Source organism: Gammaproteobacteria bacterium, assembly GCA_021647245.1.
Lineage (GTDB): Bacteria > Pseudomonadota > Gammaproteobacteria > RBG-16-57-12 > RBG-16-57-12 > JAFLJP01.
On sequence record JAKIVC010000012.1, the window covers coordinates 1 to 57,671 of the forward strand.

A 57,671-nucleotide genomic window follows, 5' to 3' on the forward strand; every position below is an offset into this window, starting at 1 on the left:
CTGGCGCTCTGTCAGTGCTGTCGTGCCTGCTTCTGCTTCATTCATTTCTATGCTCCGTGGTGATTGAGTATCACAGGGTGGAGGGAAATGGCTCAGGTTGGTAGGGTGGGGTTGATTTGGCGCTTACTTATGACGCCAAAGTCCTGCTGGGGAAAGAAGGAAAAAAACAGACACAAAAACCACTCCGACTCGTGGGGTACACCGTCGATGGAATAAAATACTGGATCGCCACCAGCCGCTTTGATCTTTCCGCTGAAGATGTTGCCCTCGTATATAAGCTACGCTGGGAGATCGAAACGTTTTTTGCTGGGTGGAAGCGTCATCTGCGCGTTTATCATCTTATTGCGCGTAGTGAGCATGGGTTAATGGTACAAATTTTATCCGGCTTGATCACTTATCTTCTGTTGGCTATTTACTGCCATGAGGAACATGATGAGTGCGTTTCTATAAAGCGCGTAAGAGAGTTGCGAACCAAAATTCTTAATGAAACTCGAGAGTCGCAGGTTGCACCACCCAATCCTGGGGACGTAGACTCTCGAAATTCGGAGAGTTTGCATGCAAGTAGCTAACCGGACACTACTGATGATAAATACCACAATGGGTAAATATATTTTACTCAACCCCGCTTAGGAAATGTATATCCATAACTATCCAAAACACCACCTGCAACTCGCTCAATAGCCTCAACGTCTTTTGGAGAAAGTTTCCCTAAACTATGTGCATTCATGTTCATGATCTTGGAGTTAAATTCATGAACACTCCAGCCTCTACTAATAATTTCCATAGGCATTGGTGAAATATCAAGAAACTGGGTAATCGTATTCAGCGTATCGACTGGGTGTTCGGTAAAATCCTCATAAGTGACCGTTAAAAAATTGGTTAGCCCCCCCTTATCTGCTTGAGCAATTTCATCTGAAAGACGCCACTGTCCAGCACATAAATCTATAGGATACCCTCCATTTTTATATGGGCTACCCCAGCGCTTATAGTTAGCCTTGCGCTGAATCCCCTTCGAAACAGCATAGCCATTCCGGACAATATAAATAAAATAGGCCGGCTTAAAATATTCCTGGAGATATGGCATTCTGGTTAAATTGGAGATAGACTTTTCAATGAGATTTCTTGAATCACTTGGATACCAAAGCGACCAGTTTCGCTTTATTTTCTCCGCAGACTCAGCTGCACCAGGCTCATTGGGATCGATATTTACATGCTCAAAACATTGCGACCACATTCGAGGCCAACCCTTTTGCTCCGGATATGGCAGCTCGTCCGTTAAAAATGCCCCCTCATTTAACATGCCAGACAACAGGGGATGCTTTCTTAAAACACTTGCCAAAAGCGTTGTTCCCGAATTATAACAACCAACAATAAATATCCAACGATCAGGACTAAGCTCATGCCCAAAAGGTAACAAGCAACGCTGAACCGATGATTGCATCAATAGCGTTAAATACACTTTTTCAGCATTTTTTTTCAGTAATTTAAACATCGTCTCCCTATAATTTTAGCACTTTATTATTGGCAGCCACACCTAAGGAAATCCTGATTAAGTCTGATCAGACTCCAAATCCGAGATACAAAAGGATTGTGCGTAATATTTCAATGCTGACATGTCTACCAACCTGAATTCAAGTAATGTTTGCGCACTAACACTAAAATCAATAGCGAGCCTTTGCTTTAAGCAAAGCACCTGCCTTGACAATTTTCAAAAAAATTATTTGCCTTACTTATCTGGAATATCTTAATCTGTGCATGTATCAAGATACCCAAGTTCAAAATCACCTGCTCCATACTCAACATAGGGTTGACCCGTGCGCTTAATTTTCCGGGGGTCATCACCAAGAATATTTCGTTTGTCTCGCTGATCCCAAGAACCCAGTGTAATTAATTTATACAGCTCATGCGCTTTTAAGAGTGAGTAATTGTTATAGCCTCCGCAAGACCAGCAGATTCAACTTCTTAACCATGCGAAGAGAGCAGCTTGCATGTTTCGCCACCACCAATCGAGGAATACCCGCCAGTTTCGCTGGCTAATAACAGTGGATCAATTGTGTAATATGGAGCACATCGGGCTTCACTCGTTTAAATAATTGATAAAACCGATACCTCACGACCAAGGCAGAAAAAGTGCCACCGCCCATGCCATAACAGGGAATATTGCTTTTCTCCAACTGGGTGTGAATCGGGCCATTTTCGCCATTGATGGCAGATACAGACACTGCCCCCCAAGCTGGCTTATTTTTTCAGCAATCGCTGCAGCCAAGCGCCCTGAACCACCAATTTCGAAGGCATAGATAACCTCCATGATTCGTTTATGATTCTTTTCACCCATCACAGTTATCCATTTTCAAGAAGCTCCTGGTAGAGTGTGGTAATTTTTTTGGCGCGCTGCGCTGGTGAAAATTTAGGGTAGAGCATCTCATACCCTTTTTTCGCATACTGAGCACACAGCTGTCGACTACTGACTACTGCGCTAATGGCTTCAGCCAGCGCCAAACGGTCACCCGCAGGCACCACTCGCCCATTAACACCATCCTCTACAATTTCACGAACACCGCCTACATCAGTCACTATAACGGGCTTTCTGGCTGCTTGCGCCTCCAATACAACGTTAGGCAATCCCTCACTATGCGAGGGCATGACCACTATATCTACAGCCTCATAATAATCCTGCATCGCACGCTGGTAACCACAAAACACCACCTGGTTACTAATTCCCAGCCGCTCTGCCAGCGCCTTGAGGCTTACCCCCTCTTGACCGTCCCCCACCAGCATCACTTTTACCTTGGAATGCTTTGGCGTCACCCGGGCAAAGGCTTCAAGCAACACCTCCTGCCCCTTTTCCGGGCTGAGCCGACCAAAACACCCCAACACCAGATCATCACTGTTGAAGCCATGCTTGATACGGGTAGCAGCCCCGCCAATTTCACCCGGCAGCTCACCCTCCTCCACCGCATTAAGAATCATTGAGGTCCTTTTTTTCACCCCACGAAAGCTGCTAATACGATCATAGAGTTTTGGCGAAACAGCAACGGCTATATCTGCTCTTTTTAGGCAGAAGCGTTCGATTTTATTGTAAAAGCGAACTTTAGCATTCTCATTAGTCCAACCATGCGCCCAAGCAATCCACTTAAACCCGAACAGCCTAGAGAGTACATAAGCGATTACATGCCCTTTATATCCATGGGTCTGGATAATATTACACTTTTCATCCCGATAGAGCTTTAGCGCCTGCTTAATGAGTGCTGGATCGAGCATTGCTTTCTGGTAAAGCAATCGATAGTTGGCACCCTCTTTCTCAGCAACCTCGGCAAACTCTGACTTGCATCCGATGTTATTCGTAAAGTTAGCCAACACATAGTCAAAGCCATGCCCCGCCTTGGCATGGCGAATAAATTGAAACAGACCTTTCCCAGGCCCACTCAAGATCCTCGACGCAAATATAATAAAAACGTTAGGTTTCATCGAGCGTGTGTCTATATTCATCCAGACTTTTTACAATCTTTGCCGGGTTGCCCGCTACGATACAGAAATCAGGAACATCCTTAGTCACCACTGAACCCGCAGCGACAATCGAAGCCCTACCAACCGTCACTCCTTTCATAATCAAGCAATTCATTCCAATCCACGCATAATCTTTAATCTCAATATCACCACAGCCACTCTCGTCGGGTGACTCATTATTAATGCGCCGGACAGGGTCCAGGGGGTGCAGATCATACCCTGCCAGTGAAACACGATTGGCAATCAATACATTACTACCAATAGTGATTTTTCTTCCTACCGCAATGCCCATTTGATACCCCAAATGGGTATTATCTCCAACAACAAGCTCAGGGTGGGGGTAGACCTTACTGCCAACAAAGGTTGCTGCACCGTGCATCGTCACGCCATTTCCCACACGAAGCGACAGTAAATCATTCACTTGCGGCATACCGCCAATTAAATGCAACCCTGAGCCGCAGCTTTTACAACACGTTTTGAATAAAGGCTCATAATAAAAAAAACAAGTGAATTTATCCCAAAGTGCAAGCCGTGAACGGCGCTCCCCCGCCAAGAACTTGTGCAGAGGCCAAATTACCGGCATATTTATTTTTCGTAACCGCTTTCCAGCCTTGTAGACACCCTCCCAAAAGGGGGTCTCTCGTTTACGTATTTTGTTCAGTAGCTTTTTTATCATTACCATACGCCTGTTAAAAAATTCACTCTAACGGTCTACTCGAGACCAGGTTACCTTTTGCGTACCCAATAAATTCTTCCAGAAGCCAATAAAAAACGCCGCATTTACAGCTGAAAAATAGTATGGGATATAGACAACTGTACGCTCACGTAAACTAGGCAACAGTGCGCCAATCACCGCCAGAAAATAGAACGCCACCTGAAAAAAGAAAAATAGAGTGAAAAACTTACCCTCTGCCAACAAGAAGGCATTGCTAACGAAAAGCGTAATCATAAAAAATGGTGACAACCAACGTAGAAACTTATGTGAAATAAAGAATATTGTGGCGGTAATATTGCTAAATGGGCGCTTGAGAAACTCAATGTGTCTTAATATCTGAAATCCACCCGCCGCAATTCGAGTTTTGCGGCGAAATTCCTGAGCTACTGAGGCAGGCACCAGCTCCTCAGCCACTGCTTTAGGCTCATAGATGATCCGGCTTCTGTTCGCTAGCACTCTCATTGCCAAGTAGAAGTCGTCCAGAATAATATTGATTGGAACGCCATTGACAAAGCGTCTTCTAATCGCAAACATTCCCCCGTCAATACCCACCATGGTATGTACTTTAGACTCACTCTTCTGGATAAATCGCTCATATTTCATATAAGCACCTTCACCCAAGGGCTCGCCACTCTCCATTGCAACTAGCTCAACCCGCCCACTGACCGCACCACATAACTCATCAGAAAAACAGCTCGCTAACTTTTCAACAGCATCAGACTCAAAAAATACATTGGCATCAGTAAAGACAATTACATCACCGGCTACCCGCTTTAACCCCTGGTTAAGCGCATTTGCTTTACCCATTCGATCCGTCACTTCAAGCACCGTAAGGCGCTCATCGTCAAAGCTCTCTGCAATCTCCAGTGTTCTGTCACTTGATCCATCAGAGATTACGATTATCTGCAGCTTCTCATGTGGGTATTTTTGAGACAGCGCATTTTCAATTTTTCTGCCTATATATTTCTCTTCGTTATATGCCGCAATAATCAAGCTGACACTTGGCAACTCACCACTATGAGGCGGGCTATTTTTTACAAAAAAGCCCACTAACCACAAGCTCAGAGGATAGAAAAAGTACATGTAACACAGTAAAAATAAACTGCATAAAAAAAGAACCAACAATATCATCAGCATACATTCCCTATCTAATAGATACGATGCACCCCATTAGAAGCATCAACTAATAACAATCACGCTCAGCCTGCAACAATCCTTGCTGTCAACTCTATTAGCCAGTCATTTATTTTGGGTTGGCTCACAAATAATGCTGTAAATAGCATTAATGGATCCGGGAGGAAGAATAAACTCGTCTATCTTGCATTTTTTCTCAAGATCATAAGCCACAATACGTGTTTTAGTAATATGCGAACGTCCACTTAAGATATCACGTGTCCAACTGATATTTTCTTTCACTTTGGTAGGACGTAGGTGACTAAATGCCACGTAAGCCACATTCTTCTCTATCGCTAGTCCACGACACCACCCTAGCGGCCTATTAACGCCTTCAATCTGTTTGAGGTCAACTCGTTCAACAACCTTGAACGTCCTCACATCAACGATCACAATCTCACCGTACACACACGTAAAATAGAGGAAGTCTCCAATCAAGTGTCCATCATGAATACCAGCCCCACCTATATCTATTTTTTGAGTGAAATCTTCAAGATTAACCACATCTTTCTGCACTAGGCGCGTCACCCAGATACTATTGTTTAAATAAAGCAAGAAATTAGGGTGACAGTCGTGGGGTTTGGTTGAGTGAATTTTCCTGTAATCAACAGTACTGTCATATCTGTGCCATGGATCCTTATCCTCGACATTAATAACCCGCTCCAAGGCAAGCGTTTCTCTTGAAAGAATGGCAACAAGATCCAGCCCCGTTGAGACGACTCCTATTTTAGTACCGATAGGCGTAACATGATGGACGTTTTGAAAACAAGGGTATGAGGCCGTACGTTTCAACTTCAATTCAGGATATGAGTACTCAAATATCTCCGTCTCAGTGCATAGCCATAAACTATCGCCATCTAATGTTGCTGCAGTAAAAAGAAAATTTGGCGACTCATCAGGGTAATTGATTTTTGCATCATCGAGCACAACGAGATCAGTCAATGTTTTTGAGTTCATATTCAGGCGCAATAATTTTGCTGACTCAAACCCCCGACCATCACCATGATTTGCATTTTTTCTACGCTCCAGCCCCCCGGTCAACAAAAAAGTCTTATCCATTGTTACCACCTTTAATATCCACTCGTTTTTCAATTATTCACTGCGACACTACCGAAACTGAATGATACTGGAATTTATCTTAGAAATCAGCTGAAAGCACCATATTAAGACCTATGCACGAGATGAATGGAGGGTAAAAACAACCAAAGCTCCAATAGCAAGCTATTACTCTCTCGCAGAAGTTTCATATTCTAAAAACTCTTTAACTACCCTTTTTTCGACTGACGCTTTTGAATCATCACAACAACAGCCTTAATATCATGCAGCTTTACAAATCCCACCAGCACCAGCACCACTAGAAAAGTTACCATCAAGGTACTTTTGTAGAGCAAATTGAGTAATAGTGAATCCAAAACGATTAACCGCCCCAAGCCGATAACCAGCACAGCAACAACAATCAACTTAACCATACCACGCCACTCCCAACGAACTGTAGAGAACCGCTGAGAAACGACAAACGTTACAATCAATACGTATGAGAAGGAAAGCAGCGTCGCCACTGCCGCACCCACAATCCCATACTGCTGAATAAGAATATAATTGAGAATAAGACAAACAACCGCCGCCGACGAATGAATATACCCAATAGCCCCTGTTTTCTTTTCTGCATAAAGAGGTGTTGCCATAACACGCGCCAAGCCACTCATCACATAAGCAAATGCAATAAAGGGAACAACCACCGCCGCCGCATAATATTGGGGCGTTGTCATCAACTGCAACACCTCTTCTATAAATATTGACAAGCCTAATGCGCAAAAAACCAGCAAAAAACCAAGCCCAGATAAAACCTTGTTTAAAACCTCATCCCGATCTGGGTGGCGATACACCTCAAACATTTTGGCGCTCCAAACCAATAAAAAAGGCCCAATCAATAGTGGGCTAATTAAAAAACCAAACTTATAACCTATAGCATATAGCCCAACCTCTTCCAGGCTTCCTAATTCATTCAGGAAAAATCGATCCGATGAATTCAGAACAAACAGCCCTATCACTCCAGGGATTAGTGGCGCGCTATAAATAACCATCTCTTTTGCAACAGCAACATCATGTTTAATGCCAACCGATTTTATCGTCGAATACAACAAGGCCAAACAGACAAACCCCGAAACGATAGCATTTGCCAACAACACACCAAACACAGACATTTCGAGAAATACCACCATCCAGATGGTAAGGCAGACCGTTAGCAGCACTTGTATTAATGTAATGACCACAAACAGCTTGCTTCTATCTTGGATTCGAATGTATAACAATGGAATCTGGGTAATTATACCAAAAACAGAGGTGATAAAGATCGTCTGGAAAAGATATGCGAACTCGGTACTATCAAAAATTAGCGATGATAGATTGTCGGCAAAAAAACTCAAGCTTACATAAAAAAGAATCGCTAGCACCGCAACCATAAGGATTGAAGTACTTATCACCCGACGCTTCGCTTCAGGGGTTTCTGCCGCGTCATGAAACTTGGCTACTGCATGTATGAGTTGGAGGCCTAGCACCAGTGAGAGGACATCTACGGTCAACACCAACATCTCCAGCATACCATAATCCACTGGCTCCAAATAACGCGTATAGAGCGGGATCAGCAAAAAACCAATCATTTTTGAAAGCATAATCGCAAACCAATATATTGCAGAGTGCGATATCAACTTCTTCAATACTTGACCAGATCCACTCACAGAGAGTCTACCTTTACTAATTTAGCCACTTCTATACCTTGCTCTTGTCGCTCCAGCCGCCACATTACCCTCAGCCGTATCAAGTTTATTTTTATATGCAATAACACCAATGCAGTGCGTGAGAATAAAAAGGGAAAATAATAAAGTTGAGTACGCCTGTGATAGAAAAAAACTGGTCACAAAGCAGCCAAGCAAGGCCCCTTTGAACCCAATGAGATAACATTGAAACTCCAAAGCGTCCTCCCCTTTATAGCCCCCTGCTACCGTCAACACTTTAATTGACCGAAGGTAGAGCCACAGAAAGATAAACAGACCCAATAGACCCAACTCGGCCCCCACTTGAATCAGAGTATTGTGCGCTGTTTGGTAACTTCCGCCAAGAATCATACCCTGTGCTGCACCGAACGCACCCGCCCCAACACCATAGGGATACTGGAGAATCAACTCAATCCCATCCCCCCAAATTGCCAAACGTCCGCGCTCAGAAGTTACATTATAATCATCTGAGGGGTTAAAGATCGTTGCGATACGGCCCCAGTATTCATCGCTGGAAAACATTGCCAAGGCGGCGACCGCTGATAAGATAAGCACTATTTTTTTAAAGGAGAGGCGCGGCTTTTTCTCCTTCGTTTGAGTAGGAAGGCGTACTAACAGCAAATAACCTGCTACGGCAACCAGGCCAAGGAATCCTCCCCTTGAACCCGTCAGCACAATAGCAAAGAGCATAATGGCAACAACACCGCCGTAGAGAAGCTTAGTGCGGGCGCGAGCCATAATAAACAGCATAACCACTAGTGGTAAAATCGTGACTAACACCATGGCCAAATCATTGGGGTCAAATGTCATACCCACGCTCAGCCTTCCCGTCGCCCCCAACGTGACCGTTGTGTAGGCTAGCGTCGCTCCGCTAAAGGCAAAGCACTTCACATAAAAAGAGAGTGATTTAATATCACGCGTGGTTTTAACCAATGCATAGAGCAAAATCGATGTACCTAGAAGTGGGCCAGTTAGTAACTCAAAACTTCTTGCTTTATAGACCGATACCGTTACGCTCAGAACAGCCAAAAGAAGATAGATAATACACAGTACCACTATTTTATTTGGCGGTTTGATGCTTGGGCTTTGCTTGATTGGCTTCATAAACAGCACCGCCAGCAGCACTACCGCTACCGTTATTTTACCTATGGGGAGGTACATCAAAAATGGAAAAAGCTCGTGCAGGCGCCCCAGCGTCACAAATAAGTACATAGCCACCGCATAAAGGGCAAAACGTGAAACTTGACTTTCTTGTGAGTTATCAACCACGTTACTCTCCAACAAGCCAAGCAACAACTTGACGACGTACTGATGCGTTCACAAGTAAATGTGTCGGCAATGTGACTAAATGATTTGAGACAAAATCAGCACCGGGAAAATCGTCACCATAATTCAGGCAAAACCCCTTAATTTCCTTCAGCTTATGCAACCCCTGAGGGTACATTTGTGATATTCCCAGCTCCCTACCCGAAAGTGATTTATTTTTTCTCGACAGCTCAATATCACCCTCAAGGTAGCACGGAAACCTGATTGGAAATGATTCACTCTTTTCCAAGTGAGCCAACAATGAAACACGCCCACATTTTTTTAGCCTATTAAAATAAAAACCAGCGCACTCTCTCCGAGATGCCTTTAATGTGGGTAACCTCTTCAACAGCCTCTGAAGCAATAACACTCTAAGCCGCCCCATTCTTTCCATGGAGATATAATCGGGATAGACCGTTCTTCCTATGCCAAGGAACGGTAGTCTGGCAGGCAGCCAGAAAATGGAGGGTTGAATCAACAGATCATTCATCAGCATCATCAACGCAGATTTAAGCTCTCGGATCCGACCTGGCATAGGCATCACTTTATGACGAGATGTAAGCTCCGCACTGATTTCATCACAACTTACTGCCAAGATACCACCACCATTTGTGCTAATTGGTTTGCCACGGCCAAAGCTATAGACGATGATGTCAGAAGTCATCACCCCTCGCTCTGGATCAATACCTGACTGTGCTGCATCTTCGACCAAATATGCACCAACACTATCTGCCAGTTTGCGTGCCTGATCGATGTCCGCACTTTTACTGAAAAAGTGGGTTGAAATAATGCACAATGTTTTATCATGAACAACCGATTTTAATTTCTGATAATCGAAATCAAGGGTCTCTGGCACCACATCACTGAGCACCATTTTTAGGCCTGCCTCTTCAATAGAGGCGGCAACGGAATAGCAAGTGTAGGCTGGCACAACAACCTCGCACTTGTCTTTTTTCAGTTTCGCAAGCACTCTGAGTGCTGTAACCAGCGCCGCCTTGCCACTGCAATAGTCATAAACAGCACAGCCGCCAAACAGCTCAGGCTTCATTTCAGAGTTTTTGTTCATTAACGAGGAGAGTAAGGCACCGACAACGCTGCCCATCCCATGAGTCATTCCAACTGCTGGCACACAATAAAAACTCACTTAAGGATTACCCCACAAACAAACATCATATGACCACACATCAACCCCCCCCCTGTCACTCATCACATGATTTCAGGTATGAAATCATCTCAGCAGATCTCGCTGACCATGTCTGATTTTTCATGGTGTCGGAGATCGCCTGTTTAGATGGCAAATAACCACCGGCAACTACCTTTCGAATTTCACTGACAAATTCATCCGCAGTTGTCGCCACAAATACGGCACTATCAATATTTTTCACTTCTTGTTGATTTGTGCAAACCACAGGGGACCCCGCAGCCAGGTACTCACGGACCTTAGTTGGATTGGCAAATTGATTTCTCCGAGTGTTTGCATAGGGCAAGATGGCAACATCGAAATGTGCAATATATTGGGGTAACTCATCGAATGGTTTCATCCCCAGGTAGTGAATATTGCCCGCCTGAGGCACCTCGATACCCTCTTCAACAGGACCTATCATGACAAAGCTATATTCAGGCAGTTCTTTGGCCGTGTAATTGAGTAGATCCAGGTCAATATGTTCACCAATCAGGCCAACAAAACCGACAATGGGCCGCGAAAACAGTTTCATCTCGTGAGGGGTTTCACGGGAAAACTGAAGCGCTTTACAAAAGTGCGGGTAATCTACACCGTGAGGAAGATAATAAACATGTTCGTGCTTGGATTGTTTCTGCTCCTGCAGCGCCCTTGCCGTCACCAAGACCACCTCCACCTGTTTTAACAACTTATCTTCAAGCTGCTGAACAAGTGTCGCATCCATGCCTGCAATTGAAGCATATTCATCAGCGCAGTAGTACGCTTTGACTTTAGCGGGAAGATCATCCAACACAACCGTGGTCGAGGGGCAGGCCGTAATAACATAGGGTTCCGCAATATTATAGTGTAGATAGGCCTTTCTAAAGAGACGTTTGAGTATCTGCCGGTTTATCCACCTGACCAGACTATATTTGAAGAGGGGGATTGTAATGGGAGTGATGACATGAATATTTTTTTGCTCTTCATTTTCACCTACCGCAGCCTTTTTTCGATCAAAAACAGACTCTTTAAGCTTGCTAACAATACGCTTGGCATCCCCCAGATTGAGCTTGGGCGCTCTCATTCCCAATGAGTTAACCCACAAAATATGGTAACCCTCTTTCTCCAGCTCCTTGGCTAAATATTGCCCTGTACTATGGTGCCTGCCCCAATCCTCACCAAAAAAAATGATCCACTTCCTGTCTGTCAAAATCTAAACGCCTGTTACTTAAATTAAGTGGCTAAAACAAATCACTTTTCTGAGCGATCGGCCTTAATTTTCGATAAAAAGTCGCCACCTACCTGATCCAAAGCTTTATAGGCTTCAGGATTCAAATGCACATGGTCTCCCCGGTCATACTTAGGATCCATATAGCGATTTTCATTTGAAACACGCAGTGCCGCCTCTAAATCCAGCACCGCCAACCCCTGCTTTTCAGCAACTTCGCGTAACCAGTCATTGTAGGCGGTGAGTTGTTTCATTTTGTTGGGCTTACCCATCACGCCTTTAATCACGCTTTTTATTTTGCTTGTTAGGCCAGTTTGCTCACTGACGGGTACTGAGGTCGCAAACACGACATCAATGTTCTTTTCAGCCAGTTGCGCTGTCCATTGCGTGATTTTCTTTTTATAATCAGCGATATCTCCCGGGAAATAGACTGAACACTCTTTTATGATGACCACATCGGGAAGTTCGTTGCGACTGATAAGCTCATCTATTGCGGATGACTTATCGAATGAATCATAAATAGCCACAAATTCCAGATTAAAACCATCGGCATCGACACGTTCAGCAAGCTCATCAAACTTCCAACCATTGCCAATTGAGGCGCCGACAAGTACTACATTGATATCGTTATCTGGCATCTTATCCTCCACGGCCATAGAAACACTCGCCATGAATAAGCTACCCATAACAAAAAGAAATACGTTAAATTTATTTTTTAGATACAACGGTTGCCTCCTTTTTTAAAAAACGTGCTGGATTACCAATAGCAATGGTTTTCGCTGGCATCGGCTTGGTAACGACACTACCCGCAGAAACCGTGCTATCACCTTCAATATCGGCCATCACTAAGCTGCCTTCACCCAGCCAAGTCTCATTGCCAATCTTTATCATTTTATAATTAACTTGGGAAGTCGTATTTCCTTCGTTTTCCATATCATGTTGGTATTTCCCCCCCATAATGGAAACCCTGCTTGAGACAAGAATATTATTTCCTAGGTCAGCAGAGCCGATGATTGAAAAACTGCCGATCACAACACCGCGCCCAGCGCTGGCAGTGGGATGGGCAAAAAAAGAGGCAAAACCAACCACCAAGTCATATTTACATTCAGTAAGGGTAACGCAATAGAACGAGGTTCGAAGATATTGGCCTATTTTCCCCGGTACCAGACTGAGCAACTTCGCAGAGAAGCTGAACATCTCTTCAGAGCCAAATAGCTTGTAGATAAGCCAACTTGAGATGGAAAGCGGCCATGTCAGCAAATGCATCAGCCAGACAACAACGCCCTTTAACTTATACGACATTTAACTACCTATCCCCACCTCTTCGAGCAACAGCGGCTTCATGTGATGATAGCGGGTAGCGGCGCGCTTGGCCTCAATATCCTTATAGATGAAATTAGCGTGGTCTTCATCTGTAGAGAGCGCGGTGGCCAGCTCAGCAGCGGGCACATTATGGTTGTAACTCCACAGAGCGATATCCATCTTGTCATAGGGCAGTGCGTAGTAAAACTCATCCTGCCCCTGTGGCATGCTGTAGGTGTCTGTTGAAGGTGTAGAGTTGCAGATCTCCTCTGGCAGCCCCAGATATCGGGCCAGTGCATAGACCTGAGTTTTATAGAGATGGGCAATCGGCTTTACATCAGCTGAGCCATCGCCATTTTTCACGAAAAAGCCTTGGTCATATTCAACTCGATTGGGGGTACCCACAACCGCATAATTTAATCGATCGGCATGAAAATATTCTACTGTTTTGCGAATACGCTGTTTATAGTTGGTGGCAGCCACTACCTGCAAATACTCTTTTAGGCCCATGCGTTTTTCTGAGATTTCGCCCGATGGGGACTGTACTACCAGATTGAAGTGATTAATCGTCCCCTGTTTCTGACCGGCGATGGCTATTTTGCACTTCCAATCATCACTGTACTCCGGAAATAGTTTTCGAATCGCCTCATCTCGCCAGCGGTAGCAACCGATCGCTTCCAGTGTAGGGCCAATATTTTCCATCATATGATCCAGCCCATATTTATCCACCACCAACTGGCCGTAAGAGACGCTCTGTGAAGATGAGTCATGTTCCGGCATTAAAATACCAAAGACCCGCTTGGCGCCCAGCGCCTCAACACAAAGCGCGGTACAAACCGCGCTATCAACCCCGCCTGAGATTCCGACCACCAAACCACGGCGATGTAGTTTATTTCTTAGCAGCTCAATCAATCGATCTGCAATTTGTTTAACTTCTGCCTGCTCATCTATTTTTAACATATCCATGATAATTCCGCCCTTCTACGAACCACTTTTAAATTCACTAACAATGAATTTATTTAATTTAGCTTGCTGTTTTTTTGCTTATAAAAGCAGCAATGTTATTTACAGAATCAAAGTTTTCAGGAATCATCTCATCATCTTCCACTGCAATGCCAAAGGTCTCCTCCAGAAAAAAGATAACCTCTAGAATTCCGGTCGAATCAATAATTCCTTTCTCAATGAATGAATCATCATCACCCAATGCTGACATATCGTCGGTAAATAGATAGTTTTCCAGAATATACTCTTTTACCTTATTTTCCACGCTCATAGATTCACCTATTAAATTTAATATTATTTAACTGAAAACTTCTCATGAAACTGCTCAATGAACAGGCTGTGCCATATCTGCGTAGAGAGTATGCCGATAAAGGCCATATTATCCTTATGCCCGATAGCCCGCCCTTTTTTCACTTTCTTAACCAATAGCTGAGTCCTTTTCGGATCAAAATAGCCAAAACGTTTCACTGTTGATTCTGAGAGCAGCTCTTCGACATAACCCGGCAACCTGCCTTCATGACTGAAAGCGGCGATATCGGGGGCACGGTAAGGCTGTTTATAGCGCTTTACGATATTAGATGGGAGGTATTTCCCCATCGCTTTTTTCAATAAAAACTTCTCGTTCAAAACCTTCATTTTGAGCTTTGGATGCAATTGATTGGCAAACTCAATCACCCGGTGATCCAAAAATGGAAAACGCCCTTCAATCGAGTTTGCCATCAACATCCTGTCCCCTTGAGAGCAGAGCAGGTATCCTCCCATCAAAGATTTTGCTTCAATATACTGAGCCCGATTAAAAGAGTGCCAACGGGGCAGTGCCTTCGGCAAGCTATTCCCTATGATATCATAAGGGTTTTCTGCTAGCTTACTTTTTAAATCATCCGAAAAGAACTCTTTACATTTCGCGGTGGTGACCCAACGCGGTAGATGAGAAAAATAGGCCAGATTGGGTTGTTCAAGCCCCATTCCAAAGAAGTTTTTCAGATAAGCCTGCCCCTGCCGCTTGGATACATCCAGGTAGGGGTAGAGGCGTTTTAGCAGCGCGGCTCTAAAGGCTGAATCACTGTTTTTAGCCCAAAACTGGCGGATCTTTGTCTCTTTAAAAATATCGTACCCACCCAGCACTTCATCGGCACCCTCGCCGGTCAGTACCACCTTGTAGCCCTGCTGGCGCACCAGACCAGAGAGTAGCCGCATCGGCACCGGTGCGGTTCGTAATACAGGGGCTTCTGTATGCCATATGGTATCAACAAAGTTATCCGCCACATCACGGTTTGAGCAGATAATACGGCTATGGTCAGCCCCTAGGTGTTGAATCAGGTCATTCTGATAGGATTGTTCATCCAGACCAGACTCTTCAAAACCGATGGAGAATGTCCGAAGGTAGGCATCACTGTGGTTGTGAATAATCGATACCAGCACCGATGAATCCAGGCCACCGGAGAGATAGGCACCCACCGGGACGTCTGAACGTAATCGAATCCGGGTAGAATCAATCAGAAGGTCGTGCAGCTCGCCCGCAAGCTGCTCATCACTGCCACTTCGGTACTCTCCGCTAGCATCCGGGAAGCTCCAATCCCAGTATCGTCGGCAGCTGATCGCGCCGTTTTTTACGGTTAGTATCTCCCCCGGAGTGACTTCATTGACGCCCTCAAACAGCGACCCCGGGCTCACGGGCGACCAAAAAGTCATCAACTGGTCCAGTGCTGAAAGGTTCAGCCTTGGTGAACTATCGAAGGTAGAGAGAATAGATTTAACTTCGGATGCAAAAACCAGCCGCTCATGGGTCTGTTGATAGAAAAGTGGAACAATTCCCAAGCGATCACGAATCAGCAGCAGAGTATTGTTTGGTGCATCCCAAAGAGCGATAGCAAACTGACCATTGAGGTGATTCACAAAATCATCACCATACTCTTCGTAGAGGTGCACAATAACCTCGGTATCACTCAGGGTGTAAAAGTGATGCCCCTTCCCCTCTAACTCAACCCTAAGCTCAACAAAATTAAATATTTCACCATTAAAGCTCACCCAGATAGAGCTATCTTCATTGTGGATTGGCTGTTTTCCGCCCTCCAAGTCAATGATACTCAACCTGGCATGCCCCAGACCGATGTTGTTTTTCACATAACACCCTAATCCATCGGGCCCCCGGTGATCTATCTGCGCAACCATACGCATAATTTCATTTTCAGATACCGAGCGTTCCGAGTCGTGATAAACAATCCCCGCTATTCCGCACATACAATTCCTTCAAGGTAAATTTTTAACCAGCATCGGCCCTAAAAACTTGGTTAAAGCCAGTGGCAGCTTTTGCCATATCTTAATCGCAAGCTGATACTTAGGGTTGTTTGGATTAAGCTGAGGCAGCTCACCGCCATCCCGCATCCAGTAATGCCAATAGAGCTGCTTTGGTTTTGCTCCCCACTGTTTTTTGAAGCGGAAGGTTCCGCTATCAGTGGATGAGCGCCCAAAATCAAACTGATCAAAGCCCTGTTCAATCGAATACTTCAACACCTCCCAATAGAGGAACATATTGACACCGATTTTATTAACCTCCCGCAGGGTGGATGCCCAAGGAATCTCCATCTGTCCGTTGTAACCCAGCAAAAATGCGGCGGCAACAGGCTTCTCTTCATGGCGTACAATAACAATGTGGACACTATCTGAAAAAGTTTCGATAATCGCCCGGAAGAAGTTTTTACCGTAGACCGGTGTCCCCAAGTCGCGCATATTGCGCGCAAAGACATCGTAAAATTGATCGAGCAACTCTCCTTTACCAGTCAGCACTTCTACGCCTTCGCGAATGGGGCGTTTAATCTGTGAACGACGTTTGGCACCAATCGCCTTCCACAGGATATCGGGGTCGTCCGGCAGATCAAGCAACATCGCAACCTTGTCGAGTCGAGCAGGTAGTATTGATTGCCGCTCCTGCACATCCCTGAACTCGATATGGCTGACATTGAGGGCCTTGCCCTGCTCAATGGCACTCTCCATCAGGGCTTGTTCGGTGCTTTCGTCAATAGCCACCGCCCCCCCGTAGTTAAAATAGGGGAGAGAGACCATGTAGTTTCCAAACAGCATACTTTTAATATGAATAATGGGCAGTACACCCACAACCTTACCTGCCTGATCTTTCGCGAGAAAGCAGTAGTTATGATGACCAAACAGCTGGTTGATCATCTTTGGCGCTGCACTGTGATGGTACAGGCTGCACCGCTCTGATTGCGATACATAGCCATCCCAAGCACTGAAATCGGCACTTTTTAGCCTCTCTACCCGAATCGCCATTTGCCGCTGTGTTGTATCCAATATTTCCTGTTCCATTCACACGCCCAAGGGTATTTTATTGTTGTAATTCATCTGCTAACGGTCTCCAACACTGTCAAAACCCAAACCAGAGAGCACATTTGCCATGGTTGTAAATTCAAAGTCTTGCAGCAATGCCCTGAACCTTGTTTCGCAGCGATTCAGGTTCATATAATGTCGGGTTCGCGACAGCAGGCTTGTCTTAATGCGCGGCTGTTCCGGATCCACCTCCCACGGATGAAGGTAGAAAACAAAAGGCTTATTTTCCTTTTTATTGATACTCGCCAGCATCGATCTTGAAAATGGATAGGGGTAGACTCGAAAATACCCCCCGCCCGCCACTGGCAACTGATAGCCTAGCAATTTTTTGGTCGAGATAGGGAACTCAACAATAGATGAGCCATTACTCAGGGTATGCTGATAAGGGTGTTTAGGGGCATCGGGCACCCCGTAGCGATCGTGATAAACCGGGAAAATACTGGAATCATAGGTGAAGCCAAGATCCCCCAGAATATCCATCGCCCACATCGACTCCTTGGTGATCGAGTAGCTTGCGGCTCGATAACCCTCTACCGGCTTCTGAATAATATCCTCCAGAATCTCTTTTGCTTTGCGGGTCTCTTGGTAAAAAATTTCAGGTGTCTGATTATAGATCAGCTGATGACTGTAACCATGACACGCTACTTCATGTCCCTCGCTGAGAATATCTTTCACCAGTTGCGGTTCTCTTTCGGCCACCCAGCCCAATACAAAAAAGGTTCCTTGCCGCTGAGCATCTGACATCGCCCTCAAAATAACGTGGGTATTTTTAACGACCCGAGACTCATAGTCGCCCCAGTTCGCGTAATCGACATTGGCCGCAAATGCTGAGACTTGGAAGTAGTCTTCAACATCAATGGTCATGGCGTTGCTTATTTTTTTTTGAACCGCTGTCGTCATCATTAAAAACTCATCTCAATAGTGGCCGCAAGCTGCCTCTCTTTATATCCTTCGCTGCCGCCAGACCCCGATCTATTTCGGCTAGAGGCCTCCAGAGAGAGGCTTAAATCCCGGCTAATTTGTCGCTGGTAATCTATGGTTATAATTTTATCTGCTGATACACCCTCAAGCGGATTGGACCAAACCCTGATGTAGTCATATCGGACGCGAAGCGTGTCACTTCTTTTCATCTGGTACGCTGTCAAAAAACGGTGAGTATAAGAACGTTGAAATGAGCCGCCTCCCTGTGATGAACGGTGAGTGCCTGAATTTGAGTATTGAATACGCAGCCGTTGTCGTTGATACGACACGCTAGAAGTTAATGTTTTTGTTAAAAAGATATCATTTCTCACCGAAAGGTAAGATCGAAAATCTGGCTCGACCGAGGCCCCTTCGCTGGGCATGAATGCACGCGTGGCATCCGAGGTGGTCTCCTCTTCATATCCCGCTTCAATGGTGATACGCGATCGCTGGTAAGAGAGTTCTCCGGCATAGCTGCGGCCATAGTAGCGCCCACCGCTTGACAAACTCAGCAACAAGTAGCTTTTAGGTCGATATGAAAACCCGCTATTCCAATAGTATCCTTGTTGTTCGGTGGATAAGCGGCTATTTGTATTTCGCTCTTTTCCGCGCCGATAACTGAATTGTAATTTTGTGGTGTATTGGTAGGACATTTTCAGGTAGATGTCTTGAAATGAACTCGTTGCACCCAACAAACTCACATAATCAACATCTGTTTCACTCCACTTTGCCGATACCGCGAGTGGACCATGGCTATTTCCTGACCCTACCTCTAGAACTTTGCTGTTGATATTACTGCTTGCCTGAGTCTGCCGCTCATAGCGCGAGAGGCCAAAAACATAGTCGAAATCAAGCGTATAATCAGAGTTCGATAGCGATAGAGAGGGGTTAACAAACCCTGTCTGCACTTTTTCAATGTCACTACTCACAACGATCCTGGAGGTTGTCGTTCTGCCGTAGGAGACAGGCTGTCGCTGGATACTGGCACTACTGGCAAAAGATAAATTATTTTGTTGGTATGCTGAAAAATTGACATTTAGATCTTGGTATGCCATATCCAGATTCGAACTGTTTTTTACGATCTGCTTGGTGATACCGTAGTCCGCAGCCAGCTGTATGTCCGCAGACTGCAGCTGAATCAGAATACCCGGGTTGATGAGTGTCACTCTGTCAGTAACCGTTGACTGTTCAGTTAAAAAGAGGTTGTTCGAATATTTCTCAGAGAGCAAAAGTGTCGGCGACACTCTAAAATCAGCCGTCGCAACACTCACTAATAGCAGAGCGGCAACCAGTGTAGCGATCCTCAACATACCATTTCCCACACACACATTCGTCAACCAACCCGGCTACTTGGCGCTGTACTGCTGATAATATCCACCTGATGAGTCGATAAAGGAGCACTTATTCAACACCATGCAAACACTTTTATCCCTGACCATCTCATCAAGTGCCTCCATGACTTTCCCTTGGGGTGTGCTAGCCGCCTCTACTACCATAACAATCTGGCCCACCATATCGGCCAGGATTTTGGCTTCGTTGGAGAGCAGTAGTGGGGGTGCATCAAAAATGACAATACGATCCGGATAACGTTCCGCCAGCTCGGTCACCAGCTGAGTCATTCGTGAGCTGGCAAGCAGTTCAACACTTTGAGCAGAATAGCCCCCCGCTGGCATCAACACCAAATCACTGATATTTGTTCGATACATGACATCGGCAACTGTCATAGACGGATCCCGCAGGTAATCAGCCAAACCAAGCTCATCACTGAGTCCCAGTTTTTTGAAAACAGTGGGGCGTAACACGTCCGCATCGACCAGCAGCACGGTATGATCCATCTCATGGGCCATAATTAATGCCAGATTAATTGCGGTGTATGTTTTCCCTTCTCCCGCGATGGCACTGGAGACCATAATCAAATTTCCGCGCTCAAAAAGTGACGAGCTACTTCCAAAGGCATTATTTATCAGTGGACGTTTGATCTGCCGGAACTCTTCAGAGAGCTGACAGCGGGGCATTTCAGGCGTAATAAACCCTACATGCTCCATCTCTGCAAAGTTCAGCTGTTTGTGCCCAACCTTTGAAGAGAGGAATTTTCGCTTAAACTGCATCATCTCTTGCTCGCCGAGTGTTGGAACAAAAGAGAGCGATTCAGCCGGTTGAGCTGATTTATTTTTATCCATCAAAAATCACCTATACCATCAATTATGATGAAATATTCAAATACACCATGGCGGCTGAAAGCAGACCCGCCTCAAAAGCGATCACCATAAAATACACGAGTAAAAAGAGTGCTACCAACGTAAAAAATGTGAACATTTTAACTTTTCGGGTTCTCAGTTGTGCGGGTGTTTTAAAGAGTGAAACACCACCCAACACTGGTAGCCCGGTGACCGCTCTTAACGATTGGACCGAATTAAATTGCGGCCTTAACTGAGCATCAAGAAAAATTATTCCACAGATAAATGCCAAACCACCCAGCATCACAGCGGTTATAAGCAGCGGACGGTTCGGGCCCACAGGTATAACCGGTTCGCGCGGAGGATCAATAACACGTACATGCACCTGATCAGAGCTAAGCTCAGCCTCACGTGAAATCATCGCTGCCTCACGCCGTGACACTAACGCTTCGTAGTTACTCTTGTTAACATCATAGTCACGATTCAGCTTGGCCAGCTCAGCCTCCACCATGGGAATGGTGTCGACATGCTCTTTGAATTTATTTACATGGCGCGAATATTCGGCAACACGCACTCTTAAGCCTGAGACCTCGGCCTCAACACGACTCAACTCAACTCTCAACTCCTGATAAACCGGATCAGCGGTATACATTGCAACGCTCACAGACTGCCCCTCTTTAGCCGCTGCTTTACTGGCAGCCACTTGTGACTCCAGAAGTGCAATATTTTCACGCAGAACAAGAATATCCGGATGAGACTCTGTGTAATTAAATGTCAACTCATCCAAGCGCATCCGCATAGCACTCAGCCGCTGCTCAAGGGGGGTCTCTGCCACCGCAATCATTGAGTGCTGGCTTCGTGATTCAATCACCGACTTCTCCTGATCCAACTCTGTTCTCAGGTCATCACGTCGTCGCGTTGCCTCTCTCAGATCCAGACGAGCACGGCTTAAGTTATTTTCAGCCCCTTCCAGCTGCCGAAAATACCCACCCGCCTCGGTCGGCATTAAACCGATATTCTCCCGTTTGAATGTTTTTAGCGCACTTTCAGCCTCAATCAACTTTTTCTCATAAACAGAGATCTGTGTTTCGAGAAACTTATGCGCCAATTCGGCATCACCACGACTACTTTTTAGCATCGAGTTCATGAATGTTTCAAGTAGTGACTCGACTACCCGCTTAGCTAAGCGGGGGGCTTTGTCAGAGTAGGAGATCACATAGATATTTTCCCGCTCACTCCCATTGATCTTTATTTTATTTCTCAGATCCACGATGATTCTCTCAAACTCCTCAGGTGAGTTAGCCCGAAGATCAAGGTCGACCAACCTGGCCACGATCTCAAGATTAGTACGACTAAGCAGTGTCCTGCGGGCCAGATCCAGCTGCTCTTCACTACTGCCCTGTCCATCAACAGCCAGGCCTTCAAGTAGCGGCCCAAGGACTGACTGAGTATCCAGGTATATTTTCACTTTTGATTCATAAACATTTGGCATGAAGTGCACCACTGGCCAGCCGACCATACTGATACCCATCACCACCCACAACACCAGCCATCTTTTACGCCAAAAAAGATAGCCAATCGATAAAGCTTGCTTTAACTGCTCATTCATTTATTGAAAAAACCCACTAATTACAAAGATCCAACCGCAATCCATAATGCAATAAAGCTCACTTTTCATGAGCCGACACTACACAACATCCTTAACCCACAAAATACTGATCACGGACCATCGAGTGCCCGCAATACTGCAACAAATTTCTTATCTTTGGCTGCCCGACTCACAAATTTCACTAAAAATCCGCATCAAAAATATGATTCTGGGATAATGACGATATCACCCGCTTTTAGAACCTTGTTTTTGCTTATATCGCCTTTTTCCATTAAATCTTCGAGTTTCAATGCTATCTTCTGCTGCTCTCCATTATGATCACGAATCAACACCGCCCGATTACCCGCAGAGAACTCAGTCAGACCACCGACCTCAATTAATACATCCAGCAGTGTCATCTCTTTTCTATACGGTAACGCCCTCGGCTCTGCCGCCTGACCGATCACTCTGACTTGATGTGAATAGGCTGTCCCAAACCCTGTCACCATCACCGTTACTTTCGGGAACTTAATATAAGACTGCAACAGCGCCTCAATCTGGCGAGAGGTCGCAGTAGTGGTAACGCCTACAACCGGCAGATCGTCAACCAGCGGAATAGATATATAGCCATCTGGGCGAACCGGCACCGTTACCGACAGCTCTGGATTGCGCCAAACAAATATATTAAGCATGTCGCCGACTTGAACCGTGTATTTCAAGTCATCCAGCTCATCGCCCTCTTCAGGCAAGGCCATCTCACTAAGAGATACCGGAGTCCCTTTTTTTTCTGCCTGCACCGAATTGTATTGAGCCGCGGCGTTACACCCCACCAACAAAAGCGTACTCAAGCATCCCACAATAACAACTGCCAATCTCATAGCACATTAATCCTTATTCATAATACCCAGCCATTTTCGCCACAGAGGCAGCAGGCTATTTTAGTTCAATCTTTTCATCAGTTTTTCCGCATCACTGCGCGCCATGAAGCTACCCTTTTTTTCCAACGCTTCTGTCAAAAGTCTCTTTGCTTCGGAGTGCTTATTGGCCTTTGCTAACACCGCTGCATAGTGGTATTTAATATCTGAGCTATCCGGCATAAGGGCGTAGGCTTGGGACAACAGACTCTCCGCCTTCACATCGTCACCTGACTTAAACAACAGCCATCCATAAGTATCCATGACATTAGCATCATCTCCTTTTAGTTCGTATGCCTTGGTTGCAGCTGTTTTCCCTCGCTCAATATCCCCCAACTCCAAATGAACCCAGGCAAGATTATTGTAGACCAGGTAATCATCTGGGCTGTTCAGCAGAATATCGTTGTACAAGTGCAAGGTTTTTTCGTATTTTCCACGGTTGAGATAATCCGATGCGATCATCTTCTTAACATTCACATCGCTTGGGTTTTTATCGACCCATAGCTCAAGCTCCGCAACGGCATCCTGTCGATTTAATTTCAGTTTAACCTGGTATAACTTGACGACCAGCACCTGACTCAGACCGATTTTTTTTGCGCTATTATAGGCCGACAGCGCTTGCTGAAACTCCCCCTGAGCGGCATAAAAATCACCTTTCAGTATATATCCACCCGCTCTATCAGGGTGCGCTGCAATCAGCTTGTCTGCATATTTATGAGCCATACGAAAGTTTCCTGATGTGGCTTCGGCAACGGCCATCATCACAATAACTTGTTCATTGCGCGGGTCGATTCTATTTGCCCGTTCGAGTGAGTTGAGTGCGACCGCCTCATTACCCAGTTGAAGGTGTACTTGTGCATGCATCAACAGAGAAGCTACAGCGTCATCCTCTTTCACAAGCTGGTTAAGAACGCTTACCGCATCATTAAGCCGTCCTGACTGAATATATAGCTGGCTTATCAACACTTTTGCGGAAGTCGAATCTTCTGCCTTATCCAGTATCTGATTTAAGTAGCTCTCAGCCGTCTCAGGCTTGCCGTTGCGTAAGTAGTGCCTTGCCAGCAACATGCGAGGCATCACCGCCTTGTCGTCAAGACGTATCAGCTTCTCCATCAACTTAAGCGCATCACTCTCACGTCCGAGTTGTACATAGATCTGCGCAAGGCCAATCGCTGTACGTTCATTTCCCTGCTCCAGCGAGTGTGCTTTTTCAAAATAGTCCCGTGCCTTTTCGAGCTTGCCATCCCGATACTCCAGCTCAGCCATGGAAGAGAAAAGCAGCACGGAGGGCTCGACATTATCCAAAGCTTGCTGCAGCTCTTTGCGGGCCAGGTCGAAATCGCCCTTTGTCATATAGACCTTAGCAATGGCGATATAACCATTGGGTTGCGCCGGATGCTCTTTTATCGCTTTTCTGGAGAGATCAATAACTTTGGGGAAATTACCCTTTTGCAGGTAAGCGGCCACCAGCGCCATCTGCTCATTCAAATCACTATTATTACCCCCAGCCAGTAACGCGATAACATCATCCGCATTACCTCCCGAAAGGTAGGCCATTGCCAGCTCTGAGCGCAGTGAACTGCTCTCAGGTGAAGAGGGTAGAATTTTATCTATATACTCCTTTCCAAGCTGGTAATTACCGCTGCGAATTGCGGCGGTACTAATCAGGGTGATCAACTGCTGGTCATCTGCATTATTGGCGATTCCCTTGCTTAGAATTTCATAAGCCTCTTCAGGCTGCTGAAGCATCAAGCGGGTCGCGCCCAACAGCTTGCGGGGAAACAGGTTATCGGGATCAATAGCCATATATTGACTTAAATATCTATTTGCCTGCTCAAAACTACCCAACACATACTTAACCGCCCCCATTAGCAGCAGTGATGGTTTATGATCGGAAGATATTGACAACAGCTTTTCCAGATAGTCTTCTGCCAGGGCATACTCTTTTTGCTCGTAGGCAATCATGCTTCGGAGGTAGAGGCTGTTAGGGTTTCGGTCGTTGGATGCAAGCAGCTGCTCAACATGCTTTAGAGCACCACTATAATTTTTTTCTGCTAGATTTGCCCGCACCAAACCATTCAGCGCCTGATGCTTATACAGCGTCATCACCTCCTTAAAGGCGCTATCAACCACTCGCTCATAAGTAGATTTCGCGGCAGGGAAGTCTCCACGTTTCATCGCAAGGTCAGCCCTGAAAAGCAGCGCCTCCGGGTCTTTATCATTCACCGACAGCGCCTTATCAAGGCTAACCTCGGCCAGCTCAACATCACCTGACATCAACACTTTTTTTGCCTGTAGAACATGAGCCGACACGGCATCTGGATTTTTTTGTAGTGCCTTGTCCGCAAGCTCAGAACCTGCCTCCAGCTCACCCAGGGAGAAATGTGCTTTCGCTTGGATTACATACAGTTCAGCCTGCGATCGATCACTCATTGCTTCCGTTGGGGCGAAGTCCCGGAGTATTTTTTTATACTTTCCTTGCAGAAGCAGTGCTTGCCCCTGATTAACCAGTAGTGTTTCATCGCCTGGCTTCAGACGCAGTGCTCGACCAAGCTCTTTTTCAGCACCTGCGGCATCACCCATCGCAAGATAGATTTCACCCAGTGCGGAGCGAGCAGCCACATCATCAGGAGCAGCAATCAGCGCGTTTTTATATGCAATAATTGCCGGCTCTATTTTACCACTCTGATAATACTGAAGCGCCTGTTCAACAAACGCTTTACTATCCGTCGGCTCACTTGAACACGAGGCAAGCAGGGCCATGGAAAATGCCATAACAATAATGTTGAGTGACCGCTTGCCAGCAAGCCTCTTTCCGCTGTAATAATCCATCACTCTCCCCTGCCGCTTTTTACCCATTAGCCTTCGATCCACTCGCCAGCCCGTCCACAAAGCCATTTAAACCCGCATTCGCCTCCTCGTAAAAAGAGGAGAGCACGCTTCTAGCTTCATCGGGATGAACATCATAGCCAGCAGAAATTATAATCAACGCCCCGTCAGAGCGACCAGTCAAAATACCAAACACTTCGAATAGCTTTGCCTGATATTTTTCTGCGCTAACCCGGCCACCGATTCTGTACCAATACCAAGCTAACCGTTCGCCTCCCGCGCCGGAACGGATGGTAACCTCTTTTACATGGCCAGACAACAGTGAGTAATCCTTTTCAGACGTTAGCTGGGACCAGTTTTCACCATCTACGATGTGATTAGCATAATCGATAAGACTTGCCTCAGGTTTTGATGATGAGTAATAAGCCACCGCGGCCTGCACATCTGAAGTCGCACCCTGGTAAACCGTGCCAATGGTGAAATCTGCCCCTTTATAATCCGGCAGCACCAGCTGTTCAGGTGACTCAGAAAGTGTTGCCCAGCCTGCAATATCCGGCATTTCTGCATTACTGAGAGGCATTGAGATATTGCTGCGCAGGTAGTCAGATAGTGCTGGCGGAGCAATCAGCAATACCAAAGCTAGCGAAAGCACAGCAACCTTAGTCGGCTGCGACGTGAACAGTGCATTAGTAATTACTGGCGCCGTTTTCTGCTCTGTTTCAGCAGGCACCACATCCCACTTAGCAAGATATTTGTAACCGAACCAGTAGAGCAGAGCCACCATCACCAAAAAGATATACCAGCCTAGATTGGCGTGATCATGAATATAGGGGTGCTCCATTTGCGTCAAATGCCCGGCATAAATAACCACGAACACCCGCAGCCAATTAGCGAGCAGTGATGCCATCAAAAACAGCAAGACGTACAGCAACCTGATTTTAAAGCTGTAAAAATTCAGATAAGAGAAGAGCGTTGAAAGAGCAAAAGCGACCAGGAAGTAGCGAAGCCCACTACACGCCTCAAGTACCGCAAAACTGCCCTCGGGAATCGTCAATAGGTAGCCATCTCTGATCACTGGAATACCCGCCAACATAAGCATCTGATGCACAGCATGCACTGTAATGACCTGAAACGGCATTTGTAACGGCAGCCAAACCGGTGTTGCAAAGAAGATAAACAACATCGCAAACAGCAGCTCTTTGGTGATGCTATAGCCAAGAGCAAACCAGACAAACAGCATCATTATCAACAGAGCACTGAGCACCTGTACCAGGTTGACATCCACCAGTGAGCCCAGTAACCAAAAAAAGCCAACGAAGGGAATAATAATAACCGGCCGAATATCCAGTCGCGGTTGCATACGGGGGAGAGAGTGCCGTTTATCCCACACAAGAAACAGGACCACTGCAATAATTAACCAACCGTGGGCATATTCACCTTCAACATCATTCCACAATGCAAACAGACGACTAAAGGTATCCCAATATGAGTAGAGTATGGCTCCACAACCGACCAGCAGCAGCGAGAGCGCACTCTTCCATTGAATTTTAGCTTCATACTTCATGCGATTAAATCCTTGATCGCGCTATTCTGCACATTATCTACGCATCTCTCATTTTATATTTATCCAGCAAATCATATAGTGTTGGACGGCTCACACCCAACATCTCCGCCGCTTGCGATATATTTTCATTGCAGGTCGTCATCGCCTGCTGCAAAGCAGCAAGCTCTGCCTTTTCTCGAACTTGGCGCAGATTCAACAAAGCAGCAGGTGCCGCTTCCGATGCGATTAACTCAAGGTCATCACAGGTAATCGATACACCATCAGCCATGATCACCGCACGCTTAACACGATTCTCTAACTCACGCACGTTGCCTTTCCATGCGTGCTGTTCAATGCCCTGTATTGCATCCGTAGAAAAAGCCCTGACGGTGCTTCCCATCTCATGGGCATATTTCGTCAAGAAGTGGCGCGCCAACACCACTGCGTCACCTGATCGATCCCGTAACGCCGGGATTTTCACTGTGATTTCTGAAATACGGTAATAGAGATCCTCTCTAAATCCACCCGCTGAAATCAACTGCTCAATATTTTGATGTGTCGCACAAACCACCCGGACATCGACGGAAATCTCTTTCCGTCCGCCGACTCGCTCAACGATTCTCTCCTGCAAAAAACGTAACATTTTGGTTTGCAGCAGCGGCGGCATATCGCCAATCTCATCTAGAAAAAGTGTACCGCCATCCGCATGTTCGATCTTGCCAATAGTCTGCTTTGCAGCACCGGTAAAAGCACCCTTCTCATAGCCGAACAGCTCGCTTTCAAGCAGATTTTCGGGGATTGCCGCACAGTTGATCGCCACGAAGCGCTCACCCGCACGAGGACTCAGATCATGCAGCGCCTTGGCAATCAGCTCTTTTCCGGTGCCACTCTCACCTAAAACCAGCACCGTTGCACTGGTCGGTGCAATTTTTTCAATAACTTTACAGGTCTTTTGCATCTCGGGACTGGCGGATATAATACCGTATAGCGCACCCTTACCCATGCTACTCAGTAGTCGGTTCTCTTTTTCCAAGGCATAAACGTGAAATGCCCGGCTTACAATCAGCGTCAAAATATCCAGGTCAATCGGCTTTTGGTAAAAATCAAACGCCCCCATGGAAATCGCCTTCACCGCATTTGATCGATCATCATTCCCGGTCACCACAATTACTTTGGTATGAGGGGCCAGCGAGGTGATCTCTTCGAGAGTGGCCAAACCTTCGCTTGCATTTTCTGGGTCAGGTGGCAGCCCTAAATCCAGCAAAACCACACACGGTTCATGGCGCCTTAAGGCCGCAACACCCTCCGCACGATTGCCGGCAATGATCACATCATAGGAGTCAAGCCCCCATTTAAGCTGACTCTGCATTCCGGGATCATCTTCGATCACCACAAGTTTTTGCAATTTTTTCACTTGGTTACTCAACAGCCACACCTATCCTTGCCGTATATATAAAATTTCCGTAGTCACCCACTGATCTCAATGGGCAAATCAAATTCAAAAACCGTGCCCTGGCCCAGGTCACTCTTCACCACAACCTTTCCACCTATATTTTGAATGTACTCTTTTGCCTCATAAACGCCAATTCCCATCCCGGCATTACCCTTGGTGGTATCAAAAGGCTTGAACAGACGGTCACGGATAAACGCCTGCGTCATCCCGCAGCCGGTATCGCTTACACTGATAATCGCCCTGCCGTTTTCAACCCGAAGCATCAACTCAACCCTACCAGACTCCGGCGTTGCCTCCTGCGCATTTTGCACCAAATGAATCAGCACCGCCTCCAGGCGCTCTCTGTCTGCAAGAACACTAGGGATCTCACCACATTTATTGACCAGCACGGGAGGAGGCTTACTCTCCTGCCTCGCACCACAGACCGCCTCCAGGCAATCAAGCAAATCCACCCGGTCATTATTGGCGGAGACCATCATGCTTCGGTCTTTTCTCAACTGTAAGAGCATCCGACTCATTTTATTTGCCGCATTATCAACTGTTAGCAGTGCTGATTCAATAAACTCAGGGTTATTTTTATGCTTTTCCGCATTTTTCACCACTAATGAGAGCTGTGACACTACATTTTTCAAATCATGAACCACATAGGCCGACAGGCGATTAAACGCTTCAAACTGTTTAGCATCATGCAGCTCTTGAGACAAGCCCATCAGCGCCAGATAACCCGCAGCCTGTTGAGCCACTGTTTTTAGCAAATCACGATCCTCCCAGTTAAACGCCCTGTCAGCCCGGGGTTGATTCAGCCCGAGAATGGCCAGCGGCTTCCCCTGGTGAACGATAGGAACCAACAGCCTTATGGTCGCATCACCCAGCAACCACTCTGGCAGCATCAACCACTCATATCGCTCCGCGTTATCTCTATATTCACGCACATCCACCACCCAGCCGCTCTCCTCCAAAAAAGCCACTAGGTTACCCTGATCATGGTCACTCAGCTTAGGCAGTAGCTCATGGTTCAGCGCGACAGTATTGAGATACTCATCTCCCTCCTTCGTCCAGATCAAGCCGCCTGTGCTGTCAATAATATTGGCGATTGATAGGATTATTCGCTCTTCAAGGGGGGTATTGTTTTCCAACTCTGAAAATGAATCTGAAAAGCGCAACCACTCATCACGGTAGTCGTATTTATAATCAAAAAAATGTTTACTTACATAGACTTTAATCAGCGCCCTCACTTGCCCTGAAAAGACCAAAACCAGTAAAGCCAACAATGCAACGCTGAGAAATACAATCTGGAACAGCGCCCCCCACTCGCCACCTGAAAACTGCAGATAGTATCCAATCGCCGACATCAGCAGCAAATAGACCCCAATACCGATCAAGCTCACACTGTGAAATGCGATATGGTGAGAGATCACAACCTTGCTCTTTCGATTGGTGATCCGGTGGATTGAGACCCACATTAACGGTATTAGCAGAAGAATAAAGGCAGGGCGTGCATTCCACAGATACTGGTCGAGATTGGCACTCAGCAGCGATGAAGAGTAGAGCGCGATATCGTAGACAAACTGCACTGCGATAACAATGGCTAACAGCTTGATCGCCCAGCGAAGCTCCGCATCCGCATTACGCAACAGCTGCTCCACCAAAACCAGCCCGGCAACTGATAGCAGCAGGTACTCATAGGACCAGAGCGTCACCAGCACCGCACGGTTCTCACCAGCCAAGCGCAGGGAGAAGTAGATATCTAGCGCCAGTAGAGAGAGGAAGAGCGCAATAAAAACCAGTGCGCCACGACGAAAAGCAGGCTCAAGATATGCCCACTTTAATGCTGGATTCAATAGGTAAATAAGCAGCCAGATCCATGACAGATCTCGAGCAAGCTCCAGGTAGTGCCACAAAAAACCAGGGCCAAAAGCAGATGCAGCGGCCCATAACGCAGTTATAAGCAGCGAAAATATAAAGCTAATCTTTACCGGGTGGCTACGGGCAAAGAACAGGGTAGCAAATGCAAAAACAGAGAAAACAACGCTGGCAATGACATACAGCAATCCAGTCATCGCTCAAGCCCATGCCAGGTCGTCGTCAACAAAGCCCATTAACGCGCCCCCCGTCCCCATAAGATGACCTCAGCGGTTTGAAAAATTATCGACAAATCCAGAAACAGGCTGTAGTTTTTCACATAATAGAGGTCATATTGTAATTTTTTCCTGGAGTCATCTTCAGAGGCGCCGTAGGGGTAACCAATTTGTGCCCATCCGGTGATACCGGGTTTCACCATGTGACGATCGTGAAAATAGGGGATATTTTCTGCCAACTTATCCACAAACTCCGGGCGCTCCGGACGCGGACCCACAAAGCTCATATCACCCCGCAGTACATTGAGTAATTGGGGAAGCTCATCAATACGCATTTTACGAATAAATCGGCCCACGGCTGTTATCCGGTCATCACCCTGGGTCGCCCACTGAGCACCATTTTTCTCGGCATCCATACGCATGCTGCGAAACTTTATCACCTCAAACGGCGCACCCTTTTCACCCACGCGCACCTGCTTATAGAAAATGGTACCGCGCCCTTTTGACTCGACCTGTATGGCGATAGCCGTTAACAGCATCACCGGCCAAACTACGAGCAGCATCGCCAAGCTAACGCCCAGATCCATACCGCGCTTAACCATCCCATTGAACAGCCCGGATTTAAATCCATCTGAATAGATCATCCAACTGGGGGTGATAATATCAAGGCGTAGCAGCCCCAGTTGACGCTCAAAAAATGTCGAGAGGTCGGTAATCTGAGTACCATACATTTTACACGCCAGCAGCTCATCAACCGGTAGTGATTTACGCCGATCCTGTATTGCCACAACCAGCTCATCGATAAAATGAGTCTCTACCAGCTCGGTTATTGAACCTTCAGCTTTCAAGATTTTTTCCGGCTTAACCAGCTCCTCCTCATTCGTGACATTGACAAAACCCACAATCGTACAGCCACGACAATCAGACTTGCGGCGTAATTTTGCCACCTCGACCGCATCCCGACCGGTGCCCAGCACTAAAACACGCCTATTCAAATATTTTTGGTCTGCAACCACGAAAAAAATCAGCCTAAAACAGAGCACGCCGATGAACGAAATTAAGATCGCAGTCCACACCACATCACCACCCAGCTCAATACTCGGCATAAGTGAAAAGATACCGTGCACCAATGCACCGCCAATCAGCATAGCGAGGATAATACGCAAAAGCAGATCACCCACCTTGCCGCTCAATCGACGCCGGTACAGCCCCATAGCCATCAATGAACTAAAGATCACCAGCAAAAATAGACTGGCATTTGAGAATGTTGGGTGCAACGTATGAATCGCAGCACTCGCCACGTCCCGCACCAGAAAGCTAAGGAAGGCATCTGCCAAATAGAGTGATGCCACCAGCAGTAACAACTCAACCACGCCCAGCAGCAATAGAGAAGTCGGAACATAGTGTTTAAATATTCTAACCATCCGGAATACTTGTCCTTTTTACTTAAAATTACATATAACGTCTAACCCCCGGGTAAAAGTACGCATGCTACGCAATCTCTTGACCCCACAGCAAAGCAAAAAATAGTCGCCGAACCTACGAGTGCGACTCCTATTTTATTTCACCGTGAAACCAAACGCTTACACATCATCTCGCACCTCTACCCAGAAATCAGGGGTAGCGGATTATCTTGATAAAAAATAAAATATAACCACTTACTTACTGCCAGGAGGCTGTCGGGCTTAGGTGATCGTAGCGAGGGAAAGCCATTTTGAGTCCATTTTTTTGATCGTTTGAGACGAATATTGAGCATATTCAACGAAAATGATCGGAGAAATGGGCCTGAATGGCTTTTCCGCAGTAGATTCACCCTAAGTCCGACAGCCTCCTAGAGGCCTCTGCACTACCCACTAATGACCTTATCCCCACCTGCAGAGGAGTATCAGGCACAATACCCAGCAGGTTCTCTAGCACTTCAGGCAAGGCCAGCGAGTGTCGAATATCTCCAGCCCTTGCTTTAGAAAAACTTTTTTCTACTGATTTACCGGCGGCCGCCTCAATCGCTCGGATCATTTCATTTAATGAGGTTGGCTTACCCGCACCGACATTAACCACATGTGCTGACAAGTCAGGTTTATTAATTGCTGCGGTTAATATTTTGACCAGATCTTTGACAAAAACAAAATCCCGCGTCTGCTCACCATCACCATAGATCGTTATGGGCTTGTTTTGAGAGATACGGCTGGTGAAGATACTGATAACCCCTGAGTAGGGTGAGTTGGGGTCCTGGCGTGGGCCATAAATATTGAAGAAGCGAAAAGCACAATATTTCAGGCCAAACTGGCGATGATAGAAATCAAGATAATATTCACCGGCCAACTTGTCAGCCGCGTAAGGGGTCATCGGTTTTTTTACGGTGGATTCAACAACCGGCAAGACTTCTGTATCACCATAGATGGCTGCTGACGATGCGTAGATTATCCGTTCAACCTGATTCTGGCGTGCCGCCTCCAATACGTTAAGAGTGCCATCAAAGTTGGTTTTATGGGTCTCCACCGGCTCATCAACAGAAGCTTGCACCGAAGCAACGGCGGCCAGATGAACAATAGCGTCAACACCTTGTGCACACTGATCAACTAATGCTGCATTGGCCACATCGCCATCAACCACCTCTAAGTGCGAACTCTTTGCTGGCAGGTTTTCATGCTTTCCCGTGGAGAAATTATCGAGAACACGCACAAACACCCCCTGCTCCAACAGCTCATCAACAAGATTTGAGCCGATAAACCCCGCACCACCTGTTACCAAAACTCGCATTCTAGTTCCTTTAAAGTCCCTGCCAAAACCATGCTGGCATTCATTAGTTTTTTTGTGTGTAATCCCACCGAAGAGAGCCTCATCCCACTAACCCGGATAATAAGCCTAAAAACCGGCCAAGCATAACAGAATTATTTTTTTTCATCCCGTTTAACCACCTCAGGATAGAGGGCATCCAGTGCAACCGAGCGACTATCCTCCATCACCATGCGTGCATGGGTGCGTCGCAACTGACGCGGCTCTTTTACACCACAGGAGTGCGCAATCATCCCCACTTCGTGCAACATATTTTCCACATAATATTTCACCCGCTCTGATTTCAACTCCGATACCAAACCACGTTGCAATTTAGGGTTGTGTGTTGCAATACCGGTTGGGCAGGTATTTTTATTGCACTGCAACGCCTGTACGCACCCCATGGAGAACATAAAACCTCGTGCAGAGGTCATAAAGTCTGCACCCATACAGAGCGCCCAAGCAAGGTCAGCGGGGGTAACCAGCTTACCGGAAACAATCACTTTCACCCGACCTCTCAGCCCATACTCATTCAGCTTATCCACCAGCGCTGGCAGGCTCTCTTTTATGGATAACCCCATGTAGTCGATCAGCGACATGGGGGCCGCCCCAGTACCGCCATCGGCACTATCAAGGGTGATAAAATCAGGTGCAGATGCTGGGCCTCGCACTACAATCTCTTCAAAAAACCGATCCAACCACTTCACATGCCCCAGCACCATTTTAAAACCTACCGGCTTGCCCGTAACACGGCGCACCCGGTCAATCATATCCAGCAACTCCCCATCACTGTTGATATCTTCGTGACGATTGGGACTGAGCGAATCCTGATCCTGGGGAATTCCCCGAATAGCCGCAATCTCTGGAGTGATTTTAGCGGCAGGGAGAATACCCCCTTTACCCGGCTTGGCCCCCTGGCTTAACTTTATTTCAAACATCCGCACCTGCTCAATGGCTGAAATCTCTCGTAATTTTTTATCACTCAGATTACCTTCGCCATCACGCACACCGTATTTGGCTGTGCCAATCTGAAATACCAGATCACAACCACTCTCCAGATGGTACGGAGAGATTGCACCCTCCCCCGTATTAAGCCAACAGTTAACCTTTAATGCACCGTATGAGAGCGCCTGCACCGCCGGCTTCGAGATCGCCCCGTAGCTCATACCTGAAATGTTAAACAGCGACTTCGCTGTGTATGGATACAGACAATCCGGGCCAATCGTTAACGCCGGGGTTGCCACGCTATCCCTATCCAGACCCGGAAAGGGGCAGTTGGCAAACAAAATGGTCCCTGGGGGGCGCAGATCACGGGTTGAGCCAAAGGCGACCGTATTGTCTATATTTTTTGCGGCGCGATACACCCATGAGCGCTGTGCACGATTAAAAGGCATCTCCTCCCGATCCATCGCAAAAAAATATTGGCGAAAAAACTCCCCCAAGTGCTCAAAAAAATAGCGGAAACGACCAATAACCGGGTAGTTCCGACGTATAGCATGGGTCTTTTGTGTGACATCAATAATATAGATAACCACCACCGCCAACAGACCCAGGCCAACAGCAAAAACAAACAGCGAAGAGAAAATATCCAGCACCAAAGTGGTCTGCTGCTTAAAACCATTGGAGATCATCGCACTACCCCTCTTTTTAACCACAAGCAAGGGCGATCATCGCACATTGAATCCATCACATGCTTATCCATAACCCATCACCTCTTCAAATGTACTTTGTGCGCCACTCACCCAGATACATTAGCGCCAGAAAAAAACAGCACTTGAAAGTTCTCTTAATGTTCTCTATCCTTCAAAAAACGATCAAGGGAAAGTCTATGCCCACACCACTCGAACAAAAAATAGTTCAAGCGCTGCGCCATTACATCGCCCAGCACGGCCAAGCCCCCACCCTGCAAGCCCTTGGGAAGCGCGTCGGCATCCACTCCAAAGGCACCGTTCACCGCTACGTCAACTCCCTTATTGACCAGGGACTGCTAACCCGTGACCCACACAAAGGGTGGCGAAGCATTTCTCTTACCCAAAGCAGCACTGGAGATCTGCACACTCTGCCACTCTTGGGGCGTATTGCCGCAGGCAAACCGATTGAAGCGATCCCTGACAACCACCAGCTCAACCTGATGACCCTCTTTGAGGGAGAGGGGCGATATGCGCTAAAGGTGCAAGGAGATTCGATGATGGATGCGGGTATTTTAAATGATGATTGGGTGGTTATCCTCAGCACCGCGCAAGCAGCGCAAGGAGAGATTATTGTGGCACTGATTGACAATGAAGAGGTGACACTCAAACGACTGGGTGCACGCAACAAAGAAGAGGTCACCCTCACGCCTGAAAACAGCACCCTGCAGCCGACCTGCTATTCAGCGGAGAGAGTGCAGATTCAGGGTGTTTTAATAGGCCAAATACGCCACTACCCGAGATAGAAGGTGGAGCACTCACTGTGGGACAGAGCCATTATCCTGATGGATATGAACGCTTTTTTTGCCGCCATCGAGCAACTCGACCACCCCGAGTGGCATGGTAGACCTATCGCCATCACGAATGGCCAGCTGGGCACCTGCATTATTACCAGCTCATATGAAGCACGCTCATTTGGCATCAAAACCGGCATGCGTTTGCGCGAAGCACGCAAGCTCTGCCCCCATTTGATTCAAGTGGCCTCACGACCAAGGCGCTACACAGCGGTCTCCACTGCCATTATGGCGGGGTTACAGGAGATCACCCCCGACATTGAAATATTCTCTGTGGATGAGGCATTTCTGGATGTCACGCATGTTCAAGCACTACACGGCCCACCCGGTCGCATTGCACGCATGGTTAAACTCGCCGTTTTTAAAGCCTCCGGATTACTCTGCTCGGTGGGTGTCAGTGGTGATAAAACCACCGCCAAGTATGCCGCAAAACAGCAAAAACCCAATGGGCTCACCCTTATCCCCCCTTCACTAACAGCACAACGATTGGCCAATGTGCCCGTCACAGAGCTTTGTGGCATTGGCAAGGGCATCGGGGCATTCCTGGCGCGCCACGGCGTGCACTATTGTGGTGACATGCAGCGCCTGCCAATCAGTGTTCTGGCGGAGCGCTATGGCAATGTGGGGCGGCGGATCTGGTCTATGTGTCAGGGCAAGGACCCCTCACCGGTACAAAGCAATATCGCAGCACCCAAAAGCATGGGGCACGGAAAAGTGATTCCACCTGATTCACGCAGCGGCCAGCTGATACTGACCTATCTGATGCATATGAGTGAAAAAGTAGCGGCACGCTTGCGACAACACCATATGGAGGCCATTCACTTCTGGATCGGCATTAAATCCAACCAGGGCTGGCTAGGCGAAAGGTGTCGTCTGGCTCAACCGGGCAGTGATGGTCGCTCATTGCAGGCGCTGTGCCACCAGGTGTTTCAGCGGCAGTGGCATGGACAGGGCATTTATCAGGTACAGGTCACCGCGCTAAACCCGCAGCCCGCACATCTGCAAATGGAGCTGTTTACAGAGCGCGACCCTCGCCGCTATGCGCTCAACCAAGTAATGGATTCTATTAATCAGCGTTATGGTGACTTCACTCTGGCACCAGCAAGGCTCTTGTCGCGCTCAAAGATGCCCGATGTTATTGCCCCTGCCTGGCAACCCAGCGGGCCGCGAAAAAGTGTATAAACCCAATCAATTTTAATGCCCCTGGTAGAGCACCTCCACTTGATCTGCGTAGTGCGCCATAATTCGCTTACGCTTTAGTTTCAGGGTCGGCGTGATCAAACCCTGTTCAATACTCCAGGGGACGAGCTCACAATGCGCCCGGCGAATTTGCGCATAACCAGGAAAGGCCTGTATCTGAGCGGTTACTCGAGCCAGCACCTCTGTTTCCAGCTTGCCATCATCCAGTGCTAACGCCAATTTTTCAAACTGCTCGGGATTCAAGACCGCCAGCAGACTGAGGTAAGGCTTGCCCTCGCCGATCACCATACATTGCTCGAACAGTGGGTCCATGGCAATCGCCATCTCCATATCAGCCGGTGGTACCTTCTCACCGTTAGAGAGCACGATAATCTCTTTCAAACGACCGGTTATGGTCACCACCCCGTCATCAATACGCGCCTTATCTCCAGTATGCAGCCACCCCTGCTCATCAATCATGTCACGGGTCGCCTGCGGGTTATTCCAGTAGCCTAACATCACGCAGTCACTGCGAGTCAGTAGCTCATCTTTCTCACCAATCATCACCTCGACACCCTCCAGTGGCTCACCCACACTCGAAGGGATGTTCTTCTCACCACGACAAACACTGATCACCGGGCTGGTTTCGGTTAACCCGTAACCCTGCCGCAAGTCGAGACCCAGGCCGATAAATGTTTTTGCCACATCGGGAGAGAGGGGTGCGCCACCACAAATTGCCAGGCGGAGCCGCCCGCCCAGTTTGGCCATAATTTTACTCGCAACCAGCTTATTCAATAGTGGCCAGGCAAGGAATGTCGGGCACCAGCCACCTCGCCCTTGGGCAAAGAGAAAGCGTCGCCAGCCCACATTCACTGCTGCGGCAAAGAGCTTACCGGCAAGTGAGGATTTCTCTGCCAATTGGGCGCTAATTTTGGCATAGACTCGCTCATAGATACGCGGCACTGAAACTAAAATGGTGGGATGGATGGTTTGCAAGTCTTCGGCCAGCAGCAAAACCGAACGGGCATAAGCGACCTCTGCGCCCACAATCATCGGAATGTAGTAACCCGCCATGCGCTCAAACATGTGCGACAGCGGCAAAAAGGAGAGAAACAGATCACTATGATCAAGGTCGGCGGCCGCTTCGCCACCAAAGGAGTTGAGCAGCAGGTTTTTATGGCTCAGCATCACCCCCTTAGGGCGACCCGTTGTTCCTGATGTATAGACAATCGTGCAGAGCTCATCGGGTTCAGCCCCTTCGGCCCGCATCGCCTCAGCATCATCCGGCAGCCACTCATCCAGTGAGATCAAGCGGGAAAAAGAGGCCGTGTTACGGCAAGGCATCACCGTCACGATGCGCAGCAAACCATCTAACTGGGCATGAATCGGTTGTAACTGCTGCCAATGTTCATCGCCGCCGCAAACCAGAATTTTGATCCCGGCATCCTGTAAGATAAATGCGATATTATCGGGGCGATCATTGGTATAAAAGGGCACAATCACCAGCCCTAAACCCATCACCGCCTGCTCACAACAGACCCAGGCTCGACTGTTATTCAGCATCACGGCTATACGATCTCCCCGCTGCAACGACTCTTTGCCCAGCGCGGCTTGCCAGCGGGCTACTTCGCGCCCCATATCAGCCCAGCTACTACCCCGCCACTGATCTGACTCTTGGTCGTACTCTCGATAGGCAGGCAGATCGGGGGTTCGCGCCACCCGCTCACGAAACAAGCCATCAAGGGTGGTTACTTCATCGCGTTTAATTGTCGTGTCGCTCATGATAACTCCTTTACCAGCGGGCATCCGGTGTGAAACGGTCGCCATGCCCTTGCTGTAGATGGTCTAAACGTTGTTTTAACTGATCACGGCCAGACTTGACGGTGTAGTTCATCGGCCCACCCCTAAATGGCGCAAAACCCGTACCAAAAATAATACCGGCATCCAGTAGATCTTCATCTTCAACCACCCCTTCACGCAAGCAGGCCATCGCCTCATTTACAAAGCGCAAAATCATGCGGTCAGTCAAATCGTCTGGCGGCGGGGTACCGGTGTCACTGGGCTTCACCGGCTTACCCTTCTTGTATTTATAAAAGCCTTCGCCACTCTTGCGCCCCAGTTGTCCGGCGGCCACCATGGTGCGAAGTTTTTCAGGCACCTCGCCCCCCAGCTCTTGAGAGAGTATTTCTGCCACATGCAGGCAAATATCAAGCCCCACCGTGTCTGCCAGCTCAATCGGCCCCATGGGCATACCAAATTTGGTTGCTGCCTGATCTATCAATACCGCGGGTACCCCTTCAGACTCCAGTATGACCGCTTCAATCAGGTAGGGCATCAATATCCGGTTAACCAAAAACCCAGGTGAGCTTTTAACCGGCAGCGGCAGGCGGCCAATCTGCTTGGTAAAGGCACAACCTGCATCGATCAGTGCTTCATTGGACTGCGCACCGCGCACAACCTCCACCAGCTGCATCTGTGCCACCGGGTTAAAAAAGTGCAGCCCGATTAAACGGGAAGGGTCTGTCAGTACACTGCTAATGGTCTCCAACGGAATGCTGGAAGTATTGGTTGCCAGCAACGCATCCGGCTTGGCCTTTGCTTCAACCTCTTTGAAAAGCTGTTGTTTCGCCTCTACATTCTCAAAAATGGCTTCGATAATCACATCCGCATCAGCAACGCCGCGCCCCTCAATATCGGGACGCAGACGATCCATTGCATCACGAATTTTAAGCGGATGCTTCAGCTTCTTTTTGTATAATTTGTATGCTCGCCCTATGGCACGGCCAATCACCTCATGACTACGATCTTGCAGTGTCACCTGAAGCCCCTGCATAGCACACCAGGCCGCAATATCGCCGCCCATCACGCCGCCGCCAATCACGTGCACCCGCTGTGCTTTAAAGTCACTGTTACTGCCCAGCCCTTTCATGCGCTCTTGCAGGAAAAAAACCCGGATCAGATTCTGTGCCGTGTCACCCATCACCAAACGAGCAACCGAAACCGCCTCCTCCTTCATCATCACTTGGGGATCAGAGGCGTACTTTTCCCACAGCTCGATGATGGCATAGGGGGCAGGATAGTGCTCCTGACGCGCCTTTTTTGCTAATTTTTTACGCATCATACTGGCCAGCAGTGGGCGCAGCAGCGCGCCACTCACCCACGCCTGCCACCCCTTGGCTTTTCTAGGTGGTGGTTTCTGTTGCAGCAGTTGAGTCGCGGCACTGAGCTTGTGCCGTTCGGGCACGGCATGATCAACCACCCCCACCTTGGCGGCGGCCTTTGCGCTCAAGGAGCGCCCAGTGAGCATCAGATCCATTGCCGCCGGTGCGCCAATAAGTGGCGGCAGACGTACCGTGCCACCAAACCCCGGATGAATACCCAGCTTAACCTCAGGCAGACCCAGCTTAGTTTTAGGGTCATCAATCGCAATGCGGTAGCGGCAAGCCAGCGCCAACTCCATGCCGCCACCCAGGCAAAAACCCTGGATCAGCGCCACCGTTGGGCAGTGCAGTGCTTCCAGACGATCAAATACCCCTTGAGCACGACGCACCAAGGCGAAGCCATCATCCTGATCTTTTAAGGTGGTAAACTCACTAATATCAGCGCCCGCAATAAAGCCACTGCTTTTAGCTGAGGTGATCACCACACCGGCAGGTTTATCATATTCAACCTCTTCGAGTAGCTCATCCAACTCTTCAATGACTGCTCGACAGAGTATGTTTGCTTTACTCTCCGCCCGATCAAGATAGAGCCAGGCAATATCATCACGCCCCTGCTCTTTACGCCAATGCTGGTAGACCTTTTTTTCGCCCATGATCACTCCACCTCCCGTTCAAGCAACATCGCACCACCTTGCCCACCACCAATACAGAGACTGGCAATACCACGCTTGGCATTATTCCTTTTCAACACATGCAATAGATGCAACACGATACGTGCACCGCTGGCACCCACCGGATGCCCCAGGCTCACGCCACCACCATCCACATTTAGCCGAGTCGCCTCTATTTCACCCAAGGCCGCTGGCAGCCCCAGCAGCTCCTGACAGTAGCGCTCATCCTTTAAAGCCTCGACACAGGCCAGTACCTGAGTGGCAAATGCCTCGTTGATCTCCCAATAGTCCACATCCTTCACAGCAAAATGATGTCGTTGCATGATGGGAGCCATGGCATGGACAGGGCCCAGCCCCATCTCTGAAGGTTCCAATGCGGCCCAGTGGCTATCCATAATTTGCCCCAGCACCGGCAGTTGATACTTCTCCACTGCCTCCGCACTGGCGAGCAGTAACATGGCAGCCCCATCGGTAATCTGAGCACTGTTGGCGGCGGTTACCTTGCCAAAGTGGCGGTCAAACACCGGCTTTAATTTGGCCAGTTTTTCCACACTGCTATCGGCGCGAACACCATCATCGCTGAGGTGAACACCACCTTTATTGTCATAGATCGGCACGACCTCATCCATCCACCCCTGTGTCTGTGCATGGGCGAGGCGATGGTGACTGCGGACTGCATACTCATCCATCTGCCGTCGAGTGATGTTAAAGCGATGGGCAATGATTTCTGCTGTCTGCCCCATACCCAGGCCATTAATCGGATCGGTGAGGCCACACAGCAGACCGACAATCGGTTTAAGGTGACCCGCTCTCAATCTGGAGAGTACTTTGAGCTTGTCCAGTGGCTTTTTAGCACCGTACAGGTCGGCCATCCAGTTAACCATCGTTTCATTTAACAGCAGTGGCGCGTGGCTCATCGCCTCTACCCCACCCGTTAAAATCAATTCAGCACGACCACTGGCAATGTTGCCCGCCGCACTATCCAGCGCCTGCATGCCTGATGCGCAGTTGCGCTGCACGGTCCAGGCGGGGGTGTTGATGCCACAGGACAAACGCAGCGCGACCACCCGGGCGATATTGGCCTCATTCGGGCCGGGCATTACACAGCCCATAATAACCTCATCAATCTCGCTGGGTTTAAACGGCAGTCGCGACAGCAGAGCTCTGCCCGCCTGCACTGCAAGATCAGCCGCGTGGAAGGGGCCCGTTTTACCCTTTGCTTTTAGAAAGGGTGTTCGCGTACCGTCCACCACATAAACGGGGCGTGCCAGGTGTGTTGTGTTGTTTGACATGAGTCCTGCTCCTAGTGTGCCAAATCTTCGTGATTAAAATCATCCACTTGAATCACTTTCCAGCGTGCTTCAGCAGCCTCGTTCACCTTATCAGCCTCATCCTGGGTAATAAACGCCTTTTCCAGCGCTTGTTCGGCCTGTCTCTCTTTACTGCCTCCCTCGATATCGCCGTTTTTCACCAACTTGCCAAGCGTTCGCTCCACTGGCTCAGCCGCAATCACCTTGATTAAAGCGTCATCTAATCGCGCCAATTGTTGATCCTCTTCTTCCGGAAGATAGATACCATTGGTCAAGCGATCACGCGCATCAGAAGGTGCTAAAATCGACTCTGCCACCCGGTGTCCCAGCACGTCACTGGGGGTGCGATAGCGCCGCCCCAACGGAAACACAACCGCTCGCATCAGATAGGCCGCAGGCCGATGCGGAAAATTACGCAAAAATGCATCTAAGCTCTCCTGCATTTGATAGAGCGACGTTTCACACGCCCACTCCATCAGCGATTTATCAGCCCCCTGTCGCCCCTGAGTGTGGTAATGCTTTAATACAGCGGAGGCGAGGTAGAGTTGACTGAGCACATCGGCCAACCGACCTGATAACTTCTCACGACGCTTCAACGAGCCGCCCAGCACCAGCATCGCCACATCGGCCACAAACGCAAAGGCAGCACTCATGCGGGTCAGCTGCTGATAGTAACGTTTATCCGCACCCACAACAGGGCTGGCCGCCAGCTTGCTGCGGGTGAGTGCCAGAAAAAGTGCCCGGGAGGCATTACTGACGGTAAAGCCAATATGCCCAAACAGCGCCTCATCAAAACTTTCCAAGTCATCACTATGGCACGACTGAATCTCTTTAATCACGTAGGGGTGGCAACGAATCGCACCCTGACCAAAGGTGATCATGGTGCGGGTCAGAATATTCGCCCCCTCTACCGTGATCGCAATGGGAATCGACTGGTATGGGCGCGCCAACAAATTTTTCGGCCCCATGCAGATGCCACTACCACCCTGAACATCCATCGCATCATTCAACACTTCTCGCATCCGCTCCGTCATGTTGTATTTGGCAATCGCTGAAATAACGGCCGGTTTCTCACCCAGGTCGACAGCGGTAGCCGTCAACGTGCGTGCCGCCTCCATCATATAGGTATTACCAGCAATGCGGGTGAGCGCCTCTTCGACCCCGTCAAACATCCCGATGGGTGTTTTAAACTGCTGGCGAATGCGCGCATAGGCACCGGTAGCGCGGCACGACAGCTTACCCGCACCCGTTGAGAGTGCGGGCAGTGAAATAGAGCGCCCCGCAGCCAGGCACTCCATCAACATGCGCCACCCCTGCCCAACCATATCAGGCCCGCCGATAACCCACGCCATAGGAATAAACACATCATTACCCTGGTTGGGGCCGTTCATGAACACCATATTCAGTGGCAGATGGCGGCGACCAATAACGACCCCCTCAGTCTCCGTCGGAATCAGTGCGCAGGTTATTCCTCGCGCCACCTCATCACCCAGCAGATGCTCCGGGTCGTAAAGCTTAAATGCCAAGCCCAAAAGAGTCGCCACTGGGCCAAGTGTGATATAGCGTTTATTCCAGTTAAGGCGGATCCCCAGCACCTCCTCACCCTCAAACTCACCCCGACAGACAACCCCTTTGTCGGGCATCGCACCCGCATCACTGCCATTCTCCGGCCCAGTCAGGGCAAAGCAGGGGACCTCTTCACCACTGGCCAAACGTGGCAAATAATGATCACGCTGTGCCTCCGTACCGTAATGGAGCAGCAACTCACCTGGCCCCAAGGAGTTAGGAACCATCACGGTCACTGCCGCCGTAATTGAGCGACTGGCAATTTTACTCACCACTGCTGAGTGCGCCAGTGCTGAAAACTCCAAGCCACCATATGATTTGGGAATGATCATGGCGAAAAAACCATTCTCTTTAATGAACTGCCACACCTCGGGTGGCAGATCTTTCTGTTCGTGGGTAATCGCCCAATCATCCAGCATGGCACAGAGTTGATTGGTCGGGCCGTCAAGAAAGGCCTGCTCCTCTTCGCTGAGGGTGGAGGTGTTAATTTTTAACAGTTTCTCCCAATCGGGCTTACCACTAAACAGATCACCATCCCACCAGACGGTGCCTGCATCCAGCGCCTCCTGTTCAGTTTTACTGAGTGCTGGCAAAACCCGTTTGAAAAAAGTTAATGCCTTGGCACTCACCAGCGTCTGGCGTAACGATGGCACATTGAGTGTTACCAGCACGGCAAGCGTGGCCAGCCACAAAGGCACCAGCAGCCAAGCGCTAGCACCTACCCAGCTGATAAACAGCAACATCCCGAGCACCGCACCACTTGCCGTCTGTAGTGCCAACCGGTGGTAGCTGACGGCCCAGATGGTCGCAATAAAAAGAAATAGCGCTAAAAGTGTGCTCATGGCGTTCGCCTCTCACGGTTCCGTATTGAGTATCGTTATTTTGCTGTTTTTTTAATATTTTCTACTGCCTGGGGCACAAAACAGTCCCCTTTTGCGTTGCAGACCAGGCCGTGATCATCCCAGGGTAACCGGCGGTAAACGGCCAAATTATCAAATCCCATAAAGGGATATTTAACAATTTCAAAATAGGGTGAACAATCAAAATCGCTCGGCTTGTAGAGCCGAGTGTTTCGTTTATAGAGCCGGTAACGGCCATCTTCCTCCTTATGAATAACGGGAAGAATCGGGTAATCCACATCATTAAAAGCAGAAGCGATCATACTGGAGCAGACCGTTTTAGTGGGAATACCCGCATTGTGTTCAAACAGTGTCGAGCGCCAACGCCTAGGTAGAATGCCATAGGGAAAGAGAAACCGTGCCAAATCAAGCATCTGTCTAAAATCATATTCAACACCAAGATGCTGTACCACATGCTTAATCACCGCCTGTATATCGAGGCGCGACAACCCCTTGGGACGGCAAATCCTCAAGTGCTCACCACGATAAGCCTCCAGCGGGGTGACGATAGTACCTCTGCCCAGAATAGGCTCAATCAGAAGCTGGGTATTGGGGTCACCCTCATAGTGGCGCGCAACCAACTCCCGCAACGCGGGATCATCGATATCATGCAGCCGCCCCACATAGATAGCCGAGTGCGTCCAGATACTCTGGGTAATGGTTTTTATCACCTGGCTGACACGGCTGCGCCCCTCCACCAGCAAAACATCACATGGGCGAGCTTCAAAAGCGAGACGATCAAAATCACACAGTGGCACATCGTGAATCTCATACTCATGATTCAACCACCCCGCCAACCATTTGCTAAAGCGTGCTTTCAAGCCCATTCCATACCCACTGCTACCCTCATTACCCGGTGCCTGTTTTCACCATTCAAAAACAGCCACCTCCTCAACTGATAACGGCGAAGCCATTCTTTACTGAAGAGTTTTCATGAGATTAGAGTATGATGAGCCACTCTCTATTTTACCGCCAAAAAGGAAGCGATGAATGTATGAGGTGTTAGCCCAAATGGCCGGGTTGATTGCCTGCGGCATCTTTTGGCGCATAAAACAGCCTATGGGGCTAGCCGCCGATGATGTGCGTATTCGCCTGACCAGTTTGGTTTACAATCTACTGCTTCCGGCGCTGGTGCTGCTGGTACTGTGGCGTGCACCACTCGACTTAGATGTCGTTAAAATTGCCACCGTTGCCGCCGCAGGTGTTTTAGCGGGCCTGCTGTTAGGGGGGGTTATCTATAGATGGATGAAGGTGCCCGGCACCGTTGCCGGAGCGATGATTATTGCCAGCGGCTTTCCCAACGCAACCTACCTTGGTCTGCCGGTACTTGAAACCACCTTGGGAGAGTGGTCACGCAGCGTGGCCATTCAATATGACCTATTTGCCTGCACTCCGCTGTTACTCACTGTCGGAATGCTAATAGGGGCCGCTTATGGCGAAGGGGAAAAAGACCAGCACCCACTACGCGCGGTACTCAAAGTACCGCCACTGTGGGCGGCAATCGCTGCAATAGCACTTAATGCCACAGCGGTGCCCATGCCCGGTGTTATCGAAGGCTGGCTTTCCATGATGGCAGGGGCCGTCATTCCACTGATGTTAATTGCCCTCGGCATGGGGTTGCAGTGGAAAAGCTTTACCCTCGCCAGCTTACCCATTATGGCCCCGGTGGTAGTGATACAGCTACTATTAATACCGATTTTAGTGCTGTGGCTCTCCCAGCAGCTGGGTCTTGAAGGTGAACTGCTCACCGCCGTGGTACTCGAAGCGGCAATGCCCTGCATGGTGCTCGGCCTGGTCATCTGCGATCGTTTTAAACTGGATACACCGCTCTACGCCTCGGTGGTCACACTGACCACCGGACTTTCCATCATCTCACTCCCCATCTGGTTTGAGGTCTTAATTTAACGACTATTGAGCTGTGATAGAACATGAAAAATTCAACCATACTACTTGGGGCTGCCTCATACCTCACACTGGCAATAATACTTTTTGGGCTCTTCTCGACCCAGCCAGCCGCACCACAACAACCCGCTGATAACTTACCGTTAGTTATAGAGACGGACACCCCCAAAAATGTGACAGAGCTCACCACTCTGTTGATATCTCACGGACTTGAGTGGCCATTGATAAAAAAGGAGGTCCCCGCACTACTCATAAAAGCACTGCCACAAGATATGCCGGAGATTTACTCCAGTGAAGAGCGCAAGTCGATTTTTTTACGCACCCTGCTGCCCATTGTATTACTGGAGAATCACCACATTGAAAAGCAGCGGGCGATACTGGAAAAAATGGTTACCCAGCAGAGTGAACTTAACAATGAACAGGTAGAGTGGCTCGAAGAGCGGTTAAACCATTACCGGCTCTCCAATAATGCAGATGGCCCCAATCGGCTAGAGCAATTACTACAGCGCCTCGATCAGCTGCCGCCCTCACTCATGCTGGCACAAGGTGCTATTGAATCCGGCTGGGGAACCTCCCGTTTTGCACTACAGGGCAACAGCCTTTTTGGCCAGTGGTCCTACTCAAAAAATAGTGGTTTAATACCCGAAGCCCGCAACCAAGGCGCCCAACATGTTGTACGCAGCTTCGATAGCCTGCAGGCCTCTGTTCGCGCCTACATGCGCAATTTAAATACCCATTTGGCCTACAAAAAATTACGTGAAATAAGGTCGACCATGCGAACCCGACAACAACCACTCAACTCAATCGATCTTGCGGATGGATTACTGAGCTACTCACAACGAGGCGCAGCCTATGTGGAGGATGTAAAGCTAATCATTCGCAGCAATAAACTAACTCAGTACGACACCATTGAGTTACTACACGTGGCACCTACCGGGGTAAATGTAGTCGCCTCTCGATTTTAGCCACGAAAGATTCCGCCAGGACGTTTGCCACCCGTACAACCAAACTATTGAGCTATTTTTGCGCAAATTAATGAAATATCCTGGGTAGGTGGTAAACTTCCGCACAGTAAAAAGGGAACTCTTTTTTGGGGAGGCGATAGATGAAAGTAATACTCTTAACACTGGCCAGCGCACTCTTACTGACCTCATTTGGCAGCTATGCCAATGAAGTAAAAACACCCGATATTATTGATAGCATCAAGCCGTTCGAAAGCTGTGAACCTGCCTCAATTTACGCACAACAGGCTCTAGAAAAAGCCACCCAACTAATTGATTACCAAGGTGAAGAAATCACTCTCTGCCGCAGCCTCTCAATCCCCACCATTGCCGCCTGGAGCAAGCTGCTGCGGATGGAAAAGCACCCCTATGTCAACTGGAAAAAACGCCCCATTACCGCACCCCACATCAGCTACAACCCACACTATTTTGAACAGCTGCAAACAGCCCAGGGTGATACCATCATCTACGCCGTGCTGGCACAACAAGTTGGACACCACATTAAAGATCACACTAACTTTAAAACGCCGTTGGCCGGACTCTCTCCGGAGCCTGAAAAAACAGCCGCTACCGACTATTACGCCGGCGCTCTATTCGCCCAGCTTAAACTCAGCCAAGCGCAGCTAATACAGGCACAGCAGGCCCTTTTCAGCCTGACTAACCCGCCCACTCCTGCCGTTTTAAAGCAGCGCCAAGAACAGCTACTGGATGGCTGGGTGAAAGGAGGTGGTGAGCCCATTGAGCTGCCGGATATTTCCCCGCAACAACGCTGGTAGGTATGATGAAGCCGTGGGATGTCATTATCATCGGTGCCGGTGCTTCCGGGCTAATGTGCGCCATCGAGGCGGGCAAGCGTGGCCGGCGGGTGCTGTTATTGGAGAAATCAAAAAAATCGGGCAATAAAATCCGCATGTCCGGCGGTGGACGGTGTAACTTTACTAACAATGAGGTATCTGCGGATAACTACCTGAGCGACAACCCCCATTTCTGCAAGTCTGCCCTTTCACGCTTCAGCCAGTGGGATTTCTTAGCCATGGTGCAGCGCTACGAGATCCCCTTTCATGAGCGAGATCATGGCCAGCTGTTTTGCAATGAAAGCGCTAAAGATATTCTGGATATGCTACTGAGCGAGTGCCGCCAGGCTGGGGTTGAGATTCGATTGAACAGCACCATCGAAAAGGTAGCACGTAACTCACAATATTTTTGTATCGAGAGCGACCAGGCATCACTCCTTTGCCAATCCCTGGTCATCGCCAGCGGTGGATTATCGATCCCCGCCATGGGTGCCGGCCCCTTCGGTTATCAAATTGCCGAGCAGTTTGACCTTGCCATAAAACCCACCCGTGCCGGGCTTGTGCCCTTCACATTGCACCCTGAAGAGAAGCAGCGTTTTGCCAGTTTGTCGGGGATCGCTGTCAATAGCGTTGTGACACACACCCTGACCCGCTTTCGTGAAAATATACTCTTTACTCACCGTGGCCTCAGCGGCCCGGTCATCCTGCAAATATCCAACTACTGGCGTGCTGGTGAATCCATAGAGATTGACCTCTTACCGGACGTTGACCTCTTCACACACCTAAAGCAGATGCAGCAACAACACCCACAACAACAGATCAAAACGGCGCTGCAACAGCTACTTCCCAAGCGGCTTATCAACACCTTTATCGATCATAAATTACTTGAACAACCCCTGGCCAACAGCCGCTTTGAGCAGTTTTCAGCCATTGCGGAACAACTCAAGCAGTGGCGTGTCAAACCAGCAGGTACTGAGGGCTATCGTACTGCCGAGGTGACACTGGGCGGGGTGGATACGGGTGCCATCTCCTCCAGAACCCTGGAGGCGAAAAACAGCCCAGGCCTCTACTTCATCGGTGAGGTACTCGATGTTACCGGTGAGCTGGGCGGATACAACTTTCAGTGGGCCTGGGCTTCAGGCTGGTGTGCGGGGCAATATGTTTAAAACCATCACTTTTATACTTACTCTGCTGTTTACTACGCCCCTGCTGGCCGGGTTTGAAATAGAGATCACCCCGCAGCAGATACAACAGGTGGCGGAAAAACAGTTCCCCATCAAAAAGCAGGCGCTATTTGTCCAGATTGAGCTCAGCAACCCCAAAGTCACCCTCACAGGGCAACGCCTCTCTCTGGCGATGCAGGTTGTGGCAGCTTACCCCAATCAGACCATCAGCCAAGGCACCGTCGTCGTTGATGGAAGGCTGGGATATAACGAAAAGAGTGGTGAGTTCCTACTGATTCAACCCAGAGTGCAGACAATCACTGTAGAAGGGCTTGCGTCACAACATAGCAAATGGCTGAAAGATATCATCTCACCACTGGTTGCACAGTCCGTGACAACGGTTGTACTCTACCGGCTGGATGAAAATCAATTTCGTGATCGCATGACCAAAAGCAGCCTTAAAAGCATCACCGTTCGAGAGGGCACTCTGTATGCAGAGATAGCGTGGTGAGTGGAAAGAGAGATAAAAGAGCCCACTCCACACACCCTCATCCCCTTACATATTCATCACATAAATGGATTGCTCGTGAAGACACAGATGCACCACATCATCAGCCACAGCGCCGAATGCTACCCTGCCAATATAGCGGTCAAGCACAAGCAGGTGTCTGTTGATTACCACACCCTTTCAGCTCTCATTACAAAAGCAGCTGCGGGTTATCAACAGCTGGGGTTGGAGAGATCCGAACGGGTCGCAATCTACCTTCCCAAACTCATCGAAACCGTGACCGCCTGTTTTGCTGCAAGCTGTGCCGATGGGGTGATGGTGCCGGTCAATCCAATGCTTAAACCAGAGCAGGTCAAATATATACTGAACGATTGCAATGCCCGAATTCTGGTGACCTCCAGTCAAAAAGCCGCACAACTCAAAACAGTGCTTGACCAGTGCCACGACCTCCACACACTCATTATCGTAGATAAAAACCCATTAAATTTTGCAGCGCCGCCTCACCTTACAATAATTGACTGGAACGCCTTTACAAACCTTAGCCACAGCACGCCGCATAACCAGAATATCGACAGTGATATGGCGGCCATCCTCTATACCTCGGGAAGTACCGGCAAACCAAAGGGAGTGGTACTCTCCCATCGCAACATTATTGCGGGTGCAGAGAGTGTCGCCAGCTATCTGGGCAACCGCCAGAGCGATAAAATTTTGGCGCTACTACCCTTCAGCTTTGACTATGGGTTCAGCCAATTAACCAGCGCTTTTGTCAGCGGTGCCCGAGCCCACCTTCTCGACTACCTACTGCCTCGAGAAGTGCTCAACCTCATTACTCAAGAACAGATTACCGGACTGGCCGCCGTTCCAACACTGTGGAACCAGTTGACACAATTAAAGTGGCACCAGGAGATCAAACAGTGCCTGCGCTACATCACCAACTCCGGCGGTACCATGCCGGCGGCCACCCTGCAAAAACTGCGCGAGCAGCTACCCGAAACCGACATCGTTTTGATGTACGGCCTGACCGAAGCTTTTCGTTCAACCTATCTGCCACCCGATCAGCTTGATAAAAAGCCCGGCTCAATCGGCCAAGCGATCCCGAATGCAGAGGTGATGGTACTTAGGGAGGATGGTAGCCCCTGCGCTGCCGGTGAACCCGGGGAGCTGGTGCACCGGGGCGCTCTAGTTGCACTCGGTTATTGGAACAACCCGCAGAAGACAGCCAGACGTTTTAGGCCTATTCCCTCTCATCAACCGGGCTATCGGCCTGAAACAGCGGTTTGGTCAGGAGATAAAGTCTATCGCGATGAGGAGGGTTATCTCTATTTTATCGGGCGTGAAGATGAGATGATAAAAACCTCAGGGTATCGTGTCAGCCCAACCGAGGTGGAGGAAGTACTCTATGAGAGCACGCTGGTCGAGCAGGGCGTTGTTTTTGGTGTCTCGCATCCGCTACTAGGGGAAGCAGTTCTTGCCGTTGTCACACTACATGAAGAGAGCGAACCTAGGTTGTTGGAAAGATACTGTAAACAACACCTACCCACCTTCATGCAGCCAAAAATAATTATTAAAACAACACCGCTGCCACACAATCCTAATAGTAAAATTGATCGTGCAGGAATTTCCAGGGAGTATCAGGATTACTATCTGGCCGAGTAAAAAATAGGCATAACCCGCCAATCACATGATTTAATACGACAAACAGCTAAGGGCTCGATAATGAAGTTAATACTAAAACGGATCGCTGAAGTCATCAGTTTTTTGTTACTTATTCCCATTTTGGCTTTGGTTATAATGGAGAGAAGGTTGCTACCCCAATCACACACTATTTATACCCTTTTCGCACAATGCATGGCCACTATTCCCGGCATTATCGGTGACTATCTGCGACGTGTTTTTTACCGGTTTGCCATCAAAGAGTGTGGTAGCGACTTCACCATCAGCTTCGGCTCATTCTTTTCGCACCGTGATGCCTCTGTGGGTGACCGGGTATACATTGGCGCAGGCTGTATCGTGGGAAAAGTGGCGATACACAATGATGTTTTGATTGCCAGCAAGGTCAGTATTCCCAGTGGTCGCCACCAGCACCCGATGAACTCGTCACAAGGTGGCGGTGCATCCAGAGAGGTCTGCTATGAGCAACTGACGATTGGTCAGGGCGCGTGGATTGGCGAAGGCGCCATGGTACTGGCCAGTATCGGCGAGAGGTCGGTAGTCGGCTCAGGCAGCGTGCTGGTAAAGCCCATTAGTGCCAACGTGACGGTTGCTGGAAACCCTGCCAAAGAGATTTCAAAGTAAATCTGCTTACAAAAAATTAGCTAAACATCCACAACAGTATTACGCCCAACACCAGCCGGTAAATAACAAACGGCAGCATCCCCACGCGCTCCACCAGTTGCAGAAAAAAGTGGATACAAAGATAAGCGGTTAATGCCGAGAAGAGCACACCCAGGGCAATGGCGTTCCAATCCACTGGCAGCGCACTCTCCAGCAGCTCTTTTCCCTTCAACCCCCCGGCGGCCATAATTAACGGAATTGAGAGCAGAAAAGAGAAGCGCGCCGAGGCGACCCGCGTCATACCCAACATTAAGCCCGCCGTCATGGTAATTCCAGAGCGTGAAGTGCCAGGAATCAGCGCCAGTGCTTGAGCAAAGCCGATAAACACAACCCCACCCCAGCTCAGCTCATATTCAGTTTTACGCCCTTTAGCAAAATGGTCAGCCGCCCACAGCAGCAGGCCAAAGCCGATGGTGGCCCAGGCGATAATAATCGGCGAGCGCAGATAGAGCTCGATTAAATCATTGAGAAAAAAGCCGATTAACCCTGCGGGAATGGTACCCACCGCCACCGCCCAGGCAAGGCGGCTATCGCCTACGGTCTTACGCTTTGCCACCGAGAGTGTCCAGTCGCGGATCAGCACCCGCAGCTCCTGACGAAAGTAGACGATCACCGCACATAATGCCCCCACATGCACTGCCACATCGAAAGCCAGCCCCTGGTCTGGCCAGTCGAAAATAGTGGGCAATAAAATAAGGTGTGCAGAGCTGGAGATGGGCAAAAACTCCGTCACACCTTGAATCACCGCCAACCAAAACGCCTGTAATAAGTCCATAACCTAAACCCTAATATCTTAAATTTTTGTAACGACTCAGCATATCCACCAAGCGAGCCACTGACCTCGTATATCAACCCTCTTATATTACCTGCGAGCTATGCCTTGATGCGAAATGCCACAGAATCGCTGGCTAGGCAATAGTAAGATGATTGATGCACTAGGAGGCTGTCGGGCTTAGGTGATTGTAGCGAGGGAAAGCCATTTTGAGTCCATTTTTTTGATCGTTTGAGGCGAATATTGAGCATATTCAACGAAAATGATCGGAGAAATGGGCCTGAATGGCTTTTCCGCAGTAGATTCACCCTAAGCCCGACAGCCTCCTGATATGTATTAACTCGCAACTCATTATTCCAGAAGTCTTTTTTTCTGGAATAATGACTGTCTAATACCATCGGACTTTATGTATTTACTCGCCAACAATCCATATTATGGATAATTAAGCTGGTGGCGAGTTAATACATAAAGTCTAGAGCCGGCTCCGCTGGTCATTCATCATAAACCCTTGCAGCGGCAACCCTAACCCCTTTTGCAGGGCAATCACCTTAAACAGCTCTCCCATCTCATTTGGCATCGTCAGTTTTTTCACCTGCTGAGCAATCAACATCTGCTGCTTTATATCGTCCGGGTCATTATCCGCCAACCTCTCGGTGAGACCCAGCGACATCAAAAAGTAAGCTTGGGAGGTGAAACCACTCACATCAAAGCTGGCACGGCACGCCTCTTCAGCAACCTGAGTAAAATCAACATGGGCAGTAATATCCTGCAAGCCGAGCAGAATCAGTGGATCAGCATGGCTGCGATGCCGGTAGTGGCACATCAAGCTGCCACCACTGCGTTGTGGATGGTAAAACTCATGTTGCGGATAGCCGTAATCGATCAAAAACACAGCAGCCTTTCCCAGTGAACCGGCCATCGACTGCAACCATGGCCCCACCGCGGCGTTATACTCCGAACGGTAACCATCAGGTCGCTGTTTCGCCAGCTCGACCAAAGTCGCCGCACTCGCAAGAGACTCGCCAACCTCATCTAAAGCGTAAGTAAGCCCTTGCTCACCCAGCATCACGTTAACCTCTTGAAGCACCCCTTCTTGTACCTCAAACAGGTTTATCGGCATCGCATCCAACACCTCATTGGCAAAGACCACGCCGTTAATCGGCACCTCGGGCAGCGCATCCAGCCAGACCACCCGCTCTAACAGCTGCGGCGCATCTTCACGCAGCCGCTGGTGTTGGCGCTGACGCAAATCCGCGCTCAACTCCATAATATAATAGTGGTCTGGCAGGCAATCGATTCGTGCCAGCTCACGCAGAATTTCTAATGCCATCACACCACTGCCGGCACCATACTCAAGAATATCGCCACCGCCCAGCGCCCGCAAAACCTGTGCCGCCTGATGAGCCAAGCAGTGTGAAAAGAGGGGTGAAATTTCTGGAGCCGTCACGAAGTCACCCGCTTCACCAAACTTTTGTGCCCCCGCAGCATAATAACCGAGACCCGGCGCATACAGTGCTAGCGCCATGAAACGGGCAAAGCTTATACTACCGCCTTCGGCTTCAATTTCATCGGCAATCACTTCGAACAGTGCTCGACTATGGGCCTGGGCAAAGGCATCGGGGACGGGTAGTTGGCTGCACTGTGCTGCCACTTCACGAAGTTGTTTCATTCCGTTCATTCGCTCTGAAAACGCGTTAAGATTAAAATTAAATGAGAAACAGGGGGCTAACGATGGCGAAGGATACCACACCGCAGGCGGTGCGTAAGGTTGCAATTATCACGGGCGCCGCCCACCGAATAGGTGCCTCGATCACAAAAAACCTTCATCAATCAGGCATGAATGTGGTGCTGCACTATCGCCACTCCCACGAGGAGGCTCAATGCCTCTGCCATGACCTCAATGCCATGCGACCTCACTCAGCGATCACATTGCAAGCTGATCTGCACCATGCGGAAAGCTGGCAGCCACTCATCGAAAAGTCGCAACAACAGTGGGGGCGATTGGATCTACTGGTCAACAACGCCTCCAGCTTTTACCCGACTAAAGTCGCCAATGTTACCGAAGCGATCTGGGATGAGTTGGTGAGTTCAAACCTCAAAACACCCTTTTTCCTCTCACAGGCTGCGGCACCCCATCTTAAAAAGCATCAGGGATCCATTGTGAATATTGTCGATATCCACGCCGAGCGCCCACTCAAAAACCACCCAGTCTACTCAATTGCTAAAGCAGGGCTGGTGATGATGACAAAATCCCTCGCTTGTGAACTAGGCCCGGAAATTCGCGTCAATGGCGTGGCTCCTGGTGCTATTCTATGGCCGGATCACAACATGGATGATGAGACTCGGCAGCGCATCATTTCACGCACCTTTCTCCAGCGTCAGGGAGAGGCCAATAATATTGCAGAGGCTGTGCTATTTTTAGCTCGCAACGCCCCCTACACTACGGGTCACATACTCACCGTAGATGGTGGCCGCTCCTTAAACAGTTAGCCTGATCACCCCAAGAGCTAGCAAGCGTTGGGGCAATAGTGGCATAATCAAAACCATATTTTGTTACCTAATTTAAGAATAAAGGTAAAAACGCCCCATGAAACAGCTTATTTTTACCCTGTTGCTGCTATTTTTCACTACCGGAACCGTTGCCGCCGAGGTGGTTAAATATGTTAATGATTACCTGCTGATCACACTACGCAGCGGCCCCGGCTCGCAGTTTAAAATCGAAAAAAACCTAGGATCAGGCACTCAGCTTACGATTTTGCAACAGAGTGAGGATGGTAAATTTAGCTTGGTACGCACCGACAAAGGTGTAGAGGGTTGGGTGCTCAATCAATATCTGGTGAGCAAACCGGTCGCACGACAGCTGCTTGGTCAGGTACAGCGTGAGCTGGCCACGCTCAAAGAGCAGTATCAAACGCTGCAACAGCGCCACGCTGAAGTCAGCGATAAGAAAGAGAGTATAACGAAAGAGCGCGCTGTACTGAGTGAGCAGCTTGAAACAGCGCACCAAAAACTAGAGACCCTAGAAAAGGTTGCCGCCCGGCCACTTCAGCTGGAGAGTGAAAACAGCCGACTGACCAATGAGGCGGTAGAGCTGAGAAACCGTCTGCGTATTACCGAAGAGAAAAACCGTGCACTGGAAGATAGTGAAGCGCGCCAATGGTTTGCGGTGGGTGCCGTAGTGCTGTTTCTTGGCATCATCCTCGGCCTGATTATACCTCGTCTAAAGCCGCGTCGCAGCGACTCTTGGGGCGGCATTTAACCCCAATCGAAGGGTACCCGCCACAAGGTGTGTGCGGGCACTTCAAATTGAGTCCAGAGCTGCTGATAACGCTCTCCACAAAGGGGGTGGCACTGCTCAGGTACCAACTCTGCCAATGGCTGTAACACGTGAGCGTACTTAGCAATCTCTGCCCGGGGAATATCCAGCCCCTGTGCGCGATAATCCTCTTGACCAAACAGCAAAATATCCAGATCTAAAGTGCGTGAACTAAATTTGGTACTGCTGCGTACCCGACCATAGCGGGTCTCGATCTCTCGCAACGTCGTGGCAACCGACGCAACCGACTGATCACTCTCAAAGCTCAATACCAAGTTATAAAAATCATCCCCTTCAAAGCCAACGGCTCGGCTTTGGTAGACCGAAGAGAGGCTAAGCTCACCATAAGCCACGCGCAGCGCATCAACGCCCCGATGGATGTTCTTCTCACGCTCAATATTGGAGCCAACACTGATAAAAACCGTGGTCATCACCCCTTGGTTCCGCGCTCAATCAGTACCCCCACATCGTTCGCCCCCCGCAGCGCGCCCCTCTTATTCAACCGCAAACGCACCCAAGGCACCTTAAATTCAACCATAATAATTTCACAAATACGCTCAGCCAGCGTCTCAACCAACTGAAAATCACTGCTACTCACAAACTCAATCAAGCGTTTTGAGACTGCCTTGTAATCCAAAGTATCTCTCAACTCATCACTGGCGGCTGCTTTACGAATATCCGTTGCCATATCAACATCAAAGCTGATGGTCTGAGTAATCTGGCGCTCCCAATCAAAAACCCCAATTACCGTGTCGATTTTAAGGTCACGAATATAGATAATGTCCA

48 protein-coding genes and 1 pseudogene (1 of these 49 running past the window's edge) are annotated in these 57,671 nt (G+C 48.7%); 12 read left to right on the top strand and 37 right to left on the bottom strand.

Translation table 11 applies throughout. The features are described 5' to 3' along the window. Positions 1 to 122: 122 nt before the first annotated feature. A pseudogene (locus tag L3J94_04780) lies at positions 123 to 488 on the top strand (transposase). 128 nt (positions 489 to 616) lie between these two features. Here L3J94_04780 and L3J94_04785 read toward each other — a convergent pair. The 28 genes from L3J94_04785 to L3J94_04920 form a co-directional block, all read right to left on the bottom strand. Then, a complete protein-coding gene (locus tag L3J94_04785) occupies positions 617 to 1,492 on the bottom strand; it encodes a sulfotransferase (protein MCF6218069.1) in 876 nt (291 codons plus the stop codon). A 618-nt stretch (positions 1,493 to 2,110) separates the two neighbouring features. After that, entirely contained in the window at positions 2,111 to 2,335 is a 225-nt protein-coding gene (locus L3J94_04790; GenBank protein MCF6218070.1) for a hypothetical protein, read from the bottom strand. A gap of 5 nt (positions 2,336 to 2,340) precedes the next feature. Further along, on the bottom strand, positions 2,341 to 3,468 hold the full coding sequence (locus tag L3J94_04795; protein ID MCF6218071.1) for a glycosyltransferase family 4 protein: 1,128 nt from the start codon (positions 3,466 to 3,468) through the stop codon (positions 2,341 to 2,343). Continuing rightward, positions 3,458 to 4,183: an acyltransferase gene (locus tag L3J94_04800; protein MCF6218072.1), complete on the bottom strand. Its 726-nt coding sequence runs from the start codon at positions 4,181 to 4,183 to the stop codon at positions 3,458 to 3,460. The genes L3J94_04795 and L3J94_04800 overlap by 11 nt, the downstream gene beginning before the upstream one ends. A gap of 27 nt (positions 4,184 to 4,210) precedes the next feature. Beyond that, complete coding sequence (locus L3J94_04805; protein MCF6218073.1) at positions 4,211 to 5,272, bottom strand: glycosyltransferase family 2 protein; 1,062 nt, start codon at positions 5,270 to 5,272, stop codon at positions 4,211 to 4,213. A 189-nt stretch (positions 5,273 to 5,461) separates the two neighbouring features. After that, on the bottom strand, positions 5,462 to 6,454 hold the full coding sequence (locus tag L3J94_04810; GenBank protein MCF6218074.1) for a hypothetical protein: 993 nt from the start codon (positions 6,452 to 6,454) through the stop codon (positions 5,462 to 5,464). A gap of 206 nt (positions 6,455 to 6,660) precedes the next feature. Further along, positions 6,661 to 8,067 (bottom strand): oligosaccharide flippase family protein, encoded by a 1,407-nt coding sequence (locus tag L3J94_04815; protein MCF6218075.1) that lies wholly within the window; start codon positions 8,065 to 8,067, stop codon positions 6,661 to 6,663. Positions 8,068 to 8,154: 87 nt separating this feature from the next. After that, on the bottom strand, positions 8,155 to 9,438 hold the full coding sequence (locus L3J94_04820) for an O-antigen ligase family protein (GenBank protein ID MCF6218076.1): 1,284 nt from the start codon (positions 9,436 to 9,438) through the stop codon (positions 8,155 to 8,157). 1 nt (position 9,439) lies between these two features. Further along, positions 9,440 to 10,588 (bottom strand): DegT/DnrJ/EryC1/StrS family aminotransferase, encoded by a 1,149-nt coding sequence (locus tag L3J94_04825; protein ID MCF6218077.1) that lies wholly within the window; start codon positions 10,586 to 10,588, stop codon positions 9,440 to 9,442. Between the two features lie 85 nt (positions 10,589 to 10,673). Then, the gene (locus tag L3J94_04830) at positions 10,674 to 11,843 is read right to left on the bottom strand and encodes a glycosyltransferase (protein MCF6218078.1); all 1,170 of its coding nucleotides are present in this window, start codon (positions 11,841 to 11,843) and stop codon (positions 10,674 to 10,676) included. 41 nt (positions 11,844 to 11,884) lie between these two features. Further along, the gene (locus tag L3J94_04835; GenBank protein MCF6218079.1) at positions 11,885 to 12,586 is read right to left on the bottom strand and encodes an SGNH/GDSL hydrolase family protein; all 702 of its coding nucleotides are present in this window, start codon (positions 12,584 to 12,586) and stop codon (positions 11,885 to 11,887) included. Beyond that, the gene (locus L3J94_04840) at positions 12,570 to 13,163 is read right to left on the bottom strand and encodes a hypothetical protein (protein MCF6218080.1); all 594 of its coding nucleotides are present in this window, start codon (positions 13,161 to 13,163) and stop codon (positions 12,570 to 12,572) included. The genes L3J94_04835 and L3J94_04840 overlap by 17 nt, the downstream gene beginning before the upstream one ends. Continuing rightward, positions 13,164 to 14,129 (bottom strand): NAD(+) synthase, encoded by a 966-nt coding sequence (gene nadE, locus L3J94_04845; GenBank protein MCF6218081.1) that lies wholly within the window; start codon positions 14,127 to 14,129, stop codon positions 13,164 to 13,166. It lies immediately after the preceding gene. Between the two features lie 58 nt (positions 14,130 to 14,187). Beyond that, positions 14,188 to 14,436 (bottom strand): acyl carrier protein, encoded by a 249-nt coding sequence (locus tag L3J94_04850; protein ID MCF6218082.1) that lies wholly within the window; start codon positions 14,434 to 14,436, stop codon positions 14,188 to 14,190. A gap of 23 nt (positions 14,437 to 14,459) precedes the next feature. Next, the gene (gene asnB / locus L3J94_04855) at positions 14,460 to 16,406 is read right to left on the bottom strand and encodes an asparagine synthase (glutamine-hydrolyzing) (protein ID MCF6218083.1); all 1,947 of its coding nucleotides are present in this window, start codon (positions 16,404 to 16,406) and stop codon (positions 14,460 to 14,462) included. 9 nt (positions 16,407 to 16,415) lie between these two features. Continuing rightward, positions 16,416 to 17,489: a FemAB family PEP-CTERM system-associated protein gene (locus L3J94_04860; protein ID MCF6218084.1), complete on the bottom strand. Its 1,074-nt coding sequence runs from the start codon at positions 17,487 to 17,489 to the stop codon at positions 16,416 to 16,418. 39 nt (positions 17,490 to 17,528) lie between these two features. Next, positions 17,529 to 18,413, bottom strand: a complete 885-nt coding sequence (locus L3J94_04865) for a DUF3473 domain-containing protein (protein MCF6218085.1) — start codon at positions 18,411 to 18,413, stop codon at positions 17,529 to 17,531. Beyond that, positions 18,413 to 19,780, bottom strand: a complete 1,368-nt coding sequence (locus L3J94_04870) for a hypothetical protein (GenBank protein ID MCF6218086.1) — start codon at positions 19,778 to 19,780, stop codon at positions 18,413 to 18,415. Before L3J94_04870 ends, L3J94_04865 begins: the two co-directional genes overlap by 1 nt. A 36-nt stretch (positions 19,781 to 19,816) precedes the next feature. Beyond that, positions 19,817 to 20,650, bottom strand: a complete 834-nt coding sequence (locus tag L3J94_04875; protein ID MCF6218087.1) for an XrtA-associated tyrosine autokinase — start codon at positions 20,648 to 20,650, stop codon at positions 19,817 to 19,819. A gap of 22 nt (positions 20,651 to 20,672) precedes the next feature. Continuing rightward, positions 20,673 to 22,256, bottom strand: a complete 1,584-nt coding sequence (locus tag L3J94_04880) for a hypothetical protein (protein ID MCF6218088.1) — start codon at positions 22,254 to 22,256, stop codon at positions 20,673 to 20,675. 194 nt (positions 22,257 to 22,450) lie between these two features. Further along, a complete protein-coding gene (locus tag L3J94_04885) occupies positions 22,451 to 23,113 on the bottom strand; it encodes a polysaccharide export protein (protein MCF6218089.1) in 663 nt (220 codons plus the stop codon). A gap of 60 nt (positions 23,114 to 23,173) precedes the next feature. Then, positions 23,174 to 26,047 carry a PEP-CTERM system TPR-repeat protein PrsT gene (gene prsT / locus L3J94_04890; protein MCF6218090.1) on the bottom strand — a complete coding sequence of 958 codons (2,874 nt, stop codon included), beginning with the start codon at positions 26,045 to 26,047 and terminating at the stop codon, positions 23,174 to 23,176. Next, entirely contained in the window at positions 26,001 to 27,542 is a 1,542-nt protein-coding gene (locus L3J94_04895) for an EpsI family protein (protein MCF6218091.1), read from the bottom strand. Before L3J94_04895 ends, prsT begins: the two co-directional genes overlap by 47 nt. Before the next feature lie 37 nt (positions 27,543 to 27,579). Further along, entirely contained in the window at positions 27,580 to 28,890 is a 1,311-nt protein-coding gene (prsR, locus tag L3J94_04900; GenBank protein MCF6218092.1) for a PEP-CTERM-box response regulator transcription factor, read from the bottom strand. Between the two features lie 98 nt (positions 28,891 to 28,988). Continuing rightward, the gene (prsK, locus tag L3J94_04905) at positions 28,989 to 31,034 is read right to left on the bottom strand and encodes a PEP-CTERM system histidine kinase PrsK (GenBank protein ID MCF6218093.1); all 2,046 of its coding nucleotides are present in this window, start codon (positions 31,032 to 31,034) and stop codon (positions 28,989 to 28,991) included. Positions 31,035 to 31,072: 38 nt separating this feature from the next. Beyond that, positions 31,073 to 32,476 carry a TIGR03013 family PEP-CTERM/XrtA system glycosyltransferase gene (locus tag L3J94_04910; GenBank protein MCF6218094.1) on the bottom strand — a complete coding sequence of 468 codons (1,404 nt, stop codon included), beginning with the start codon at positions 32,474 to 32,476 and terminating at the stop codon, positions 31,073 to 31,075. Between the two features lie 385 nt (positions 32,477 to 32,861). Then, the gene (locus L3J94_04915; protein MCF6218095.1) at positions 32,862 to 33,812 is read right to left on the bottom strand and encodes an NAD-dependent epimerase/dehydratase family protein; all 951 of its coding nucleotides are present in this window, start codon (positions 33,810 to 33,812) and stop codon (positions 32,862 to 32,864) included. A 131-nt stretch (positions 33,813 to 33,943) separates the two neighbouring features. Then, positions 33,944 to 35,458, bottom strand: coding sequence for an FMN-binding glutamate synthase family protein (locus tag L3J94_04920; protein MCF6218096.1), 1,515 nt, complete (start codon positions 35,456 to 35,458; stop codon positions 33,944 to 33,946). Positions 35,459 to 35,655: 197 nt separating this feature from the next. Here L3J94_04920 and lexA point away from each other — a divergent pair, with 197 nt between their 5' ends. Beyond that, positions 35,656 to 36,261, top strand: a complete 606-nt coding sequence (gene lexA, locus L3J94_04925; protein MCF6218097.1) for a transcriptional repressor LexA — start codon at positions 35,656 to 35,658, stop codon at positions 36,259 to 36,261. Between the two features lie 39 nt (positions 36,262 to 36,300). After that, positions 36,301 to 37,491 carry a DNA polymerase IV gene (locus L3J94_04930; protein MCF6218098.1) on the top strand — a complete coding sequence of 397 codons (1,191 nt, stop codon included), beginning with the start codon at positions 36,301 to 36,303 and terminating at the stop codon, positions 37,489 to 37,491. A gap of 12 nt (positions 37,492 to 37,503) precedes the next feature. Here the strand turns inward: L3J94_04930 and L3J94_04935 are convergent, their stop codons facing one another. The 5 genes from L3J94_04935 to L3J94_04955 are packed head-to-tail and all read right to left on the bottom strand — an operon-like array spanning position 37,504 to position 45,922. Next, on the bottom strand, positions 37,504 to 39,270 hold the full coding sequence (locus L3J94_04935) for a long-chain fatty acid--CoA ligase (protein MCF6218099.1): 1,767 nt from the start codon (positions 39,268 to 39,270) through the stop codon (positions 37,504 to 37,506). Positions 39,271 to 39,280: 10 nt separating this feature from the next. Continuing rightward, entirely contained in the window at positions 39,281 to 41,302 is a 2,022-nt protein-coding gene (locus L3J94_04940) for a 3-hydroxyacyl-CoA dehydrogenase NAD-binding domain-containing protein (GenBank protein ID MCF6218100.1), read from the bottom strand. A 2-nt stretch (positions 41,303 to 41,304) separates the two neighbouring features. After that, complete coding sequence (locus tag L3J94_04945; protein ID MCF6218101.1) at positions 41,305 to 42,612, bottom strand: acetyl-CoA C-acetyltransferase; 1,308 nt, start codon at positions 42,610 to 42,612, stop codon at positions 41,305 to 41,307. An 11-nt stretch (positions 42,613 to 42,623) separates the two neighbouring features. Further along, on the bottom strand, positions 42,624 to 45,038 hold the full coding sequence (locus tag L3J94_04950) for an acyl-CoA dehydrogenase (protein MCF6218102.1): 2,415 nt from the start codon (positions 45,036 to 45,038) through the stop codon (positions 42,624 to 42,626). A gap of 35 nt (positions 45,039 to 45,073) precedes the next feature. Further along, positions 45,074 to 45,922, bottom strand: a complete 849-nt coding sequence (locus tag L3J94_04955) for a hypothetical protein (GenBank protein ID MCF6218103.1) — start codon at positions 45,920 to 45,922, stop codon at positions 45,074 to 45,076. A gap of 163 nt (positions 45,923 to 46,085) precedes the next feature. Between L3J94_04955 and L3J94_04960 the strand changes: the two genes are divergently transcribed. The 7 genes from L3J94_04960 to L3J94_04990 all read left to right on the top strand — a co-directional run bounded on the left by L3J94_04960 (position 46,086) and on the right by L3J94_04990 (position 52,758). After that, positions 46,086 to 47,000, top strand: coding sequence for an AEC family transporter (locus L3J94_04960; GenBank protein MCF6218104.1), 915 nt, complete (start codon positions 46,086 to 46,088; stop codon positions 46,998 to 47,000). 23 nt (positions 47,001 to 47,023) lie between these two features. Next, positions 47,024 to 47,962 carry a glucosaminidase domain-containing protein gene (locus L3J94_04965; GenBank protein ID MCF6218105.1) on the top strand — a complete coding sequence of 313 codons (939 nt, stop codon included), beginning with the start codon at positions 47,024 to 47,026 and terminating at the stop codon, positions 47,960 to 47,962. A gap of 140 nt (positions 47,963 to 48,102) precedes the next feature. Beyond that, complete coding sequence (locus tag L3J94_04970; GenBank protein MCF6218106.1) at positions 48,103 to 48,774, top strand: hypothetical protein; 672 nt, start codon at positions 48,103 to 48,105, stop codon at positions 48,772 to 48,774. A gap of 5 nt (positions 48,775 to 48,779) precedes the next feature. After that, on the top strand, positions 48,780 to 49,958 hold the full coding sequence (locus L3J94_04975; GenBank protein ID MCF6218107.1) for an NAD(P)/FAD-dependent oxidoreductase: 1,179 nt from the start codon (positions 48,780 to 48,782) through the stop codon (positions 49,956 to 49,958). Next, positions 49,951 to 50,466 (top strand): DUF1439 domain-containing protein, encoded by a 516-nt coding sequence (locus L3J94_04980; GenBank protein ID MCF6218108.1) that lies wholly within the window; start codon positions 49,951 to 49,953, stop codon positions 50,464 to 50,466. Before L3J94_04975 ends, L3J94_04980 begins: the two co-directional genes overlap by 8 nt. A gap of 87 nt (positions 50,467 to 50,553) precedes the next feature. Beyond that, entirely contained in the window at positions 50,554 to 52,119 is a 1,566-nt protein-coding gene (locus L3J94_04985) for an acyl-CoA ligase (AMP-forming), exosortase A system-associated (protein ID MCF6218109.1), read from the top strand. Between the two features lie 60 nt (positions 52,120 to 52,179). Next, positions 52,180 to 52,758, top strand: a complete 579-nt coding sequence (locus tag L3J94_04990; protein MCF6218110.1) for a hypothetical protein — start codon at positions 52,180 to 52,182, stop codon at positions 52,756 to 52,758. 16 nt (positions 52,759 to 52,774) lie between these two features. On the opposite strand, the gene L3J94_04995 is transcribed toward L3J94_04990, so the two are convergent. Further along, a complete protein-coding gene (locus tag L3J94_04995; GenBank protein MCF6218111.1) occupies positions 52,775 to 53,572 on the bottom strand; it encodes an undecaprenyl-diphosphate phosphatase in 798 nt (265 codons plus the stop codon). 469 nt (positions 53,573 to 54,041) lie between these two features. Continuing rightward, positions 54,042 to 55,238 (bottom strand): SAM-dependent methyltransferase, encoded by a 1,197-nt coding sequence (locus L3J94_05000; protein ID MCF6218112.1) that lies wholly within the window; start codon positions 55,236 to 55,238, stop codon positions 54,042 to 54,044. 62 nt (positions 55,239 to 55,300) lie between these two features. On the opposite strand from L3J94_05000, the gene L3J94_05005 reads away from it, so the two are divergent. Both L3J94_05005 and L3J94_05010 read left to right on the top strand, forming a co-directional pair. Beyond that, positions 55,301 to 56,059, top strand: coding sequence for a pteridine reductase (locus L3J94_05005; protein MCF6218113.1), 759 nt, complete (start codon positions 55,301 to 55,303; stop codon positions 56,057 to 56,059). Between the two features lie 97 nt (positions 56,060 to 56,156). Then, positions 56,157 to 56,828, top strand: coding sequence for a TIGR04211 family SH3 domain-containing protein (locus L3J94_05010; protein MCF6218114.1), 672 nt, complete (start codon positions 56,157 to 56,159; stop codon positions 56,826 to 56,828). On the opposite strand, the gene folK is transcribed toward L3J94_05010, so the two are convergent. Next, entirely contained in the window at positions 56,825 to 57,316 is a 492-nt protein-coding gene (folK, locus tag L3J94_05015; protein MCF6218115.1) for a 2-amino-4-hydroxy-6-hydroxymethyldihydropteridine diphosphokinase, read from the bottom strand. The genes L3J94_05010 and folK overlap by 4 nt on opposite strands. Further along, a protein-coding gene (gene folB / locus L3J94_05020) for a dihydroneopterin aldolase (GenBank protein ID MCF6218116.1) crosses the window boundary here: on the bottom strand, positions 57,316 to 57,671 show its 3' portion. 1 nt of this gene lie beyond the right edge of the window; the window shows 356 of its 357 coding nt (coding positions 2-357); only part of the start codon is in view: it crosses the right edge, with 2 bases visible at positions 57,670 to 57,671; its stop codon occupies positions 57,316 to 57,318. Before folB ends, folK begins: the two co-directional genes overlap by 1 nt.

Bases quoted from the DNA above. Each gene is read 5' to 3' on its own strand.
- L3J94_04785 (MCF6218069.1), bottom strand. From the start codon at position 1,492: ATGTTTAAATTACTGAAAAAAAATGCTGAAAAAGTGTATTTAACGCTA.
- L3J94_04790 (MCF6218070.1), bottom strand. From the start codon at position 2,335: ATGGGTGAAAAGAATCATAAACGAATCATGGAGGTTATCTATGCCTTC.
- L3J94_04795 (MCF6218071.1), bottom strand. From the start codon at position 3,468: ATGAAACCTAACGTTTTTATTATATTTGCGTCGAGGATCTTGAGTGGG.
- L3J94_04800 (MCF6218072.1), bottom strand. From the start codon at position 4,183: ATGATAAAAAAGCTACTGAACAAAATACGTAAACGAGAGACCCCCTTT.
- L3J94_04810 (MCF6218074.1), bottom strand. From the start codon at position 6,454: ATGGATAAGACTTTTTTGTTGACCGGGGGGCTGGAGCGTAGAAAAAAT.
- L3J94_04815 (MCF6218075.1), bottom strand. From the start codon at position 8,067: ATGCTTTCAAAAATGATTGGTTTTTTGCTGATCCCGCTCTATACGCGT.
- L3J94_04825 (MCF6218077.1), bottom strand. From the start codon at position 10,588: ATGACTCATGGGATGGGCAGCGTTGTCGGTGCCTTACTCTCCTCGTTA.
- L3J94_04840 (MCF6218080.1), bottom strand. From the start codon at position 13,163: ATGTCGTATAAGTTAAAGGGCGTTGTTGTCTGGCTGATGCATTTGCTG.
- nadE (MCF6218081.1), bottom strand. From the start codon at position 14,129: ATGGATATGTTAAAAATAGATGAGCAGGCAGAAGTTAAACAAATTGCA.
- L3J94_04850 (MCF6218082.1), bottom strand. From the start codon at position 14,436: ATGAGCGTGGAAAATAAGGTAAAAGAGTATATTCTGGAAAACTATCTA.
- asnB (MCF6218083.1), bottom strand. From the start codon at position 16,406: ATGTGCGGAATAGCGGGGATTGTTTATCACGACTCGGAACGCTCGGTA.
- L3J94_04860 (MCF6218084.1), bottom strand. From the start codon at position 17,489: ATGGAACAGGAAATATTGGATACAACACAGCGGCAAATGGCGATTCGG.
- L3J94_04865 (MCF6218085.1), bottom strand. From the start codon at position 18,413: ATGATGACGACAGCGGTTCAAAAAAAAATAAGCAACGCCATGACCATT.
- L3J94_04870 (MCF6218086.1), bottom strand. From the start codon at position 19,780: ATGTTGAGGATCGCTACACTGGTTGCCGCTCTGCTATTAGTGAGTGTT.
- L3J94_04875 (MCF6218087.1), bottom strand. From the start codon at position 20,650: ATGGATAAAAATAAATCAGCTCAACCGGCTGAATCGCTCTCTTTTGTT.
- L3J94_04880 (MCF6218088.1), bottom strand. From the start codon at position 22,256: ATGAATGAGCAGTTAAAGCAAGCTTTATCGATTGGCTATCTTTTTTGG.
- L3J94_04885 (MCF6218089.1), bottom strand. From the start codon at position 23,113: ATGAGATTGGCAGTTGTTATTGTGGGATGCTTGAGTACGCTTTTGTTG.
- prsT (MCF6218090.1), bottom strand. From the start codon at position 26,047: ATGGCTTTGTGGACGGGCTGGCGAGTGGATCGAAGGCTAATGGGTAAA.
- L3J94_04895 (MCF6218091.1), bottom strand. From the start codon at position 27,542: ATGAAGTATGAAGCTAAAATTCAATGGAAGAGTGCGCTCTCGCTGCTG.
- prsR (MCF6218092.1), bottom strand. From the start codon at position 28,890: ATGCAGAGTCAGCTTAAATGGGGGCTTGACTCCTATGATGTGATCATT.
- prsK (MCF6218093.1), bottom strand. From the start codon at position 31,034: ATGACTGGATTGCTGTATGTCATTGCCAGCGTTGTTTTCTCTGTTTTT.
- L3J94_04910 (MCF6218094.1), bottom strand. From the start codon at position 32,476: ATGGTTAGAATATTTAAACACTATGTTCCGACTTCTCTATTGCTGCTG.
- L3J94_04915 (MCF6218095.1), bottom strand. From the start codon at position 33,812: ATGCGAGTTTTGGTAACAGGTGGTGCGGGGTTTATCGGCTCAAATCTT.
- L3J94_04920 (MCF6218096.1), bottom strand. From the start codon at position 35,458: ATGATCTCCAATGGTTTTAAGCAGCAGACCACTTTGGTGCTGGATATT.
- lexA (MCF6218097.1), top strand. From the start codon at position 35,656: ATGCCCACACCACTCGAACAAAAAATAGTTCAAGCGCTGCGCCATTAC.
- L3J94_04930 (MCF6218098.1), top strand. From the start codon at position 36,301: ATGGATATGAACGCTTTTTTTGCCGCCATCGAGCAACTCGACCACCCC.
- L3J94_04935 (MCF6218099.1), bottom strand. From the start codon at position 39,270: ATGAGCGACACGACAATTAAACGCGATGAAGTAACCACCCTTGATGGC.
- L3J94_04940 (MCF6218100.1), bottom strand. From the start codon at position 41,302: ATGGGCGAAAAAAAGGTCTACCAGCATTGGCGTAAAGAGCAGGGGCGT.
- L3J94_04945 (MCF6218101.1), bottom strand. From the start codon at position 42,612: ATGTCAAACAACACAACACACCTGGCACGCCCCGTTTATGTGGTGGAC.
- L3J94_04950 (MCF6218102.1), bottom strand. From the start codon at position 45,038: ATGAGCACACTTTTAGCGCTATTTCTTTTTATTGCGACCATCTGGGCC.
- L3J94_04955 (MCF6218103.1), bottom strand. From the start codon at position 45,922: ATGGGCTTGAAAGCACGCTTTAGCAAATGGTTGGCGGGGTGGTTGAAT.
- L3J94_04960 (MCF6218104.1), top strand. From the start codon at position 46,086: ATGTATGAGGTGTTAGCCCAAATGGCCGGGTTGATTGCCTGCGGCATC.
- L3J94_04965 (MCF6218105.1), top strand. From the start codon at position 47,024: ATGAAAAATTCAACCATACTACTTGGGGCTGCCTCATACCTCACACTG.
- L3J94_04970 (MCF6218106.1), top strand. From the start codon at position 48,103: ATGAAAGTAATACTCTTAACACTGGCCAGCGCACTCTTACTGACCTCA.
- L3J94_04975 (MCF6218107.1), top strand. From the start codon at position 48,780: ATGAAGCCGTGGGATGTCATTATCATCGGTGCCGGTGCTTCCGGGCTA.
- L3J94_04980 (MCF6218108.1), top strand. From the start codon at position 49,951: ATGTTTAAAACCATCACTTTTATACTTACTCTGCTGTTTACTACGCCC.
- L3J94_04985 (MCF6218109.1), top strand. From the start codon at position 50,554: ATGCACCACATCATCAGCCACAGCGCCGAATGCTACCCTGCCAATATA.
- L3J94_04990 (MCF6218110.1), top strand. From the start codon at position 52,180: ATGAAGTTAATACTAAAACGGATCGCTGAAGTCATCAGTTTTTTGTTA.
- L3J94_04995 (MCF6218111.1), bottom strand. From the start codon at position 53,572: ATGGACTTATTACAGGCGTTTTGGTTGGCGGTGATTCAAGGTGTGACG.
- L3J94_05000 (MCF6218112.1), bottom strand. From the start codon at position 55,238: ATGAAACAACTTCGTGAAGTGGCAGCACAGTGCAGCCAACTACCCGTC.
- L3J94_05005 (MCF6218113.1), top strand. From the start codon at position 55,301: ATGGCGAAGGATACCACACCGCAGGCGGTGCGTAAGGTTGCAATTATC.
- L3J94_05010 (MCF6218114.1), top strand. From the start codon at position 56,157: ATGAAACAGCTTATTTTTACCCTGTTGCTGCTATTTTTCACTACCGGA.
- folK (MCF6218115.1), bottom strand. From the start codon at position 57,316: ATGACCACGGTTTTTATCAGTGTTGGCTCCAATATTGAGCGTGAGAAG.